General features: G+C 42.2%; 46 protein-coding genes and 1 riboswitch. Of the genes, 21 read left to right on the top strand and 25 right to left on the bottom strand.

The genetic code is table 11. The annotated features are described in order from the left end of the window. Positions 1-412: 412 nt before the first annotated feature. From AAEY99_RS13330 to AAEY99_RS13345, 4 genes are all read right to left on the bottom strand, one after another. Complete coding sequence (locus AAEY99_RS13330) at positions 413-2,116, bottom strand: amidase (RefSeq protein WP_351010803.1); 1,704 nt, start codon at positions 2,114-2,116, stop codon at positions 413-415. A 95-nt stretch (positions 2,117-2,211) separates the two neighbouring features. Next, positions 2,212-3,324 carry an agmatine deiminase gene (aguA, locus tag AAEY99_RS13335; protein WP_101085883.1) on the bottom strand — a complete coding sequence of 371 codons (1,113 nt, stop codon included), beginning with the start codon at positions 3,322-3,324 and terminating at the stop codon, positions 2,212-2,214. Between the two features lie 690 nt (positions 3,325-4,014). Further along, positions 4,015-5,301 (bottom strand): acetyl-CoA hydrolase/transferase family protein, encoded by a 1,287-nt coding sequence (locus tag AAEY99_RS13340; protein WP_351010805.1) that lies wholly within the window; start codon positions 5,299-5,301, stop codon positions 4,015-4,017. 360 nt (positions 5,302-5,661) lie between these two features. After that, a complete protein-coding gene (locus tag AAEY99_RS13345; protein WP_101085885.1) occupies positions 5,662-7,290 on the bottom strand; it encodes a methyl-accepting chemotaxis protein in 1,629 nt (542 codons plus the stop codon). 908 nt (positions 7,291-8,198) lie between these two features. Here AAEY99_RS13345 and AAEY99_RS13350 point away from each other — a divergent pair. Genes AAEY99_RS13350 through AAEY99_RS13360 form a run of 3 tightly spaced genes read left to right on the top strand, consistent with a single transcriptional unit; the run spans position 8,199 to position 12,891 of the window. Beyond that, positions 8,199-11,072: a xanthine dehydrogenase family protein molybdopterin-binding subunit gene (locus AAEY99_RS13350; protein WP_351010807.1), complete on the top strand. Its 2,874-nt coding sequence runs from the start codon at positions 8,199-8,201 to the stop codon at positions 11,070-11,072. Further along, on the top strand, positions 11,069-11,605 hold the full coding sequence (locus AAEY99_RS13355) for a (2Fe-2S)-binding protein (protein ID WP_101085887.1): 537 nt from the start codon (positions 11,069-11,071) through the stop codon (positions 11,603-11,605). The genes AAEY99_RS13350 and AAEY99_RS13355 overlap by 4 nt, the downstream gene beginning before the upstream one ends. Next, positions 11,602-12,891 carry a c-type cytochrome gene (locus AAEY99_RS13360; RefSeq protein WP_351010808.1) on the top strand — a complete coding sequence of 430 codons (1,290 nt, stop codon included), beginning with the start codon at positions 11,602-11,604 and terminating at the stop codon, positions 12,889-12,891. The genes AAEY99_RS13355 and AAEY99_RS13360 overlap by 4 nt, the downstream gene beginning before the upstream one ends. A gap of 117 nt (positions 12,892-13,008) precedes the next feature. Here AAEY99_RS13360 and AAEY99_RS13365 read toward each other — a convergent pair whose 3' ends face one another. The 8 genes from AAEY99_RS13365 to pbpG form a co-directional block, all read right to left on the bottom strand. Then, positions 13,009-13,497, bottom strand: coding sequence for a hypothetical protein (locus AAEY99_RS13365; protein ID WP_162022454.1), 489 nt, complete (start codon positions 13,495-13,497; stop codon positions 13,009-13,011). 380 nt (positions 13,498-13,877) lie between these two features. Continuing rightward, the gene (locus tag AAEY99_RS13370) at positions 13,878-14,426 is read right to left on the bottom strand and encodes a type II secretion system protein (protein WP_101085890.1); all 549 of its coding nucleotides are present in this window, start codon (positions 14,424-14,426) and stop codon (positions 13,878-13,880) included. 200 nt (positions 14,427-14,626) lie between these two features. After that, positions 14,627-14,977, bottom strand: a complete 351-nt coding sequence (locus AAEY99_RS13375) for a HopJ type III effector protein (RefSeq protein WP_192115724.1) — start codon at positions 14,975-14,977, stop codon at positions 14,627-14,629. 247 nt (positions 14,978-15,224) lie between these two features. Next, positions 15,225-16,523 carry an MFS transporter gene (locus tag AAEY99_RS13380; protein ID WP_351010809.1) on the bottom strand — a complete coding sequence of 433 codons (1,299 nt, stop codon included), beginning with the start codon at positions 16,521-16,523 and terminating at the stop codon, positions 15,225-15,227. A 99-nt stretch (positions 16,524-16,622) separates the two neighbouring features. Further along, on the bottom strand, positions 16,623-17,033 hold the full coding sequence (locus AAEY99_RS13385; protein ID WP_351010862.1) for an FMN-binding negative transcriptional regulator: 411 nt from the start codon (positions 17,031-17,033) through the stop codon (positions 16,623-16,625). A gap of 179 nt (positions 17,034-17,212) precedes the next feature. Beyond that, positions 17,213-17,506, bottom strand: a complete 294-nt coding sequence (locus AAEY99_RS13390; protein WP_351010810.1) for an FMN-binding negative transcriptional regulator — start codon at positions 17,504-17,506, stop codon at positions 17,213-17,215. Between the two features lie 84 nt (positions 17,507-17,590). Continuing rightward, complete coding sequence (locus AAEY99_RS13395; RefSeq protein ID WP_351010812.1) at positions 17,591-18,235, bottom strand: cupin domain-containing protein; 645 nt, start codon at positions 18,233-18,235, stop codon at positions 17,591-17,593. Positions 18,236-18,405: 170 nt separating this feature from the next. Continuing rightward, entirely contained in the window at positions 18,406-19,314 is a 909-nt protein-coding gene (gene pbpG / locus AAEY99_RS13400; RefSeq protein ID WP_101085895.1) for a D-alanyl-D-alanine endopeptidase, read from the bottom strand. Positions 19,315-19,660: 346 nt separating this feature from the next. Here pbpG and AAEY99_RS13405 point away from each other — a divergent pair, with 346 nt between their 5' ends. The 3 genes from AAEY99_RS13405 to rpiA all read left to right on the top strand — a co-directional run bounded on the left by AAEY99_RS13405 (position 19,661) and on the right by rpiA (position 22,561). Further along, entirely contained in the window at positions 19,661-21,013 is a 1,353-nt protein-coding gene (locus AAEY99_RS13405) for a P-loop NTPase family protein (protein WP_351010814.1), read from the top strand. A gap of 11 nt (positions 21,014-21,024) precedes the next feature. Beyond that, positions 21,025-21,837, top strand: coding sequence for a mechanosensitive ion channel family protein (locus AAEY99_RS13410; protein ID WP_351010815.1), 813 nt, complete (start codon positions 21,025-21,027; stop codon positions 21,835-21,837). A 64-nt stretch (positions 21,838-21,901) separates the two neighbouring features. After that, a complete protein-coding gene (rpiA, locus tag AAEY99_RS13415; protein WP_011636324.1) occupies positions 21,902-22,561 on the top strand; it encodes a ribose-5-phosphate isomerase RpiA in 660 nt (219 codons plus the stop codon). Between the two features lie 142 nt (positions 22,562-22,703). Here the strand turns inward: rpiA and AAEY99_RS13420 are convergent, their stop codons facing one another. Beyond that, positions 22,704-24,566, bottom strand: coding sequence for a methyl-accepting chemotaxis protein (locus AAEY99_RS13420; protein ID WP_351010817.1), 1,863 nt, complete (start codon positions 24,564-24,566; stop codon positions 22,704-22,706). Positions 24,567-24,864: 298 nt separating this feature from the next. Between AAEY99_RS13420 and AAEY99_RS13425 the strand changes: the two genes are divergently transcribed. Genes AAEY99_RS13425 through AAEY99_RS13435 form a run of 3 tightly spaced genes read left to right on the top strand, consistent with a single transcriptional unit; the run spans position 24,865 to position 26,935 of the window. Further along, positions 24,865-25,362, top strand: a complete 498-nt coding sequence (locus AAEY99_RS13425) for an RNA polymerase sigma factor (protein WP_351010819.1) — start codon at positions 24,865-24,867, stop codon at positions 25,360-25,362. Then, a complete protein-coding gene (locus AAEY99_RS13430; RefSeq protein WP_351010821.1) occupies positions 25,359-26,000 on the top strand; it encodes a hypothetical protein in 642 nt (213 codons plus the stop codon). Before AAEY99_RS13425 ends, AAEY99_RS13430 begins: the two co-directional genes overlap by 4 nt. Next, on the top strand, positions 25,997-26,935 hold the full coding sequence (locus tag AAEY99_RS13435; protein WP_351010822.1) for a DUF4097 family beta strand repeat-containing protein: 939 nt from the start codon (positions 25,997-25,999) through the stop codon (positions 26,933-26,935). The genes AAEY99_RS13430 and AAEY99_RS13435 overlap by 4 nt, the downstream gene beginning before the upstream one ends. A 183-nt stretch (positions 26,936-27,118) precedes the next feature. On the opposite strand, the gene rsuA is transcribed toward AAEY99_RS13435, so the two are convergent. After that, positions 27,119-27,808, bottom strand: coding sequence for a 16S rRNA pseudouridine(516) synthase RsuA (gene rsuA, locus AAEY99_RS13440; protein WP_101085902.1), 690 nt, complete (start codon positions 27,806-27,808; stop codon positions 27,119-27,121). A gap of 293 nt (positions 27,809-28,101) precedes the next feature. Here rsuA and AAEY99_RS13445 point away from each other — a divergent pair, with 293 nt between their 5' ends. From AAEY99_RS13445 to AAEY99_RS13460, 4 genes are all read left to right on the top strand, one after another. Continuing rightward, positions 28,102-30,189, top strand: a complete 2,088-nt coding sequence (locus AAEY99_RS13445) for a M13 family metallopeptidase (RefSeq protein WP_101085903.1) — start codon at positions 28,102-28,104, stop codon at positions 30,187-30,189. Positions 30,190-30,403: 214 nt separating this feature from the next. Next, positions 30,404-31,183 carry a nucleotidyltransferase family protein gene (locus AAEY99_RS13450; protein WP_351010824.1) on the top strand — a complete coding sequence of 260 codons (780 nt, stop codon included), beginning with the start codon at positions 30,404-30,406 and terminating at the stop codon, positions 31,181-31,183. Between the two features lie 175 nt (positions 31,184-31,358). After that, entirely contained in the window at positions 31,359-31,760 is a 402-nt protein-coding gene (locus AAEY99_RS13455) for an SMI1/KNR4 family protein (RefSeq protein ID WP_011636316.1), read from the top strand. A gap of 91 nt (positions 31,761-31,851) precedes the next feature. Continuing rightward, positions 31,852-32,352, top strand: coding sequence for a DUF4447 family protein (locus AAEY99_RS13460; RefSeq protein WP_162022444.1), 501 nt, complete (start codon positions 31,852-31,854; stop codon positions 32,350-32,352). A 62-nt stretch (positions 32,353-32,414) separates the two neighbouring features. On the opposite strand, the gene AAEY99_RS13465 is transcribed toward AAEY99_RS13460, so the two are convergent. Together AAEY99_RS13465 and AAEY99_RS13470 are read right to left on the bottom strand one after the other, a co-directional pair. Continuing rightward, complete coding sequence (locus AAEY99_RS13465) at positions 32,415-33,047, bottom strand: glutathione S-transferase family protein (protein WP_192115703.1); 633 nt, start codon at positions 33,045-33,047, stop codon at positions 32,415-32,417. Between the two features lie 95 nt (positions 33,048-33,142). Further along, positions 33,143-35,710: a TonB-dependent receptor gene (locus AAEY99_RS13470; RefSeq protein WP_192115701.1), complete on the bottom strand. Its 2,568-nt coding sequence runs from the start codon at positions 35,708-35,710 to the stop codon at positions 33,143-33,145. A 223-nt stretch (positions 35,711-35,933) separates the two neighbouring features. On the opposite strand from AAEY99_RS13470, the gene AAEY99_RS13475 reads away from it, so the two are divergent. From AAEY99_RS13475 to AAEY99_RS13490, 4 genes are all read left to right on the top strand, one after another. Continuing rightward, positions 35,934-36,473: a PH domain-containing protein gene (locus tag AAEY99_RS13475; RefSeq protein WP_182744897.1), complete on the top strand. Its 540-nt coding sequence runs from the start codon at positions 35,934-35,936 to the stop codon at positions 36,471-36,473. A gap of 12 nt (positions 36,474-36,485) precedes the next feature. Next, positions 36,486-37,751, top strand: coding sequence for an NRAMP family divalent metal transporter (locus AAEY99_RS13480; RefSeq protein WP_101085909.1), 1,266 nt, complete (start codon positions 36,486-36,488; stop codon positions 37,749-37,751). A 386-nt stretch (positions 37,752-38,137) separates the two neighbouring features. After that, on the top strand, positions 38,138-38,602 hold the full coding sequence (locus AAEY99_RS13485) for a YehS family protein (RefSeq protein WP_101086303.1): 465 nt from the start codon (positions 38,138-38,140) through the stop codon (positions 38,600-38,602). A 284-nt stretch (positions 38,603-38,886) separates the two neighbouring features. Continuing rightward, positions 38,887-40,575 (top strand): NAD-dependent malic enzyme, encoded by a 1,689-nt coding sequence (locus tag AAEY99_RS13490; RefSeq protein WP_335692912.1) that lies wholly within the window; start codon positions 38,887-38,889, stop codon positions 40,573-40,575. A gap of 156 nt (positions 40,576-40,731) precedes the next feature. On the opposite strand, the gene AAEY99_RS13495 is transcribed toward AAEY99_RS13490, so the two are convergent. Further along, entirely contained in the window at positions 40,732-41,166 is a 435-nt protein-coding gene (locus AAEY99_RS13495) for a DUF3069 domain-containing protein (RefSeq protein ID WP_182744700.1), read from the bottom strand. 423 nt (positions 41,167-41,589) lie between these two features. Between AAEY99_RS13495 and AAEY99_RS13500 the strand changes: the two genes are divergently transcribed. Both AAEY99_RS13500 and queG read left to right on the top strand, forming a co-directional pair. Then, positions 41,590-43,473, top strand: a complete 1,884-nt coding sequence (locus AAEY99_RS13500; RefSeq protein WP_351010828.1) for a tetratricopeptide repeat-containing diguanylate cyclase — start codon at positions 41,590-41,592, stop codon at positions 43,471-43,473. Between the two features lie 40 nt (positions 43,474-43,513). Beyond that, positions 43,514-44,743, top strand: a complete 1,230-nt coding sequence (gene queG / locus AAEY99_RS13505; RefSeq protein WP_351010830.1) for a tRNA epoxyqueuosine(34) reductase QueG — start codon at positions 43,514-43,516, stop codon at positions 44,741-44,743. Positions 44,744-44,755: 12 nt separating this feature from the next. Here queG and AAEY99_RS13510 read toward each other — a convergent pair whose 3' ends face one another. Continuing rightward, on the bottom strand, positions 44,756-44,968 hold the full coding sequence (locus AAEY99_RS13510) for a dodecin (protein ID WP_041412796.1): 213 nt from the start codon (positions 44,966-44,968) through the stop codon (positions 44,756-44,758). A 338-nt stretch (positions 44,969-45,306) separates the two neighbouring features. Continuing rightward, the gene (metE, locus tag AAEY99_RS13515) at positions 45,307-47,598 is read right to left on the bottom strand and encodes a 5-methyltetrahydropteroyltriglutamate--homocysteine S-methyltransferase (protein ID WP_351010831.1); all 2,292 of its coding nucleotides are present in this window, start codon (positions 47,596-47,598) and stop codon (positions 45,307-45,309) included. Between the two features lie 154 nt (positions 47,599-47,752). On the opposite strand from metE, the gene AAEY99_RS13520 reads away from it, so the two are divergent. Beyond that, the gene (locus tag AAEY99_RS13520; protein ID WP_101085914.1) at positions 47,753-48,655 is read left to right on the top strand and encodes a LysR family transcriptional regulator; all 903 of its coding nucleotides are present in this window, start codon (positions 47,753-47,755) and stop codon (positions 48,653-48,655) included. Here AAEY99_RS13520 and AAEY99_RS13525 read toward each other — a convergent pair. The 6 genes from AAEY99_RS13525 to AAEY99_RS13550 all read right to left on the bottom strand — a co-directional run bounded on the left by AAEY99_RS13525 (position 48,638) and on the right by AAEY99_RS13550 (position 56,123). Further along, positions 48,638-49,378 carry an HDOD domain-containing protein gene (locus AAEY99_RS13525; RefSeq protein WP_101086305.1) on the bottom strand — a complete coding sequence of 247 codons (741 nt, stop codon included), beginning with the start codon at positions 49,376-49,378 and terminating at the stop codon, positions 48,638-48,640. The two genes, AAEY99_RS13520 and AAEY99_RS13525, sit on opposite strands and share 18 nt — an antisense overlap. A gap of 120 nt (positions 49,379-49,498) precedes the next feature. Next, the gene (locus AAEY99_RS13530; protein ID WP_351010833.1) at positions 49,499-51,478 is read right to left on the bottom strand and encodes a TonB-dependent receptor; all 1,980 of its coding nucleotides are present in this window, start codon (positions 51,476-51,478) and stop codon (positions 49,499-49,501) included. 141 nt (positions 51,479-51,619) lie between these two features. Then, positions 51,620-51,833: riboswitch (cobalamin riboswitch) on the bottom strand. A 312-nt stretch (positions 51,834-52,145) separates the two neighbouring features. Continuing rightward, a complete protein-coding gene (locus AAEY99_RS13535) occupies positions 52,146-52,811 on the bottom strand; it encodes a hypothetical protein (RefSeq protein WP_101085916.1) in 666 nt (221 codons plus the stop codon). Between the two features lie 126 nt (positions 52,812-52,937). Continuing rightward, complete coding sequence (locus AAEY99_RS13540; RefSeq protein WP_101085917.1) at positions 52,938-53,273, bottom strand: DUF3622 domain-containing protein; 336 nt, start codon at positions 53,271-53,273, stop codon at positions 52,938-52,940. 194 nt (positions 53,274-53,467) lie between these two features. Further along, the gene (locus AAEY99_RS13545) at positions 53,468-55,381 is read right to left on the bottom strand and encodes a peptidase U32 family protein (RefSeq protein WP_351010864.1); all 1,914 of its coding nucleotides are present in this window, start codon (positions 55,379-55,381) and stop codon (positions 53,468-53,470) included. 175 nt (positions 55,382-55,556) lie between these two features. Next, positions 55,557-56,123 carry a phosphoribosyltransferase gene (locus AAEY99_RS13550; RefSeq protein ID WP_101085918.1) on the bottom strand — a complete coding sequence of 189 codons (567 nt, stop codon included), beginning with the start codon at positions 56,121-56,123 and terminating at the stop codon, positions 55,557-55,559. 347 nt (positions 56,124-56,470) lie between these two features. Between AAEY99_RS13550 and AAEY99_RS13555 the strand changes: the two genes are divergently transcribed. Then, the gene (locus AAEY99_RS13555; RefSeq protein ID WP_351010834.1) at positions 56,471-57,130 is read left to right on the top strand and encodes a DNA-J related domain-containing protein; all 660 of its coding nucleotides are present in this window, start codon (positions 56,471-56,473) and stop codon (positions 57,128-57,130) included. The last annotated feature ends 541 nt before the right edge of the window (positions 57,131-57,671 follow it).

The raw sequence follows: 57,671 nt of genomic DNA on the forward strand, positions 1-57,671 counted from the left end.
TATGACGCCAACAGCAGCCGAAATGGCAGCGTAAAGACGCAACTCCTGTTGGTGTACAGATTTAGTTGACCACATCAAAGCTGGATCTATTTCCGTCGCGACCTTTTCGCTGTTTGAAAATGTTGCCGGAACGCTGAGGGTTTGCAAAGGGGTACAAGCGCTTTACCACTTTGCTCTGGTGTGGGTGAAGCGCCACGACGTTAGTGGCCGCTGGCCATAAAAACGGATTCAATTGAGGTTTAAAGCTGGATTAATTTCAACGGCAAGCTTTTCGCTGCGCGCTGACAATTGTGTATGATCCGCCCACTGTATATAGAAAATAAGTTAAAGATGTATCTATATTTGAGTTAAAAAAACGGGATTGGCGCGCAGTAACCAATCCCGTTTTTCAATTTATAGTGCTTAGTGCTTATCAGCTAAGCGCTGGTGTGCGTGTAGGGATCAGGCGCTTGCTGCCTGTCGCTTCAAATGCACCCGCAAACTTGAGCAGGTTGTTGTCGTCATAAGCACGGCCTGCGAAAGTTAACCCTACTGGCATGCCAATATCGGCCATTGTCCCCATCGGCACAGTAACGGTTGGTACACCTAAGTGGCGAATAGCAAGGTTGCCGTTAGCGACCCAAATACCGTTGCTCCAGGCGATGTCAGCTGAAGCAGGATTAATGTGCGCATCTGCTGGACCTACATCTGCCATGGTTGGGAACAGCACTGCATCAAGTTTGAGCTCGTCCATCCAGTCTTCCAGATCCAACTTGCGCGTCTTCTCTAAGCCGCGCAGACCATCCGGTATGCTATCGATTTGGTTATACGACTTGAGACCTCTTTTGGCCATGTTGACGTACTCATCCATGCCAGCTGCGAGGTCGCCCTCACGGTTTGGCAAAGTGCCTAAGTCATGCGGGAAAATCAAATGCCCATTAACGTCAGCTAATTTGTTCAGTTTAGGGTCATTGTTAGCACGTAAAAATTCATCTAAAGCCCAGCCCGATAGTGCCCACAGCTCATCCTCGAGAAACTCAGGCGTGACGATGCCGCGATTGAACACGGTCGGCGCACCAGGTCGGTCACCTTCGCAGTTGGAAACCAGCGGGAAGTCCACTTCAATGACCTCAGCTCCGGCAGATTCCAGCGCTTTGCGTGCAGCTTGCCAAAGGTCGATCACCGACGCTCGAGTATTAATGCGCTGACCAGTCGGGCCGCCAATGCCCGGGTTTTCGCTGGTGCCAGCCAATTCGTCTTTATTAATGTACATGCGCGGCACCCCAAAACGCTTGCCTTTAAGCGTGTCAGCTTGAGCGGCAAGATCCAGATACGATGCTGGACGCACGGTTGATGCTTTTGGGATATCAACCCAAGGTTGTAGACGCCATAAATCACCACGAGTAATAGGGTCGTCTGCCACAATAACGTCAAGTACTTCAAGCATATCGGCCATAGTACGAGTATAAGGCACTACAACATCCATCGTCGGTGTTAACGGCCAGTTACCGCGCACAGAGATTACACCGCGTGATGGAGTATATGCACACAGGCCATTGTTCGATGCAGGACCACGACCGCTCGACCATGTCTCCTCAGCTAGGCCGAAAGCAGAATAACTTGCGGCGGTACCAGTACCCGCGCCATTGGAAGAACCTGAGGCAAAGGGAGCTGTAAGATAATTAGCATTGTATGGGCTTTCGGCACGGCCATAGTGACCGCGCTGCATACCACCATTAGCCATAGGTGGCATGTTGGTTTTACCTAAGCAAATGGCACCCGCTTCGCGCAGGCGCTCAACAGCAAATGCATCATATTGAGCAATTAAGTCCTTAAACGCTGGACTACCAGAAGCCGCAGTGAGCCCTTTAACTAAGTAGCTGTCCTTGGTAGTGTAAGGAATACCATCGAGTGGACTCAGCGTTTCACCACGCGCTCGGCGCGCATCAGAAGCTTCAGCTTCCTTAATCGCATCTTGATTGTGAACCACCAGCGCATTTAGCTTGGTCTGTGTCGCTGGGCCGTCATAAACCTCAACCCGAGCTAAATAAGACTTCACTAACTCAACCGCTGTGGTGCGACCGGATTCGAGGGCTGCACGCAGCTCGGCAATAGAAACCTCAGTGACTTCGAACATGTTACGACCTCTTCTTAAAAGCCAAAAGTATTGACAGTCAATTTTATTAAAACAATAGTGACATTAATGGTCATTGTGTTCTCGTTGGTTTTTACTTACTGTCCAGAGGGGATCTGCTGGGTGATGCAATGGATGTTACCACCACCTAATAAAATCTCACGGGCAGGCACACCGACAATGTCATACTCAGGGAAAATTTCTTGCAATTTTTGAGCTGCAATATCGTCAGTTGCTGGGTCGAGTAGTGGGAACACAATGCGATTGTTGGTAATCAAAAAGTTCGCATAAGAACCCGCTAAGCGCTCGCCCGCGGTGCGTGGAACACCAGTCCCCTCTACTACGCCTTGCGCTTCTTCTTCTGTGCAATACAAAGGACCAGGCTGTGGTAGTAAATGGACTTTTAACTTACGCCCCTGTGCATCAACAGTATTTTGCAAAATATCCAAAGCGGCTTTTGAGCGAGGATACTGCGGATCGGTTTGATCATCAGTCCAGTGTAAAACCACTTCGCCTGGGCGAGCAAAACAGCATATATTATCAATGTGTCCGTCGGTCTCATCCATGAATACGCCGTCTGGCAACCAGATAAACTGCTGCACATTTAAATATTCAGCCAGTAATGCTTCTATCTGTTCACGAGTCAAATCTGGGTTGCGGTTGCTGTTAAGTAAACATTCAGCCGTGGTCATGCAGGTGCCTTCACCATCGACATGAATTGAACCACCTTCAAGAATAAGCGGAGCCTGATAACGCTCAAAACCATGCTGCGTAAGCATTTGTTGCGCGACTTGCTCGTCCTTATCCCATGGTGAATACAAACCACCGTTATCACCGCCCCAGGCATTAAAGCCCCAGTCAACACCTCGGCATTCGCCCTTGGCATTCACCACTACAGTAGGACCGGTATCGCGAGCCCAGCAATCGTTGCTATCTATTTCGACCAACGTAACGTGAGAAGGCATAACCGTTTTGGCCTCTGCCAAAAACGCCTTAGGTACCCCCATGTAAACTGGGGTAACAGCACCAATGGCATCGGCCACTTTAGCAAAGGTAGCCTGAGCATAAGCCCCTGCAGAGCGCCAGTTGTCAGGACGATATGGCCAAATCATCCACACAGCTTGCTGCGCCGCCCATTCGGCGGGCATGCTAAAACCATCTTGAGATGGTTTAGTGGTTAACTGCGTGGCATCCACATTCACGTTTGTCATGAATTTTATCTCCAGTAATGCTTAAAAACGATAAGGGTGAGCGCCCTAACATAGGACGACAGAATAGAAATACACCTAACATTAATCAAATAAACAAATCGAAATAGCGTATTCATCACGCGGATAGCTAGGCCGAAATTGCCACGTCCTACTAGGTGAGTTTTAGCTTCGTTGAAATATGACTGTATATCATATCATTTAAGACTGCTTGCGCTAAATAGTTGTATGCATAGGATAGATAAGAATTTATATGATAAAATGCTTGTAAGTTTATTGCACATTAGATGAGTGAAATTACTTTAGGGCAGAAACGGAGTTAGTTTTCTCGACCAGGAAATGGACAAATTCAACTCTGAACTTGAGGACGTTGAAGACTCTTTAAAAAGAATCCATCAGCCTTTCATGCATATCTGACCTATATTGATATTGGAAATGTCATAGTGATGTCGGCAACATCATTGACCATATGCTTCAAGGCATCCTGCCTATCAAATTACCAATTCTTTTATAAACAGTAAAGAAGGGATGGCTGTTGATCCCCTCTTGGCCAGTGCAGGGTGGAACCTTGCGATCGACTCTTGTTTCTAACATTGATGTGGCCGCAGGCCATAAAATCTAAACAATAAAAGAAGAACTGGATTCCGGCTGATAAGCATTACCGGAATGACAAGATTCATAAATCAACAATGATTAAACCTTAAGTCGCCACATATCAAAAGCTTCTTGGCAAAGCTGTTCTCTAAATTTCGGGTGGGCAATGTCGATAAGCGCACGGGCTCGTTCTCGTAACGATTTACCGCGTAAATAAGCGGTTCCATACTCAGTAACAATATAGTGTACATGCGCACGGGTGGTTACCACGCCAGCGCCTGGCGATAAAACGGTGGCAATCCGCGACACGGTGCCATTAGCCGCAGTACTGGGTAATGCGATAACAGAACGACCACCTTCAGAAAGCCCCGCGCCGCGTATAAAGTCCATCTGACCGCCTACACCGGAATATATTTGAGTACCCAATGAATCAGCACAAACTTGCCCTGAAATATCGACCTGCAGTGCTGAGTTTATCGACATCACATTAGGGTTTTTACGGATAATAGCCGTGTCATTAACCTGCTCAATATCCATGAATATTACCGATGGGTTGTCATCAACAAAATCATAAAGTCGTTGGCTACCTAATGCAAAGCCTGTCACTGTCTTGCCGGGATAGACTTTCTTACGGCTATTATTGATCACGCCAAGCTCGACCAAATTAAGCACGCCATCAGAAAATAACTCAGTGTGAACGCCTAAATCTTTATGTTCGCTTAAGCACGCCAGCACGGCATCTGGAATAGCGCCAATGCCCATTTGTAAGCAAGCGCCATCAAGTACCAATTTGGCCACATTCTGGCCGATGGCCAAGCTTATCGCATCACTTGGGGCGAATAGGTGTTGTGGTAGCGGCATGCTCTGCTCATACACGGCAGCGAACTTATTGTAATGAATAAAACCGTCACCATGGGTGCGAGGCATCATGGGGTTAATGTGAGCAATGATTTTTCCCGCCATTTGGCAGGCTGCTAAGGTTGCCTCTACCGATATGCCTAAAGAACAGATACCATGTTTATCTGGTGGGGAAACTTGAACGATGGCGGTGTCGATATGCTGTTCGCCGGAACGAAACAACTTGGGCACCTCAGAGAGAAAAATTGGCACATAATCGGCATCACCTTGTTGTAGCAGTGACCTTGTGGGTGAACCAGTAAAAAAGCAACGATGGCGAAGATGATCCCTTAAACGGGGATCACTTAGCGATTCAGCCCCCTCGGTATGCAACTGCAATAATGTTAAACCATGCTTTGTTAACGCATGTTGGGCTAATGCATCGAGCAGTAATTTTGGCGTTGCCCCCATCGAATGAGTCCACAAGGTTTCACCGTTTTCAATTAAGGATACGGCCTCTAAAGCACTGCTACAAATAATTGGTTTCATTAATATTACTCAAGGTAATTAAGCTATTTGTAGTGTAAGCGGTTCATTAACGCTTTAATAGTGTGGACGATGCTAACGTTGAACTAGCACAAAATAGTGGAGAAATTGAGACATATAGGACGTTAATTGATAATAAGTGATGTCTAACTTACGGCTGCTTCAGTTAATCAAAACGACTCTTTAACGCCAATCACAATATCGCCGCCGTTATGCTCAAAAGGATAAAAAACCAACATAATTAAAGGGAATTATATAACACTGCCCTCGCTAGCTTTTTAGCCATACAGGTTGTGCGGATAAATTAACTGAGAGATTGCGAGGAAGGGCTGAAGTTTAACTCAGCCCTCATTAATGAAAACGTTAGGCTATTTTAAATGTCGCCACTTGACGTTGCATTGAACGAGCCAGTGATTGTAAGTCGTTGACAGAATGGGTGAGTTTTTCAGTCGCCGCTGATGAGGCTTTAGTAATATCATTTATTGCGATGATACTTTTATTGATGCTCTCAGCCACATAGGATTGTTCTTCTGCAGCGGTAGCAATTTGGGTATTAAGCTCATTGATACTGTCGACCGAAGTGACAATTTCACTTAGCACAACACCTGCACTACTCGTTTTATCGTTGGCATTATTAACTAGAACCAAGCCCTCATCCATTGAAGAAACCGCAAGCACGACACTTTTTTGTAACCCGCCAATCATGGTTTCAATTTGCAGTGTTGAGTCTTGAGTACGCTTAGCTAGAGTACGAACTTCATCAGCAACAACAGCAAATCCTCGACCTTGTTCACCGGCTCTTGCTGCTTCAATGGCGGCGTTTAGGGCTAAAAGGTTAGTCTGCTCGGCAATACCTTTAATGACACTTAACACTTGACCAATGTTTTGACTTTCTTTAGCGAGATGAGATATCACCTCCGCCGTGGTGCCAATTTGATTAGATAACTGCGATATACTGTCGATTGAATTTCGAACAATAATATTACCATTTTCAGCATGATCATTAGCTTGTTTCGCCTGTTCAGCAGCAAAATTGGTACTTTGAACGACTTCAGCCACTGTTGCGGTCATTTCATTCATAGCCGTTGCGGTTTGTTCTGACTCATCTTGCTGCTGTATCATTCTATGGTTAGTGTCTTCTGTGAAACGCTGCAACTCTTCTGATGAAATATTGATGGTATTAGCGGCATCTGAAATTGATTCGATAATGCTTCTTAGATGGGTGATAACGCCTGTAAGGCTCGTTGAAATCATGCCTAATTCATCATCATTATAAGGAGTAAACACTTGGGTTAAATCTGAGTTTTGCTTGATGAGCTTTAGTTTCATCAAAATATCAGTCACAGGCCTCATCACACTGCGCAGCACCCAAATGGTTAACACGACACTGATAACAACTGCACATAACGTAAAGAAAATAAATAACTGAACTGATGATTGGTATATATCTTGAGTTAATCGCCATTCATCGCCTGCTACTTTTATTTGCAATGACACTAATTCGGCTATTTTACCGCTAATGGGATCAATTACGCCGTATAAAGGCATAATATCATCGGTCAATTGACCTGAAATATTCCCCGACATGTTTTGCAGTTTATTGATAAGAAAATCAATTCTCTCATCCGCAGGACCAAACATATCATTGGCTTCAATACTAAGTTGGCTCTCTTTGGGTGTTAACGTAGTGGCTAAATATTTTTTCCACAGGGTATCAATATTACTTTTTGCACTCATTAATGTCTCAGCAGCATCTTGAGCGGTTGAGCCGCCAGCATTGGCTTTGTTTATTGCATCAATGACTAAGACAGCATAGTCATCACCAATGATTTTTAAATCTTCTAATGGCACCACCCGATCAGAATAGATCCTCATCACTCCATCTTCGATTTTCCCCATCATATTGACAGCAATTCCACAAATTATGATGAGAATGGCTAATGGAATTAATGAACTAATGAGCATTTTTTGTTTAATTTTAAAATTCAGCATAATAGACCACCAAGTAAAAATAAATTAACTATAAAAGCTCGATCAATCCTTGGAGGAACTTTACGATGAAAAACAATAACCAATGCAAATGTTACAATTATGTTATTGAGAGTTTTAATGTAATATAAAATATAACTCCAATCAAATATATAAATCACATTTTTATGCCTATACTCATCGATATATATGATTTTTTTTCAAGGTATTAAAAATCTGTAAACTAAATTTTTTAAATAATGAGAAAACGATTCAACACGACAAAAATAAGTTGGAGAACTTAGAATCTTGGTCTTATAAAAAACACTTTGCAGATATGTGCAGCTAAATCAGCAACAAGCAGTTTACGTTAAAGTTAACTAGCAACCAAAAGCAACGATAAACACAAACAACTCGATAACTTTAAGCTTACAATTCAATATATTAGCTAGAATAAATGAAAAAATATAATTATCGTTATCGAGAATTTACTTTAACTGACTAAAATTAAATAATTACTTTAGATCGAGTCCAAGATATACAGTTAACGAGATCACCGATCGTTTACTATATAATTGATTGAATAGTAAAAATATATCAGCACCTCTAAATGAATAAAATATTACTCGTGATGACTTTTTAATAATTTAAGTATAAACGAAACGGTTTTTATGAGACGTTCAATTACTCAATCATTTTATTCGCAGATTAAATCATCAAAAAGATGAATTATTCAACTTCACGGCAAGCAACCGAGAAACCCTATCACAATCGTAAATATGCATTCCTAAATCAGTATGTTACCGTACATACTGCTAATTTAGATTCAGCGCAATCAAAAATTATACAATGACAATCAAGTGAATAAGCCTAAATCGGGCGACAATGAATAGGCCGTCTGATTTTCCCCTTTAGAATAACTGAGGTGAGATATGGATGTATCTAACGCGTCGAGACGGACCTTTATAAAACAATGTGTTATTGGCGGGGTCGCGGTATATTCCGCGCCTTTACTGTGGGAAATGAGTCGGGCCAATGCGTCCATCATTTCGCCTGAACTGGCTGCACAATGGCAAACTCAGGTTAGCGGCCAATCTAAACCCAAATTTCGTAACGACGGTATTGCTAAAGTCACCGGTCAAAAAGTTTATGGTCGTGACTACCGGGCAATGGACATGGCAGGCTGGCCAAAACAACAAGGCTACGCGTTTATCTTACGCGCTGCAGATGCATCCCATGTCTATCAAGGGTTCTCCCTCGACCACCTCCCAGCTTCAGCTAAGCCTTATAAAGTCATTACTGCAGCAGACCTTGCCCGCGACAAAGTTAAATTGCCTGAGTTTTACGGTGACAATATGTTATTGCCCGAGGGACAAACAGCAGATTATCTTGGTCATGCGGTAGCCATATTATTATTCGATAGTTTCCCTGCATTTAAACAAGCTAAGTCATTGTTGCAGTTCGACAATACCTTATTGCGCTTTGGTGAAAAAACGCCCTTTGTGTCAGACACTAAAGACCCTTATGCCAGCTGGCGTCTTATTCGGGTTGAAGGCGAAAATGGTGCCCGTGAAGATACTTATAGCCCACTACACGATGGACTATTTTTCCCCAGCGTTAAGCACCACAAACCGGTATGGTCAGGTGATGCTAATGCTCAAGGCTCGGTTTCTGAGCGCGGGCTGTATTATGCTGGCGAGATAGAAAAACAGATTGCGAGTGCCAAAGCAGATCAACAGTGGCAAATACTAGAGCGCGAATATCGCACTCAAATCATCGATCCTATGATGATGGAGCCTGAGGCCTTTAATGGCTGGTTTGATGCCAGCAGCCAAACCTTTCATACCGTTATTACTTCTCAGTCGCCGCAAGACTTTCAAGAGATGGCCGTACACATGCTGTCATCTGGGCCATTGGCTGACAAAGTCAAAAATCTAGTAGTGCATTCTCCTTATATTGGTGGCGGTTTTGGCGCTAAAGATCACTCAATATTCCCGTATTATGGCGTGTTGGCAACCATTTACGCCAACGGTCCGGTTCGGTTAGCTAACGACCGCTTCGAGCAATTTCAATCCGGTCTTAAGCGTCATCCTTTCATCATGAAAAGTCGTTTAGCCGTTGATAAAGCAACCTTGAAAATTCAAGCGTTAACCTCACAGATGACAGTTGATGGCGGTGGTCGAGTTAATTTCAGCCCATCGGTCACCTCTGTTGGGGCGACGGCAATGCAAAGCATTTACTACACCCCACGTAACGATATTATCGCCACATCTTATGCGTCACGTAACCCTGATGCAGGCTCGATGCGCGGTTACGGTACATTGCAATCGATGACCGCAATGGAAGGCATGATCCACGAGATGGCCGCTGAGTTAAAGGTTGATCCCTTTAAGTTACGCGCGGCTAACGTGATGGAGTCAGGACAGCGTAATACTCAAGGTGCTATCCCTAATGGCACGCTTAGATACCGTGAAATGCTCGACATGGCCGAACTAGACCCTGTGTGGCAAAACCGTGCAGATAATAAAGCGCGTTATGAGGCTAAAAACCCAGGCATGCTTTACGGCGTTGGTTTTGGTATTGCGACGAAAGATTATGGTACCGGTGCTGCAGCACCAAGTGCGGCGGTTAGATTATCTAAAGACGGTAAAATAACCTTAGAAATTGGTTTTATCGAAATGGGTACTGGTACTCAAACGTCACAAGCCGTGGTAGTCAGCGAGTCATTAGGTAGTTTTGCTCATGAAGTGAAACTTGCTGAGATAGATATTTGGGATGCAATGCAATTAGTGCAAACCGACAATCCATACATTATTTCGCAGCAGCGCCAAGATGAAATGACGGCAAATCCACGTTGGACACCGGTTAAAGCCATGGCATCGTCGGCATCTATGTCGGCATATTATCAAAGCCATGTCACTCGTATTGCCGCCGATATTATTTATCGTCACGGACTCTGGCCTGCTGCGGTGTCGATTTGGAACGAGCTGTATTTCAACACCCCAATGGGCAAAACTAATCTCAATCACTCTCGTGACGGCCGCTGGACTGATGGCAAGCTTACCGCTATGGGTTTCCCGCCGCTTTCAATCGACATTCTCGCTAAACGAGCCCACGATTTGGGCTTAGTGGTTGGCGTAATGGGTCATGCCTTTAACCGTTGGGCTTGGGCCGAAGCTGATTTTGAGATTTTCGGTACCAAAGAACGCATTGCACTGGATGCATTGGCACTGCAATACGGCGAGGGTGACAAGTATCATGGCAGCGCGGATCGCAAAGCCCGCATGAGTTCAAACGGCTATCACTTAATCGATCGTCAAGCTATGAGCTATCCTAAAGCCGAGCTGAATAACGCCATGGTGACTTACTACGCTCCATGCGCCACTTTAGTAGAAGTAGCCGTTAATGAAGGTAATGGCGAAGTCAGTTTATTGAGCTCTCATACCTGGTTAGAAGCCGGTAAAGTGATTGTGAATGAGTTAGTTGAAGGCCAAATTCAAGGCGGTCTTGCTATGGGAATTGGCCATGCATTGCATGAAGAATTACCACCATTTGAAGCCGGCGCTGGTAATGGCACCTGGAATATCAATCGTTATAAGGTGCCGTTAGCGCGACATGTTGGTGTTTGGAGCCAGCGACATACTATTTTACCGCAGTTGTCCGAAACCGATCCTAGCCGCGGCATCGCCGAAGTGGTGATGATACCTGTTGTTTCCGCGCTGGTTGAAGCCGTTTACCAAGCTACCGCAGTGCGTTTTTACGAACTACCAATGACAGCGAAAAAAATCAAGGAGGCCATGGCATGAGCCAGTCAATTAAGTTAACCATAAATAACCAAGCTGTGGGCCCGATTGACGTTGGCGATGGCATCATGATGATTGAGTTTTTGCATGAGTATTTAAACCTCACCGGGACTAAATTTGGTTGCGGCGCGGGTGTATGTCATGCCTGCACGGTAATCGTCGATGACGAACAAGGTATGAGCGAATCGGTTCGTACTTGCATCAATGGCGTCGAGCGTTTCAATGGCAAATCGATTCGCACTATTGAAGGTCATGCTAAGCAAAATGCCCAAGGTGAAATCACTGCACTTAGCCCTGTACAGCAAACATTTTTAGAACATTTCTCGTTTCAATGTGGTTGGTGTACTTCAGGCTTTGTCAATGAATCGACTGCACTGATTGAACGACTAGAGCGTAAACCTATAGCCAAAGATCAAGTTGAGCAAGTCATTGAAGATGCCTTGGGCGAACACGTCTGTCGTTGTACGGGTTATGTAAAATACTATGCGGCGATCAAAGATTTGATCCTCAAGACAGAGGGGCTAACCCTGTCATGAAGCCATTATATCAATATCACTTAAGCCGTTTAATAAAGGCGCAAAAACATCTCCGCCAAAATCTTTTACTCAGCTTAGGCCTAAGTTTAGGCTTGGGTTTGTTCGCCTGTTCCAGCAGCGCGGCTGATAAGGCGAGCAATAACAGTAGCGATATCGAACGTGGGGCTTATCTGATGAAGATAGGCGACTGTGTGGCTTGTCATACCGCGGTAGGCGGACGAGAGTTAACCGGTGGACTGCCGTTCGAAACCCCGTTTGGGGCGGTATTCTCAACCAATATCACCTCAGATAAAGATACCGGAATTGGCAAATACAGTTATGACGAATTTTTTGATGCCATGCATCACGGTGTCGGTATTAACGGTAATTTGTACCCCGCTATGCCCTACACGTCTTATAGCCTGTTAACCGATGAAGATACCAAAGCGATTTATGCCTACTTGATGAGCACCAAACCCATCAAGCAAGCTAATCTCGATAATGATGTCTCTTTTCCTTTTAACGTTCGATTTGGTCTCAAGGCGTGGAACTTAATCGCTCATGATGCTGAAAAATTTGCCCCCAAGAAAGACAAAAGTGAGCCCTGGAACCGAGGTAATTACTTAGTCAATGCGCTAGGCCATTGTGGTGAATGCCATACTCCTAGAGACAGCTTATTTGCCATGGAGCAGGATGAGCATTTTCAAGGCGCCGTTATCGAGGGCTTAGAAGCATCAGATATTACCCCTGCTGAACTTAACCGACAAAACTGGACTCATGACGATTTAAAGTCTCTGTTTACTGAAGGTTATTCTCGTAAAGGTACAGTCTTTGGTGGCATGTATCCTGTGGTATACCACAGCTTTAGTCACTTAACCGATGCCGACATGCATGCAGTAAGCAGTTACTTACTTGATACTGACGAGACTGTAGAAGCCAAACCACTGACCTTTAACGGCCACCAGCGTGAATTACCAGGATATAACCTATACATGGGATATTGCGCTGGATGTCATGGTCAAAATGGTGAAGGTCGACCTAATGTGGCTCCGGCAATGGCCGGTAACGCCACATTAGATAAAGCCAGCCCGCACAATATCGTTGCGGTAATGCTTAAAGGTATAAAGAGCCAACATTACAATACCACCACCAGCTTTTATGCCATGCCTGGTTATGCCGATGAGTTAAGTGATGAACAGCTTAAAGACTTAAGCAATTATCTGCGCGTCACATGGAGTAATCAGCCAGGTGATGTAGATTTGAATACAATTAATGATTTAAAAGAAGTGATATTCGAACGCGATTAACCATTGTAGTCCGTTGTAGAATATCCGTTTATGCAAAAGCCGACATTTGGTCGGCTTTTTCGTTTCACTAACGATTAATGGCAAAACTAACGCCATAACAAGGTTTACCCAACGAGGTTACAACACATCGTTAAGGTCTTGTATTGCATCAATTACCATACCTGTACCAATGCTAATCAACAGCAAATCAGTACCAACACGGACAATCTTTTGTCCTTCTGGCGTACGACCTAGCTGAACAGTAAGCGCAGATGGTACATCGTAGTAAACAACATCAGCAGGTAACGAGTAGCCTTTTCGCCATTGCTTAGCACTGCCCGGTGGTTGGCAACGATTGTGTTTTTTGGCTAATCCTGGTGGACAATGCTTAGCATCACGGTTGGTATAATAGTAATTATTAACGATGACTTGGCGATCGTTACTAAAATAGGTCTGATAAGTTTCTTCCTGTTCGTGATCATGCTTCTTGTCATGCTTTTTTTCATGTTTTTCAGATTTATGTTTACCGCTATTACCATGCGAGTCGTTGTCTTTAGCAACGCTGTAACCGGAAGCACACACCATTAAGGTGCTGATAATGATGAGAGGTAGTATATGTCGATTCATAAAATGGATTCCTTTGCGATTAAATAGGCGCTTGTCATAATAGTTAACCAGCGATATGCCTGACCGTTAAAAAAACCAATACTATTAATATTACGGTTGATATGGGTGCAAAGGTAGTTGTATTGCGCTCTAATGTCGACACTAATCTATATTATTGTTAATTAATGTTCGCGTAGAATCGTTACTTTTGTTTCAATACCAATTGTGAAAACAACACCTTATTCGTTCCGCATAACCCCAGCAATATTTGATGTTTTAATCCTTATGACGTTACTCGTTAAGACTTTTTTATCGTTGATAAAGGGACACAGAAAAGCAGCGAATATACAAAAAATTGATAAACAAGAGTGCGTTTGCCCCTTAAGATTTTAATAATACCGTTAACATCCAACGATTACCGTTGTGATGACAGGCTCTCCAGTACTCTGCCAGTGATACTGAAAGTAACAACTGGTTGCAATAACTTCGGCTGCAGTCGGCTCTGCAAGGGCAAGTGCACTTTTGGGGGCTGCAACAACAGCATAGCTGCTATTAGATGTAAAAATGCGATATGACCAATCATTCATTTCTAACCCAGCCGCTTTAAAGATTTCTGACGACGTTGTATAACCGGCATTAAAACCGCTACCACTAGTATTGGCCGCTGCGGCCCAAGGTTGGTAATGACTGCCTTTAACACCCGAGAATTCAACCGTATCTGTAAGCGCATTGCCTGAGGTTAATGTTTTTGTTTTAAATAACATCACTGCTGTTTTAATTGAGCCTGTGGCACCTTTGATTGCTGCAATATGTGCATCTGTTTTTAAATTAATAAACTTAGGCGCTGCGACAACAGCCAATACGCCAAGAATAATAATGACAACGACAAGCTCTATAAGGGTGAAACCGGATTGACGAGAGGAAACGATACTGCGGTTAAGTTTGATCATATGATGAATGCCTCCTGATACAGTAAACAAACTGCTCAGCTAGAAAGAGTTTACTTAAAACAATTACATGAGACGTTATTTTAACCTAAACACGAGCTTAAGTTATAGAGGCTTTCATCATAGTTTTGCGTATTGAGCCTTGTTGTATTATGCCTTGTTGTATTGAGCCTTGTTGTATTAAGCCTTGTTTAGCACCTAGGTTATTTAGCCTTTAATGCCTGTTGCGAAAATAAAATACCATCCCAGCCATGTTGCATAAACTGACGAATATTTTGATGATCCGTCCCTTGCGGCGTCGCCACAACATCTCGGTAATGTTGGCCAAACATAGCCAAGGTTTGTTGCACCGTTAACTGATGAATTTGCCCAAACGCAAACACCTTACAAGAACCGGAATTTTCTCCAGCGTCATTAAGCTGATCACCATTTTTAAATGCACTTATCGTGAAGTCATACTGGCCATCAATGACAGCCATAGTCTCTTCAAAACGGATAGTATCTGCTTGCGATGTTAGCGATGAAATAAACGGGTTAATAGCCGTTGATGGCATAAAATTGGCCCTGCCTTAAGTTAAAGTTAAAGTTAAAGTTAAAATAAAATTGAATTAAAAGAAAAATAAACAGTAAAACTCCCGACACTATAGTTCGAGACCTTATCAAAATGATCACATTTACTATAGTGAAAAAGACTCAAGCAAACGATTAAAAAGCTCAAAAGCAAAGCGAGGCCCATACCCTCTGTAACTGCCTACTACAATGTTAAATTCAATAAAGTTTGCAAGCATAGACCATCGACACTTAATCCAACTTTAGTGCAGTAAAATCTGGCCGTGGTAACCTTTCCAACTTACTGTATAAATACATCACCACCAACGACAATAATGCGCCGATGATAAACAACCAATATCCACCAAGATGATCCAGTATAATCCCGCCGCCCAGCGGCGCAAATGCAAACCCCAAATCATAAAATGAAGCTGCGCCAAAGTACGCTCCACGTAAATGTTTAGGGGCTAGCCTGTCAATGTGCACGTTCATCGTTGGGAATAAAATGGTTTCTGCTAGGCTCATAACAACAACAGCGCCAATCCAGCCCCAAAACAAATCAATGGGGTTATACGCTAACCAAACTTGTGAACAAACCAACAGCATCAATCCAAACTGAATCCGATGCACCAAACTGTAACCAGCCATTAATCTTAACAATAAAAATTGGGTCGAGATAATGACTAAGGCATTGGTAAAAATCATTGCCGAAATCAGTGTTAATAAATCGGGGGCATTTGAACGAGTAAGATATTGGATCAGCGAACAGTCCATTTGCGCGTAAATAAACATACACAAAATGTTTGCAAAAATAAGACCTTGCAGTAATTTATCTTGCCATAAAATCGACATTATTTGCTTTCGATTCATCATAGCAGGTTTACGCTTAACAGCAGCTGTTGCATCGCCCATAACTGGAATGAGTCCATCTGCAACCAGCTCTGGAGCCGATGAATGAGTCTGGCGAGCTTGATGCCTAAAACCCCAAAATAATAACCCCAATAAAGCAGCAAAAGCCGCAGCGGTAATGTAAAAACTCGACTGTTTTCCGGTTAAGCCCAACCATATTCCTAACATTGGCCCTACGGCGCAACCTACGTTAACGATAAAGTACAGTGATTGCATCGCCAACTCACGGGTTTTAGGATCGTCAATAATGTCGCCAATGGTGGCAGACGTTAGTGGCCGCCATATTGCAGTCGCAATAGAACACAGTGTCATGACGACCACATAGCCTTTGACGGAATCGACTTGCGCCAGTAATGAAAACGAGATGATATAAAGCACACCGGTAAAGTACATTAGCTTGTGGCGGCCGATTCGGTCTGACAGTGCACTACCAATAAAGCTGGTAAATACCGATATAATCGCCGCACTCGACAGTACTAAACCCACTTCTGTGGCGCTTAAAGCAAATTTTTCATACAAAATGACAGCCAAAAATGGCCACACCATGTAATAACTACCGCGAGTAATAAACGAGCCAAATAACAGTATCCACATTAATCGTGGAAATTGCTTAAACCGCGCTACAGAAATATCGCTATGCACTTTTTATCCTTAAAGAGTGATGCTGAAATAGATTATGACAGACTAAATTGATGGGGTTGTTATAGAGCTAATCCTAACGGCATTTGCGCGGATGAACCACTATTTATTGCCTAATCCTATGTTATTACTGATCATATAAGCTAATAGCTGTTTTTCATCAGCTCTATTTGACAGCGATAATCCTTGAACCACACCTTGTTGATCACTTTGGTTACGGTGCTGCCCTAATTTTTGCTTACCTTGTAACTCATCGATGACAATCTTAAAACCAACAATGCCCTTGGCTAGTTTTTGTTGGTAATCATCGGCAATAAAGCCACCACTTTGTAGTAATGAAGGTTCATATTGTTGGATGGTAGATTCGAGTACTTGTGCGGTGGTCGCATCATCAGTTAATTCAATAATGCCTTTTGCATGTACTACGCTGTAATTCCAAGTCGGAACCGCTGGATAGGAGTCATACCAAGTGGGTGAGATAATACCAATTCCAACAATTATGTGACATTTCAGAGTCGCTCAGGTTTTTCAGTTTGCGGCGCATTGTTGAAAGAATGGTCGTTCCCTTATAAAACAATGCAACAAAAAAGTGGAAAGCCTGAGAGCCTCCCGCAGGGCGGGTTTCAGCACTCTCTATGCTACTTAATAAAATTTTGACGTAGAACAACTATGCCTGCAATCTTATTACTTGCCTATAGAGTGCTGAATTCCCGCTGAATGGCCAAATAATTGTTGGAGTTGGTATCAGCGTGCGGGCCATTGAAAATACAAAGGACTCTAGTACCCGCAACACTTTTCCAATGCGGATTACTACGGGCAAAATGGCCATACAAGGTACCATTTTCGCCCTCTGAGGCAATGAGTAATAACGGTAAGTGCGAGCCCTCTAAATCAATAGACACAACAGTCGCAAAACCATATCGGTTGATAAACAGATGTATTAACTCTCTGGCTCCCATATCCCACTTATCAGGCACTTGCATCATTCACTCTTTACTAAAATAGTCTATAAAGTCTTTATAGTGAATCTGACGACTAAATACCATCGTTTTATAGATTTCTACCGATTGTTATAAATGGCCTACTTTGACTAAAATCACCGTGTCTTGCTCCACATACGGATTATGCTGACTTAAATGCGGACTGCGGATCCATGTGCCTGCAGGATAACGGCCAAGCTCATCGATAAACTCTCCGCTAATGACATAGATTTCTTCGCCGCCAAAATGACGGTGTGGTTGAAAATGTGTCCCCGCAGGCCACTTAACTAATGCAGTCGACTCAGTACCATGTTGGTGTAGCGGCATAACCTGCAACTGACCATGACCTTGCAACCATTCTGTCTCATTGGTATTAATGGCCACTTGTTGTGAGTCTGTAGGTTGAAACTGGTGCAGCTTAACCAACAACGTACAACCTTCTACGCTAAATGGAGCATGGACAAAACCTTCAGGATTACGCAAATACGTGCCTGCAGGATAGTCACCGGTTTCATCAGAAAACACCCCGTCGAGCACTAAAATCTCTTCGCCTAACGGATGAGGGTGTGAGTTAAATTTAGCACCAGCTTGATAGTTTACAATGCTGGTCGCATGGCCACGCTCAGCCTCTTCGCGCGCTAGGCGTTTACGTAATACGCCCGCTACGGGGCTATTTTGCCATTCAAGATCGGCAGTGTTAATCACCACTCGTTGGCTAAAATCCATGTTTAACATATTGCTACCTTACAACTGTTTAATTGCCACTAGTGTAAGGCTTTAATAATCGATAAAACAGCAGGTACTTTATGGTACCTATAGATATTAATAAGCCAATATTAAAAGTGTATTGATAAAAAAAGCCCATTCAACAAAGTGAATGGGCGTTAATTGTGGTCATTCAGCAGTTAAATACTGTTATTCAGAATCGCTTGGCGTTGTTTTTTATAGGCTTTAGCCGATGCAGGGATCGGTGTTGTACGCCCGGTTTCTAGCCAGTTTTTTAATCGATTAGCATCAGCCATGTGGGTGTATTTACCAAATGAGTCCAGTACCACAAATGCCACTTTACGCTTGTTCATTTCAGTTAACATCACTAAACAATGGCCCGCTTTATTGGTAAAGCCCGTTTTGGTTAATGCAATATTCCAATTGTTTTTAAATACCAGTTTATTGGTGTTTTGAAAATCTAAGGCATAACGTGGTGATTCAAAGTTAACGTGCTTTTTAGTGGTCGAGCTCAGCTTGCCCAATAACGGATACGTTTGACTGGCTTTAAGCAATAATATGAGATCGTTAGCGCTAGATACATTGTCAGGTGACAAGCCTGTTGGTTCAACATAACGGGTTTGGCTCATGCCCAGTGCGGTCGCTTTGTCGTTCATTGCACGCACAAAAGCCTTAAATCCACCTGGATAATTATGTGCAAGTGAGGTCGCGGCACGATTTTCTGACGACATTAATGTTAATAGCAACATGGTTTCACGAGTCACCACGCTGCCTAAACGCACTCGTGAATAAATATTGCGCATCACAGGTGAGTCAGTAATTTTTACTGAGATTTTTTCATCTAATGCAAGCTTGGCATCCAATGTCACCATGGCAGCCATTAACTTGGTAACTGACGCAATAGGCACAGGTTGATTTGGATTACTTGAATATAAAACTTCATTGGTGGCTAAGTCGACCAACATAGCACTACCAGAGGCTAACTCTTGTTGAGGTTTGATTTGCACAACTTGTGCTGCAAATGACATTGGGCTGCTCAACGAAGTTGAACATAATAAAGCGCAGGCAAAAAAGAAACGAAGTTTCATTAACATCACTTGAAAAATAAACCTAATAAGTCCACTGAGTATACGATAAAGGATTAGACCGACAATAGATAAATAATCACTATTAGTAAGTTTTTAGTGAATTTGGCGCAGTTTGAGTCAAAAGCATTCGCAATGACTCATCTCAATCCGGCTCAAGCTAAGTGATAAACAGCTAAACGATAACCCTGCATTCGCCAAGCGAGCTATTTTAGTCATAGTGTTGGCAATCGATTAGTGAGGTCTTTGTTATTGAATAAAGGGCACAAGAAGATGAGCTTCAGCACAGATAACGCTTTTTGTTGTCTTCATGTTAAGATTGAATAAGTCGTTTAAAAAGAGAGTATAGATGGACATTAACTTGCGTTTTTTTAGTCGATTAAACCCATGGCTCAATAGCTTATTGACCTCGAAAGCTACCCTAAAAACAGAGGCTGATGAAGCGCAACAAGGGCAAATGTCGCTCAAGACTATCGCCAACCAATATCCGCTTCAAGCTCGTCGGGGTCCAATTACTCAGGTGATGCTATATCAGTCACTTTATGCCAGTGATGATTTCGTTGGCCGAGAAAAACAACTCAAGCAAATTACCGATGTGATAAACCAATGGCGTAATCATCACGGCGAAATCAGTGCCATTGTCTCGCCTGCTGGAGCTGGAGGATCATCTTTTTTAGGCCAACTGCCGCCTTTACTGCAAACCATTATCGCCGAAGACACTAAAAAAGCACCGATGCCTGACGTAAAACCGTTGCCGTCCAAGTGGCTATTGATGAGTTTTTATCAAGCGCCATTAGGCGCAAATGACGCGATAGCCCATGTTTGTTATTGTTTTGGTATTACGCCACCAAACACCATCACCGAAACGATTGCCGCCATCAACCAGCAACCACCACAGCTAATTATGATAGATGATATGCACAAGCTGGTGTTGAGAGTGATGGGAAATAATCAAGCCTTGGTAACCTTTGCAACTATCGTGATGGAAACGCGTAAACATCATTGTTGGATCATAAACTGTGAAATATTTGCATGGCAACGATTAAGTGCACAGTACCAAATTCATCACTTTATTAAGCATGTTTTTCAGCTCGATTATTTCAGTGAAACCGAATTAGCCACAATACAAACAAAGCATCTGCTTGATTTAGGGTTAATCAGTAACGACGTGATGACCAAAGAAACCGCTACTGCAGCCGATAAAAACACCAAAAAAAGCACTGCACAGCAAGCTGAGCAAACCAATAATAATCAAGCGGATATTGTTAATCCTTATAAAGACCAGCTAAAACAGCTGTACACTATCAGCCAAGGGCACCCCAAATTAGCATCATTGTTGCTACAGTATTCTCTCGCGCACCAAGTCGATATCGGTTCGGATAATAGCTCAAATAGTCGTTCAAATAATGGCATTGATATTTGCCGCATTAACTCATCTGTATTGCAACAATGCCAAGACAATGACCTATTTTCATTAGCAGAGATTTATGTTCATGGTGGCTTACGAGTGAGTCAGCATGCACATATTTTTGTCATTACGATTGAACAAAGCAGCTTGCAGTTAGAATATTTAGCTCGCCAAGGACTCATTATTGCGCAATATTCACAACAAGATTTTGCCGAGCATTTCTACTTTATTACTCCAACATTAAGTAAAATTGTCGCCAGCCATTTGGTGAATCACAATAAGTTGTTTAATTAAACGAGGCGACTATGGAAGATTCCCGTAAAGCATTACAAGCATTTTTAGAGATCATTTCGTTTGACCGAATAATCAGTATTTTACTGCTGTGTCTAATGGCGTGGCTGTTATTGGTACTGATCCAATTTTGCTTAAATCAACTGAATAAAGCCTTGCCTAAATACCGCTTAATTTGGAATCGGTCATACCCTTTTGTGCGTTTATTTGTGTGGCTGAGTGTGATTGTTTATTCGATCGTTGGCATTATCGATCCACATGAGAATTTAGTCCTTGCTGTGGTAGGTTCTATCAGTATCGTGGTGGGTTTAGCGACCCAAGAACCGGCCAAAAACATGATTGCTGGGTTTATTATTATGATCAACCCGCCTTATCGCGTTGGCGATATGGTAACGTTATCTGGACATTATGGTGAAGTCATTAAACTGGAATGGAGCGTAACTTGGCTGCGTACCTTTGATGATAATACCGTGATGGTGCCTAATGCTGAGGCGTTAAAAACTGCAGTATCCAATGCAAATAGCGGCGCTTTAGATGAAATGGTGGTCGTGAGTTTTACCATTCCAATGAATGCCGATCACAACAAAGCCATCGCGCTGGCCAGAGAAGCGACGCAATGCTCACCATATACCTTTTTAAATAAGCCCATTATTGTCAACTTAGGTAACGAGCACGACTTTGGCCAGTTTTTACAAACCATCACAGTCAAAGCGTATGTGATGGACGTAAGATTAGAGAAAAAGTTTATCAGTGACATCAATATCAGGGTATTAAGCGCATTTAAAAATGCCCAATTTTATGATGTACAACAAACGGTATTTCAGTAATTTACGCTATAATCGACTCAATTGTTAGATAACACTTTTTGATTGTTAAAATGGAGAATTTGCTATGACTCAAGATGAAATGAAGAAAGCGGCAGGTTGGGCAGCGCTGCAGTATGTCAAAAAAGACACCATCGTCGGTGTAGGTACAGGCTCTACAGTCAATCACTTCATTGATGCACTTGCCACCATGAAAGATGACATCGAAGGTGCGGTATCAAGCTCTGAAGCATCAACGAAAAAACTCATCGAACTCGGAATTGAAGTATTTGATTTAAACAGTGTTGATTTGATTGATGTCTATGTTGATGGCGCGGATGAGATTAACGACCGCATGGATATGATTAAAGGTGGCGGAGCTGCATTAACGCGCGAGAAGATTGTCGCGGCGGTAGCTAAACGGTTTATTTGTATTGTAGATAATACCAAACAAGTGCCCATTTTAGGTGAGTTTCCGTTGCCTGTTGAAGTCATCCCGATGGCACGATCTTATGTGGCGCGTGAGTTGGTAAAATTAGGTGGCGACCCCGTTTACCGTCAAGGCGTAATAACCGATAACGGCAACGTTATTTTAGATGTCTACAATATGAAAATTTTAGACCCTAAAGTGATGGAAACTAAAATCAACGCCATTGTCGGTGTAGTGACTAACGGTTTATTTGCTAACCGCGGTGCCGATGTACTACTAGTAGGCACCCCTGATGGCGTTAACACCATCACACTGTAAAAACTAAACCATTCGCTTGATTAACTTGAATGTTTAGCAAGAGCACAAAAAAATGGCCTAGCATTACTGCTAGGCCATTTTTTATCTGTTTTAGTCTCTATTTTAGTCTCTGTTTTAGTATCTGTTCTGCAATGACAACGAATTACACTGTGAACTGGCTCACCGCTTCATGCAGTGCTTTGGCTCGTACTCTCACATCTTCAGAAGCCGCGGCATTCTCTTCCGCTGCTTGCGATGATTCATCAGCAATATCACGGATAACCACCACGTTTTTACCCACTTCTGCGGCAACCATGCTTTGCTCTTCAATTGCCGCTGCAATTTGAGTACTCATGTCCATAATATTGGTCACGTCATTGGTAATGGTTCGTAAAACATCACCCGCGATGGCGGCTTGTTCAGCACTCTCCCGCCCTTGTTGTTGGCTTTCGTGCATAAGGTTAACAATAGAATGAGTTCGCGCTTGTAAGGTTGAAATGATGCTGGAGATTTCTTGAGTCGACGTTTGTGTTCGCAAGGCTAGCGTGCGCACCTCATCGGCAACAACCGCAAAACCACGACCTTGTTCACCTGCTCTTGCTGCTTCAATCGCCGCGTTTAATGCCAATAAGTTTGTTTGATCAGCAATGCCTCTAATCACATCAAGCACACTGCCAATAGTGACACTGTCTCGCTCAAGTTCAGTAACTACAGCGGCTGAATCGGCTAATTGCTTCGCTAGCAAGGTGATTTTTTGAACGGTGAGTTCTACGCCCTGTTGACCAGATTGAGCATTCTCATGAGTTTGGCTGGCTTTACTGGCCGCCAATTCAGTATTCTTGGCAATTTCGTCAATGGTAGCCCCCATTTCGGTAACGGCTGTAGCGACCATGTCGGTTTCATTAAGCTGACGTAACACGCCTTCTGAAGCTGTCATAGCATTTCGAGACAGCTCTTGGCACGACTCATTCATTACGGTAACCGACTCGTTCACTTGTTGGATCAATTCTTGAAAAGTCATGACCATTTGGTTGAAGTGATAGGCGATTTTCGATAATTCATCATTACCAGAATCATCACAACGCATTGATAAGTCTTTACTTTTTTCAATTGAAGAAATTACATAGGTAATATCTTGCACCGGCTTAATAATACTACGAATAATTAAATAGGTGAAAATACACAGTACTGCAGCGATTAACAAAAATATGCTTAAGCCAATAATAAAAGCCTGATTTTTACCATGTTCAATTTCGGCCAAGGTTTCCTCTCGCAGGGTAACGGTATCATTATCGGTTTGATGAATTTTATCCCGCAACTCGGCCATTTTACCGTCTTCGTCCGACAGACCAAATAGCACTTCTTTATTGACTAAATTGTTAAAATTCACTCGATAATCTTTAATATCTGCAGTCAATTGCTCTTTGTCAGAGAAGGACAAAGTAGACTGTTGTACTTGAGCTAAAAAACGGCCAATTCCGTCATCAAAAGCTTGTACATATTTAGGATCACGACGGAGCATAAAGTCTTTCTCACTGCGACGCAGCTGAAGCATAGCCACCAGCAGGGCATCATCGGCATTGCCACTCAGCACAGTTTCGACTTTTTTAACTGCCAAACGCAAATCGCCATATAAACCTGACTCGGGAGTTAGCCCTATCTCAACTTTTAGCGCGATGAGCTCATGGAATATCGTTTTATAATCATTGAGGTTGTTTTCAAAATCATCTAAAGCATCAACATTCATATCTTGATGTTCTAGCGCGACACGTACTTCAGCCATGTAAGCCAAAATATCATTCATGCTATGTTTAAATTTTTCAACATAAACAGTATCTGCACGATGGAGAAAATCCTTTTCTTCAGTACGTAATTCAAGCACTTTTTTTTCAATTTCAACAATACTGCTTGATGCGGTTGATAATTCTAACAGGACTGATTCAGAATAATTTTGTAACCCGAACATCGCGAGTACTGAGGAGATTGAAATGATCGAACTTAAAATAAGTTTCGAACGAATAAGCATATTTTCTACCACCCAAGAGTAAGATTTAACGTTATTGTTATTATTTTATGATCTGGCATGGAATTTAGATCAATCTTGCAACATCAGTATAGCAATTAGTTATCGGCAAACATGAATAAAGCTAAACTTTTTAAAAGAAAAGTGATTATTTATAAACACTCATATAAACCTTTTGCCGACTTGAGGCTGTCAAATAACTACACCATCATATTGGATATGTTGTGACATTAAGGATGCCACTATTAATCAGTCAAAAACCGAGCAATTAAGCCACTTAGCGGCACTTGACGACAGTCAGTTGGTCGCAATAGCGGTTACTGGTTGCAAACAGGCATTCCAGCAACTCTATCGGCGTCATCATAAACGGGTTTACGCCATTTGCTTTAGATTGAGTGGCCAAGCTCATCTTGCTGACGATATGACCCAAGCTTGTTTTATACGCTTATGGCATAAATTGGACCAATTCAGAGGCGACAGCCAATTTACCACCTGGTTGCATCGCTTGTGCGTCCGCCAAGCGATTAACGAACTAAGGGTACAACAATCGTGGTGGCGACGCTTTATACCGACAGAGCAACTTGAGCCGCAGGACATACCCACGGTTGCCTTTGATGAATATCACCAATTAGATAAGTGTATTGCCAAATTACCTCAACGGACTCGTATGGTATTTGTACTGTGTGCGATTGAAGGTTATCAACATAAAGAAATTGCCGCCCTACTCAACATTGCCGAGGGCACGAGTAAAGCGCAGTACCATAATGCTAAACAATTTTTACAGGAGATGCTTGCATGAACCCGTCACCGCAAGACCTCGATAGCCTAATCAAGTCATTGCCGCTAGAGATGCAACCGACAACCGATTTGTGGCCAGCGATTGCAGCTAAGTTACCACCTCAATCTCAGCAAAAAAAACATCTGGTTCGCCCTTGGCTTATCGCCGCTAGCGTTGCAGTTTTTTGTATGCTGACCATCCTGCTTTGGCAACGCCCAGAGGGTAATTCATTGCTGCCGCAAACTGCCACAATAACCTCAACCGCCCCAGGGTCGACATTGAATACTGAGGCAAGCCTAGTAACATCGCCAACCCACACCCAGGCAACATTATCTGAGACAACATTAGCTGAGCTAGTCGATCAAATAGCCATGACTCATCAGACCCAACTGGATGTTTTTAATCAAAACCAATACACCGTGAGTTGGCAATTATCATCAACTGATGCTCCACAACAGATACAGAGCGATATTAGCCAAGCATTAGCCGAGCTGGATACCGCCTCAAAACAAGTACAAGCAGCATTGAAACAACAACCGACTAATCAACAAATGTGGCAATTATGGCGCTGGATCATGCAACGTCAAATAACCCTATTGCAGCAAGGCCAAAAGCTCCCATTTACGTCTAAACAGACACAACAAGGAAATACAATATGAGCATTCTTAAATACGTGTTAATCGTGCCGTTAATCGGTATCAGTTTTATCTCAATGGCCAAAGAAGCCGTTGACCAACAATTAAGTGTTTCTGATAACCCTTCGGTCAGCATGAAAATACAACGGGGTAACGTTGAGCTCGTCAGTTGGGATAAAAATAGCATTCAGATTAAAGGTGAACTTGATGAGTTAAGCCAAGGCTTAATATTTGAGGTTAAAGGCAATAGCGTTATTGTAGAAGATAAATTACCCCGCAGTTATCAGGGCAGTAATAAACAAGGGTCACAACTGACCATTTACCTGCCAAAACAGCTAGGTTTAGATGCCGAGGGAGTATCAGCCAGTTATCAATTATCACAGCTAAATGGCCAAATATCGTTAGCGTTAGTCAGCGGCAACATTAACGCCCAACAACTTAGTGGCAATACTAAACTCACCACGGTGTCAGGCAATATTAATACCTCTGAGCTAGCAGGAAAAATTAACCTCGAAACAGTATCGGGCGATATCACTGATAGCAATAGCCAAGGCGAGGCTGAGCTGCGCTTAGTCAGTGGCGAACTAAAAAGCCAAAGCGCTTTTACACATTTGTCTGTCGACCAAGTGTCTGGTGACATAACCGCAATCGTTAACCAAGTCACTGAGTTGAATATTGTTACCATCAGTGGCGATGCACAATTAACCTTAGGGGCCGATTTAAACAAAGCACAACTCGAAACCATAAGTGGAGATATGGCACTAACGTTTGCTGGTATGCCTAACACCAGTTTTATGATTGATGGCGGCCCTGGTGGAAAAATCGACAATCAATTAACCGATGATAAACCGCTAAAACAAAAGTACTCACCAGCCAAAACGTTGCAGTTCAAAACTCAAGCTGGCACAGGTCAAGTCAACATCAATACCATTAGTGGCAAAATTAGCCTGACTCAATAAGTGTAAAATAACATTAGCTCGGGGTAAGCGATGCTTATAAAAGAGCGCTTTGCTCGCAATTGATTCTGTATTGAAAAAGTGATTTTGTATTGAGTAGAAATTGATTTGCAATGAGCAGATAAAGAAATGCCCGGTAATCATTATATGGTGACAACCGGGCACTTTTATATATTCAAATAATGACTACACAGATTTCATTTCAGCATCGGTTAAAAAGCGCCATTCACCTGCGGCTAAGTCCGTGTTTAACTCGATATCACCTACCGCTTCACGGTGTAAATTAACCACTCTATTACCCACCGCGGCAAACATACGCTTAACTTGATGGTACTTACCTTCGCTAATCGTCAATCGCACATGAGTTGAGTCAATAATATCGAGCAAAGCAGGCTTGGTCAGCTCATCTTCATTGCGCAGCTCAACACCATCGGCAAATACCTGGATTAAACTGTCATCAATAGGTTCGGCTAATTCAACCAAATAGCGTTTGCCACAATCTTTTTTTGGCGAAGTGATTTTATGCGACCACTGACCATCGCTGGTAATTAACACTAAGCCTGTGGTGTCGACATCTAATCGACCAGCAATGTGCAAAGTGTCCATTTTCTCAATATCAATCAAACTCAATACGGATGGATATTCTTCATCGATGGTTGAACAAATGGTGTCTACCGGTTTGTTTAACATGATGTAACGCTCGCCAATCACGCTAATTAATATGCCGTCTAAATGCACCGACATTTGTGGTAGTACTTTAAAACCTGAGTTTTTGACCACAACACCATCACAGGTAACGTCACCACGATGCAAGGCTCTCTTGGCCAATGACCGAGTCAGTTCGGTACTTTCACAGATAAATTTGTCTAAACGCACAATGATTACTCAATCTAAAAATATTGACGCTATTATGCTGCTTACACGCTTAAATAGAAATCAATCACCGATATTTTTCACCGCTAAGGTAATTTTTGGTTACACATCCTCACAAAAAACACGCTAAAAAGGCCTCCTTGCGGCTTGTTTTATAGGCGGATAAGGCCTTAACATACAATTCACAATAAAAAGTAATAGCTTTTCCCTTTGGATAAAGGGGTTATTACTGAATTAAGCGACACTGATCGCAATGCCCCATTGAAGGGCTTTTTACATCAAGCAAAGGAAACAACATGAGAAAATTGGTTATTGGCGGTCTATGCGCCTCATTAATTGCAGGCTTGAGTGCTTGTAGTGATGACAAGGCAGTCGTTACGCCTGCTGCAGATGTCGCAAAAACAGCTACTGCTGCTGCAGTAGAAAAAGCACTTACGTCTGGCATCACGTTTGACAACATCGACAAGTCAGTGCGCCCACAAGACGATTTTTATATGTATGTTAACGGCGCATGGATGAAAAATGCAGAAATCCCTAGCGACCGTACCAACATTGGCGCATTTTACGACTTACGTGAAAATGCACGTGATGACGTTAAAGCCATTATTGAAGATTTAAGCGCGACGCCGAATCTAGCCGATGGCACAGATGAACAGAAAGTGGCTGATTTATATCGCTCATTCATGGATGTTGAAACGCTTGATAAATTAGGTATTGCACCAATCCAAGCTGATTTGGATAAAATTGCAGCCCTGAAAGATAAAAAAGAATTAACCGCATTTTTTGGTGAAAACCAAGCAAACGGTGGCGGTACACCGCTAGCATTCTATGTTGAAATTGATGCTAAAGATTCAAGCCGCTATGCCACACACATTTGGCAATATGGTTTAAGCCTGCCAGAGAAAGATTACTACTTTAATCAAGAAGAACGCTTCGTCAACATCCGTAAAGCCTACGTTGAACACATTGAGAAAATGTACAACCTTGCTGGCTTACCAAATGCAAAAGCCAACGCTGAAGCCATTCTTGCACTTGAAACTCAAATTGCAGAAAAGCATTGGGACGTTGTTGAAACGCGCGACAGTACTAAAACATACAACCTATACCAAGTTAAGAATTTGCCAGAATTGGCTTCAGAAATTAACTGGGATGGTTATTTAGCGGCGCTTGGCGGCGACAAGCAAACAGATATCATTATCAACCAACCAAGTTATATCCAAGGCTTAAACGAGGTGCTTAAAAATAACGACCTTGATACTTGGAAAAACTACATGACTTGGATGGCATTAACTCATAATGCCAGCAATTTATCTGAAGCATTAGATAACGAAAACTTTGAGTTTTTCTCTAAGACGCTTAATGGTCAAGAAGAACAAGAACCTCGTTGGAAGCGTGGCGTGAGCACTGTGAGTGACACGCTAGGCGAAGTAGTGGGTAAAGTGTATGTGAAACGTCACTTTGCACCAGAAGCTAAAACCCGCATGGAACAGTTAGTTGAAAACCTACGTGGCGCTTATAGTTCAAGCATTGATTCATTAGATTGGATGAGTGCTGATACTAAAGTTGCTGCAAAAGATAAATTGGCTAAGTTTAATCCTAAAATTGGTTACCCAAACAAGTGGGATGACTACAGCAAACTAACCATTAAAGCAGATGATTTAGTCGGTAACGCCAAGCGTGCGGCGATTGTTGAGCATAACAAAAGTCTTGCTAAGTTAGGCCAACCAATTGACAAAGACGAGTGGCACATGACGCCACAAACCGTTAACGCTTACTACAACCCAACCATGAACGAAATCGTGTTCCCGGCTGCGATTTTACAACCGCCTTTCTTCAACTTAGAAGCTGATGATGCGGTTAACTATGGTGGTATTGGTGCTGTTATTGGCCACGAAATGGGCCATGGTTTTGATGACCAAGGTGCTAAATTTGATGGTGAAGGCAACATGCGTGACTGGTGGACCGAAGCTGACTTAAAAGCATTCGAGTCAAAAGGCAATGCATTAATCGCTCAGTACAATGGTTATCAAGTGTTTGACGACCTACACGTGAATGGCAGCCTAACATTAGGCGAGAACATTGGTGACTTATCAGGTGTGACTATCGCCTATAAAGCTTACAAAATGTCACTTGACGGTAAAGAAGCACCAGTTATTGATGGCTTAACAGGCGATCAACGTTTCTTCATGGGCTTCACTCAAATTTGGCGTGTGAAGATGAAAGAAGAAGCCATGCGTAACCGCGTTGCAACTGATCCGCATTCACCTGGTCATTTCCGTGCATTAGGTGCGTTATCTAACATGCCTGAGTTCTACAGCACTTATGACGTGAAAGAAGGCGACAAGATGTATATTGAGCCAGCTAGTCGCGTAAAAATTTGGTAATCACCAAGGTGAATGACTGACTTAGGTCACATTTACACAAAAAAAGGGCATCGAAAGATGCCCTTTTTTATTATAAAAAAACTAACCACTTGATAATAAAAACGAATAGAACACAAAGCCACGTTAATATATATCATTAAACCTTGTTCATTCAGCCCCTATTCAGCCAAAAAGCGGTACATTGGATTAACAGACATTATGCTGGAGCTATTCAATGAATAAGTTGTTTCGTACCTTCTTTATATTCTTAATTTTACTGTCTACACGTGGTGCTATTGCCCAGCCTAACGAGCTTAAATACACCAAGCTAGCTCAGCCATCTGATTTCAGCCAAAAATCATCTAATGATATTGAGCAGCTAATGGCGCTTTATGATCACAACAGCGACTTGGTGACACAAGATACCGATAACTTACATGCTCTGATGTCTCGGGCACCAGTGGCGCAGCAAGAACTGATTGACCTACTCCACTTCATTGATCAATCAAGTAATACTAAAACCATTATTCCTGCGACCAAAAGTTATCAGCGTGCTGCTCAAAAAGTGCAAACAAAATTTAATGGCGACGCCAGCCAACTAACCGATATAGCACGGGCAAGTGTGGTGGCCTATGACGTAAAAAGCTTGCTATCAAGTTACCAACAGTTGAGCCAATACACCGAAATTGTGCAATTAAAAAATCGTTTTTCTCATCCTAAAGTGTCAGGTTATCGTGATTTAAATGTATTAGTGAAATTACCCGTTAGCCAAATGGTGGTTGAAGTACAATTTCATTTAAATGATATTGCCGACATAAAAAGTGGCCCTGAACATCATGTTTATGAGCAAATCCAACAGATAGAGTCTCAGGCGAAAGCCACATCTAGACACTTAAATGACATTGAGCAAGCCATGATAGCCAAGCTTCGTCAAGACTCGCACAAGCAGTATCATAAAGCGTGGTTAAGCTATAAACGTCAAAGTTTATATAGTTCACAACAACAAGTAGCATAAATACTGATAACTATCCTTATTATGAATAACTCTCAACCCCTAACGTTTTTCTAATCACAGTAAGTTTCCACCCTTTTAGCGCTCATATGAGCGCTTTTTTTTTGCCAAACAAGATCCGCAACAATCACTTCTGCTATACTCGCGCCCATTACAAAACGATCTGCTGGACAATGCGATGAATGACATTATTGAACAACTACAAGAATTAAGCGAAACCGTACCGGTGCCGTTAGAATTGCCAACTTTTGAGCAACTTGTAGAAGTTGAAGAACAGATCTTAATTGGTTTACCCAACGATCTAAAAGAATTCTTACTGTATGGCAGCGATGTTATTTATGGCACGCTTGAACCTGTTACCGCTGCCGATCCATCTTCACATACCTACTTACCTGAAGTGGCTTGTTATGCTTGGTCTATTGGATTACCTCGCGAACAAATTGCCATTTGCCAAATCGGTGATAGCTTTTATTGTATTGATGAAGAAAGCCAAGTGTTGTTTTGGAAAAAAGGCCGATTTAGCGACAAAGTATGGGAATCATTTTGGCATTGGGCCGAAGACGTATGGCTTAATCGATAATCTTATTTATTAGCCTCGGTTGGAGTTAACTAACCCAACGCGAGATAATGAACGGTTATCAAACAAATTATCACTAACAATGAGAACGATCATGTCGAAAAATACCGGTTTAAATGCAATTGAAATTCAATGTTTACGTCAGTCTTTAGGCCTAACAACTGAACAGGTTGCTAGCATCACTAAAGCCAGTAATGAAGACGTGATGGCATGGGAATCTGGCGAGAAAGAAGCACCGATTCCGGCTCAAAAAAAGTTACTAGAAATCGATGATATTATCGAAATGCAAGTGCTCAACACCTCTGACGGTATTGAAGAGCTATTTAAAAAAGAGCCTAAGCGTCGGTTAGCCTTTGTGGTGTATCCGACTCAAGCGCTATATACCCAATACAATCCAGAATTTTTAAGCACTTTACCATTAACTGAATTGTACAATGCCGCAGCTTGGCGTATTAAAAAAGAATGTAAACTCGTACTTGAAGTGGATGTAAGCTTAGTCGCGCTCGATGCCGAAGCCTATAAAGCTTATCGTGCTGATAACGGCATGAGCGAAAGCCGAGAAAGCCGTGCAAAATGGGCCGCTACTCAGTTATAAAAAACCTCCATTTTGACAGTCAATCACTAAAAGGAAGCTTCGGGCTTCCTTTTTAATAACGGTTATTTAGCGACATCGGCAAGTGCTACTGTTTTGGCGAGCGCAGCAGCCAAAGCAGGACGTTGCTTTAGCCTATCACGATACGCTGACAACTTTGGCGGAATGTCTTGCTTGAATCCCAAAGCCCACCCTAATGTTTGGCTTAATAGTATATCGGCGACCATTGGCTCGCAGCCACATACAAACCCAGACTCCGGTATCCAAGTTTCAGCAATAGCTGTCGCCTGATCAAACTCCCATTTAGCTACAGTAAACATAGTGTCTACACGCAGTTCTTTTGGCAACGCAAAACGATGCTTTGCAATACTCCAAATCGGTTGTTCAAGCTCACTAATGACAAAGCTCATCCAGCGTTCATGGATAGCAGACTCTTGAGTACCCGGTTTTGGCAACCATTTACCTTGGCCGTACTTTTCCGCTAAATAACGCATAATGGCCGCAGATTCGCTTAACACAAAATCACCCTCTGTGAGTACTGGCATTTTGCCACTAGGGTTAAGGGCTAAAAATGCGTCACCTTTATGTTCACCATTAGCAAAATCGATAGCATAAAACTGCCATGCAATACCTAACTCTTCTAAAAGCCAAGATACGCGTAGCGCACGACTTTTTTGGGTTCCGTATAACGTAATCATTTTGGCTCCATTTTGTATGATGAGGTTAATGAGAATAAAAAAAGCCACATTGCACCTTAAGTGAATGTGGCTGTTGTTATCTTATGACGTTGTCATTAGAACTTCATTGTGACTTTAGTATAAATATAACGGCCTAATGGGTTATGTACACCCATTGCGTAACCATATAGGTCAGCATCACCATCACCAATCGCAAATGATGGCTCTTCATCAAACACGTTATTAACACCTACAGATAGCTTAACCGTGTCATTGAAACGATATGAACCAGACATATCAACTAACAACTGTGCATCAACGGTACGGGTTTCGTTGAAATCTTCAAACTCGCCGATGTAACTTAAGTTAACGTTAGCGGCAAAGTCATCCATGTTCCAGTTAGTTGTCGCTAACCAGCGGTGTTGTGGATACTCATACTCACCAGTGTAATCAATGATCTCGCCATCAATTTCTTTTTCAAAGCTGATTAAGTAACTGTACTCTAGACCAAACTTAACGTCACCATAGCGGTTTAATTCAAGACCATAATGAGTTGATAAATCCACACCTTGAACTTCTTGTGAACCAATATTGACGAATCCAGATTTAATCACATCAAGCGGACCAAATGTCTGACCTGCTTGCGGTGCATTTCGCAAACAGACCGTACTGTTTTGATCATTACAATTTTCATCATAAAGAACCTGGTTTTGCAGTGAATCAATCTTGTGATCTTGGAGGATATTGTACATATCGACACCAATATCAAACTGCTGACTTGGAGCCCAAATCATGCCCACATTCCAGGTTTCTGACTCTTCTGCTTTAAGGTTAGGGTTACCGGCAAATATAAAGTTGTAATCCAATAACTCACAATCTACGTTATCAGCTTCACAACGATAGCTATCAATTAAAAAGTCACTTTTTTCAGATGGACCTAAGCCTATTTGCGCTAACGATGGTGCACGGAAACCAGTTGACCAAGAACCACGTGCAGTTATCTCGTCACTAATGCCCCATTGGAAGGCAATTTTAGGGTTAGTGGTTGAACCAAAGTCACTGTAGCTGTCATAACGACCCGCTAACTGCAGTTCAAAGTTGTCTGCAATAGGAATTGATAATTCTACATAGGCAGCATGTTGATCACGTGAACCAAATGCAGACACCGCTTCAGTACCAAAAATCAGACCGCGCTGGAACTGCTCATCTGGCACGTCACTAACGCTTTCTTCGCGATACTCTGCACCTGCAGCCATCATGATATCGCGGTCGGCGATAGTAAACGCATGGCCAGAAATACTCGCATCATAAGCTGTGATGCTCGACTTACCTTGTCTTACTAGGCTAGTAGTGATGCGATCAATTACATCTGCTGAGTTAATCGTGCCGCCAAAAGGATTGTAATTACCGGCATCAATTTCGGCTTGTAAGTAATCAGTTCTTACCCAACCTTGTGAACGATCGCCTGTTTGAGTTGATTCACTGCGACCACGTTGCGCTGATACTTCCCAGTCCCAATCGTTTATTACACCGCGAAGACCGGCAACAATACGCATAGTATCTGATTCGATATCCCAACGACGAGCGCCAGCATCAACCGTACGGTAACGGCCGATATCAATGTCTTGCCCAAATGGGTTGTTAGGATGAGAACCAGGCACGGTTAAACCAGCATCTTCATCTAATGGCGTTGGTGCACCACCCGCTTCAGAGGTGTTATGTTGTACAGATAACTCTAAAAATGCAGTTAAATCTTCACCGAGCATGTAATCAAATTGGCCAATAGCACCAACACGCTCAGACGTTGGAATGGTTAAATTGTATGGACCGTAATCAAACAAACAACTGCCACTTGCTGTGGCATTCTCAGCGGGGCAATCAGGATCGATAGTTTTCACACCATTAACATAAAAATACCCTGGAAAGCCTCGTGATGAACGGTAATCTTCACCGCCGTAAGGTGATTGGTTAGCGGTGCCAAAACGACCCATATCGCTTGCTGACAAAGTACCATTAGTAAAGTAATCAAGAATAATTGACGCACTGCCTTTGTCGGCTTTTACGCCCCACACTAAGCTGGCTGTGGTTTCGTCATAACCCGTACCGCTGTCATCACCATAACCTAGGTTAATTTCAAGCCCTTCGATATCTTTTCTTAATATGATGTTAACCACACCAGCGATAGCATCAGAACCATAAATGGCTGAAGCACCGTCTTTAAGAATATCAATGCGCTCAATCGCTGATACTGGGATATTGTTGATATCAACAAATGAATTCGAAATACCTTCAGCAAAGGCACTCGATCCCACTCGGCGACCATTGATAAGTACCAAAGTGGCATCTGGCCCTAAGCCACGTAAACTGATTGATGCACCACCGTTAGCGGTAGAGTCTTGGCTGTTTCCACGAGTAGAAAATGCACCAGAACCGTTTGCAGGCATACGCTCAAGCAATTGTTGTAGGTTATCGAAACCCATGTTGGCGATATCGTCTTTATTTAACGATTGTACTGGCGAAGGTCCTTCAATATCAGTTCGTTTGATACGAGAACCGGTCACTTCAATTCGTTCAACTTTTGATTCAGCACCTGCTTCGGCAGCTTGAGAAACGAATGCGATAGGGGCAAGGGACAGTGATATAGCGATAGCGCAAGCACTACGCAGTAGGTTAGTTTTTTTCATGATCATCCTTAACGTTAATTTATTGTTTTACATCCTTGACTGCTGCACACTGCCGTTAAAGCTATAACGACGCGCAACTCGTGCGGATTTATACTTACGTAACTAAGTTAAGTCATTTCTTAACAAAGTCAACACAAGCCCGTAATGTAAATGTAACCAGCCACTTAAACAAGAATAAATACTTAAAAAAAGTGAATTTAAATGCTTTTGATATGGAGGTCAGATGAGTGACAAAACGCTAGTTAGTGCCCACTTTCATGCAAACCTAGGTCTGTACTGGTTATTGTCTGGCAGCTTAGTCTTTTGCCTAAGTGTTGTTGGTATTCCATTGTTATTATTATGGTTTCCCCTAGGGTTATTGGCGACAAAACGTTACATCAATAACATGAGTGCTGAATTAACTGAGCAAAAACTCATCGTCCGCAAAGGGTTGTTTACTCGAACTGAAAATACCGTTCCATTGGATAAAATCACCGATATGGCACTTATCCAAGGCCCCATCATGCGCATGTTTGGCATACATAAACTTACCGTAGAAACCGCCGGGCAATCTGGTGCTGGGGCGTTAATTAACTTAACGGGCGTCATAAATGTAGTGGATTTTAGAGCACAAGTACTGGCACAAAAAACACAACTCACTGAACGGAAAGACCACACATCGGCCCGCCCCAATACCGATGCATTAATCCTCGACAATCTACAACAAATGAACGCTACTCTTTTGCGTATTGAACAATCATTAACCGCTAAACAATCAAACTAGGTCTTTTTTAACATGCTTAATCAACAAACTGCATCAGCCTTACCGTGGGTATCTCGTGTTAACACACTGTTTAAAGCCACAGGACCTGGGATCTTAATGGCCGCCGCCGCGATTGGCGCTTCTCACTTAGTCGCCTCAACTCGAGCGGGTGCCGAATTTGGTTGGCAACTGGCGTGGCTCATTTTATTAGTCAATATCGTTAAGTATCCTTTCTTCGCCGCTGGCGCTCGCTACACAGCAGCAACTGATGAGAGTTTATTGCACGGTTATCAAAAGCAAGGCCGCGGGTATTTGATGCTGTTTACGGGGCTTAATGTTATTGCCGCCATTGCCAGTACGGCGGGGGTATGTATGTTAACGGCAGCAATGTTAACCCAATTTATTCCGCTATCGATTGATGTATTAGCGCTAATTGTATTGGTCAGCTCATTAGCATTATTAATTTTCGGCCACTACAAACTGCTTGATAAAATGACCAAAATTATCATGTTGGCTCTTACGTTAACCACCTTAGTCGCCGTGGCATTGGCTTTTAATCGTCATAGCGGATTCGGCACTCCAGTGGTTGGCGAATCTCCTTGGCAATGGGCGTATGTCGGTTTTTTAGTGGCGATGATGGGGTGGATGCCTGCTCCGATAGAGGTCAGTACTTGGAACTCATTATGGTTAATAGAAAAACGTAAAACTCAAACGGTAACCGCCAAGCAGGCTATTTTTGATTTTAATCTAGGCTATGTCACCACGGCATTACTGGCGATTGTATTTTTAGCGTTAGGCGCATTAGTGATGCACGGCAGTGGCGAGCGTTTTTCTGACTCTGGCGCGGTATTTGCGTCGCAATTGATCACCCTCTATAGCCAAGTTATGGGCAATGAAAGCCGCTATCTCATTGGGATAGTCGCGTTTTTATGTATTTTTAGCACCACAGTGACGGTAATTGATGGTTATAGCCGCACACTTGATATGGGCTGGCGATTACTGTCTAACAACACGTCCACACGCAGTTATTTAACCCAGGTGATGCTCGGGATCAGCGCGCTGGGTTTATTACTCATTTTATTCTTTAAAGGCGCCTTATTACCGCTGCTTGAATTTGTGATGATCCTTGCCTTTATGACTACCGTTATTTTTGCTTGGCTTAACTTCCGTTTAATGACCAGTGACACCTTGGCTAAAAAACATCGTTATGGCCGGGTGATGGTTGGATTGTCTTGGATTGGTTTATTGTATTTAGTTAGCTTCGCTATTTTGTTTATTTATTGGTATCTCACAAAATAATCTCACTAAAAGCCTAGAGACTAGGACGCTACGCGGCTAGATCCTATAAAATCTACAGCCTAACAGCGAAGCGACACTAGCAGGCCGAAGCTCGCCCTAGCAGCGAAGCGATACTAGCAGACCAAAGGTCGCCCTAGCAGCGAAGCGATACCAGCAGACCGAAGGTCGCCCTAGCAGCGAAGCGATACTAGCAGACCGAAGGTCGTCCTAGCAGCGAAGCGGCACTAGCAGACCGAAGGTCGCCCTAGCAGCGAAGCGGCACTAGCAGTGTTAGAAATCGATTGCAGTTCAAGCAGGATTAATCTGACTAATCAATGATTACCCGCTATAATAGTGTTTCGTCAACTGACCTAAACCATTTATGCGCAGCCGCGCCAGAGAACCTTATGATTAACAATGATATTCTTCGCCGTATTCGCTTTGTGTTTGACTATTCAAATGCCAAAATGATTAACATTTTCAGCCAAGCCAAAGTAGACATGTCTTCAGAGCAAATTATTGCGCTGTTGAAAAAAGAGGAAGAAGAAGGTTATCAAGCGTGTAATGACACATTAATGTGTCAATTCTTAGATGGTTTGATCATTCAAAATCGTGGATTAAAGCCAGGAGCTGAAGTACCAGCACCTTTAAAGCAATTGACTAACAACCTTATGTTCAAAAAATTACGCGTTGCGCTTGAAATGCGTGAAGAAGATATTATTGCCGCATTAGCTTTAGCAGATTTTTCAATGACTAAATCTGAGCTAGGTGCGCTATTCCGTAACCCTGATCATAAAAACTATAAACCTTGTGGCGACCAGGTATTAAGAAATTTCGTTAAAGGTTTATCAATCAAACATCGCGGTAAGTAAAACCTGCCAAGTTGTTGAGATAATGCTTTATAAATGCGTAGCTTAGGCTGCGCATTTTTGTTTGTGAGATTTACATTTAAACAATAATAATTTTGCATTTACACCATACGATTGTTCACATAGCAATGACACAATAGTAAGAGGTGAGTAAAAGTACCTAACAATTATGTGATTTTACTCACTTAACAGACCACAAAAAAGATCAGACGTGATAATCTACAAGCACAAAAAACCAGCCCAATTCTAATAACGATCTAACTGGATCTCACACATTAAGGTTCCCCATGGACGATAACAAACGCCCCCTCTATCTTCCTTTTGCCGGCCCAGCGATTCTTGAATCACCCCTGCTTAATAAAGGCAGTGCATTTAGTGAAGAAGAACGAATTTATTTCAACCTCGAAGGCCTCATTCCTTGGGTCATTGAAACCATTGATGAGCAAGCCGCTCGTGCTTACGCACAGTTTAAAAACTTCACCAATGATCTCGATAAGCACATTTATTTACGCAACATTCAAGATACTAACGAAACCTTATTTTATCGTTTAGTGCGTAATAACATCAGTGAAATGATGCCAATTATCTACACGCCTACGGTTGGTTTAGCCTGTGAACGTTTCTCAAAAAACTATCGTCGTAACCGCGGTTTATTTATTTCGTATCCTAACAAAGATCGCATTGATGATATTTTAAATAACTCAACCCGCCATAAAGTCAAAGTCATCGTGGTGACGGACGGAGAACGTATTCTCGGTTTAGGCGACCAAGGCATAGGCGGTATGGGGATCCCAATTGGTAAATTATCGCTATACACCAGTTGTGGCGGCATAAGCCCGGCGTATTGTCTTGCGGTGACCTTAGATGTTGGTACTGATAACCCACAACTTCTTGAAGACCCTATGTATATGGGCTGGCGTCATCAGCGTATTGGCGGTGATGAATATGCTGAATTTGTTGAAGAGTTTATGCAAGCAGTCAGCCGTCGCTGGCCAGATGCCTTAATTCAGTTCGAAGATTTTGCACAAAAAAATGCCATGCCATTACTTGAACGATATAAAGATCAATATTGCAGTTTCAATGATGATATCCAGGGCACGGCAGCTGTTACGGTAGGCTCACTACTGGCAGCTTGTAAAGCCGCTAATAGTAAACTCAGCGAGCAACGCATCACCTTCTTAGGTGCGGGTAGCGCAGGTTGTGGTATTGCCGAAGCGATTGTGGCGACAATGGTGTCTGAGGGCATTAGCGATCAGCAAGCTCGCTCACAAGTGTTTATGGTCGATCGTTGGGGCTTATTACTCGATAATATGCCTAACCTACTCCCTTTCCAACAGAAGCTAGCTCAACCTTGTGCCACGATAGAAGCATGGGACAATTACAGTGACAATATTTCGTTACTTGATGTGGTTAACAATGCCAAGCCAACGGTACTTATTGGAGTATCAGGCTCTCCAGGGTTATTTACTGAAGAAATCATTAGAGCAATGCACAGCCATTGTAAACGCCCAATTGTATTCCCATTATCGAATCCGACAAGCCGTGTAGAAGCGACTCCTAAGGACATCCTTAATTGGACATCGGGCCAAGCACTCGTGGCAACGGGCAGCCCATTTGAACCAGTAATAGTCAATGGCGAAACTTTTGAGATAGCGCAGTGTAATAATAGCTTTATCTTCCCAGGTATTGGCTTAGGTGTATTATCTTGTGGTGCAAGACGTGTATCGGATGAAATGTTAATGGCTTCAAGTCGTGCTTTAGCGGAATGTTCACCATTAGGTAAAGACGGTGTTGGCTCGCTATTACCTCGCCTTGAAGATATTCAAACTGTTAGTAAATATATTGCTTTTGCTGTTGCTAAAGCAGCTATTGATCAAGGTTTAGCATTACCTTGTACCGATGAGTTACTGCAACAATCGATTGAGGCTAACTTCTGGGAACCTGAATATCGTCGTTACAAACGTACCTCATTCTAACAATGATTAAGTACGACTCAGCGCTTTAGAATTGTAAAGCGCTGATTGTCATTAGTGTGATAGTGAAACTCATTGATTGAAAAGGTTATGCGCTTTTTAACCATAAAAAAATCCCAACCTAAGTTGGGATTTTTTATGTCTGTAATAACAGTAAATTTATGCCGACATCACTAGCTTAAAACTATTCAACAATGGGCGGTCGGTGCGCGCTTTTTTAAGCTTACGTAAACACTCTTTCAACGACTGCTCAGCTAAGCGTCCGAAGACACCATCATATTCGTTATTATTCATCTCTTCTTCAGAGTCAGCACTATCAGCAATTTCTTGCGCAACACGGCTTAACTGCATCCACGCATTGGCAATATAAAAGCCATGAAACTCTGCTTTGGTCATTAACTTTTGCGCACTCGCAGGTAATGCATCCCAAGCATGAGTAAATGTATTGGCTTTATCTTCAATAAGTTCGCTAAACAAGCCTTCATAGGCCTCAAGTAATGTTTCAGGTAACTTGTCCATCGGCAGTACTTTGTTTGCTACGTTATACGAAATTTGTTTTGCTACTTCTTGATACTGCGGGTCAACTTTGGTCATGGTTATCTCTCAATTAACATTCTACACATGGATTGGCATCAGAATGTTTGATGGCATAATAATCAAATTATTTATTGAAATTAGGCCAGAACAAACGCACTCTTAATGCCATATCTATGCAGTGATATGTCTTTTACTCATGTAAATGAAAACAAGCTAATCCAATTATGACATGATTTTTTACTGTTTGTATTATCAGTTTTTAAAGTAATACTCCGCCGATATATTAACTTAATGAGCAGATCAGTCTCTAAATATGGACTTTAATCTGCAGGTCACATCAATTTATCCTTGATAAAACACCTGTTGTGCACAATAATTGCTCATCGATAGTAAAGATGTATATAAAAGTGCTATAACTGCGCCTACACAATGATTATTGTTGCCAACAAAAAACTACAAATAAAAAAGCAGCTTATTATTTTGAATAAATCACTAAATTTTCACTTTTTTATTGCCATTTTTATCGCAATATATTTTTTACCTACTTCAGTCTTTGCCGCTTATTACGACAACGACAAAGCTGATGCTATCTATAAAAAAATAGATTTAGCTGATTATATTGATCAGATCGCTGGCGAAAAGCTACTCAACGAATATAAGCGGATCATTGCCTCTGACGATGAGATCCGTCAAAAACTCTATGTCCGTTTATACTGCTGGAACCAGCCCTCTACTACAGAGAGTGAACTTACCAACGCCATTAAGTATGCAGAGCAGCAACTGCTGATATATTCAGAACCCTATCCATCCGCAATTCATACCGATTTATTATTATGTTTGGGCTATTACAAACAGTTTTCAGGGCAATTAGACGAAGCTCTGGACGATCTTTCTAATGCAATAAATAATGCATACGTACTTGAAGATCCTCGACTTATCGCTGACGGTCGCAGCATTCGAGGGGCAATGCTGTCCTATCAAGGCAACTATTCATCTGCATTAGAAGATTTAATTACATCGCAACAATTGTATGAAAATCTTAATTTAACTTATTGGGCAAATGATAACTTGAGTGAACTTGCTGCAAGTTATCGGCGTTTTGGTGATGCTGAAACCGCTCTTAAATACCAAATAAAACTTGAACAAGCTTACCTTAAGGCCAATCTACAAATAGAAGCTGATAACATCAATAATCAGATCGCATTTTCACTTTTAGAGCTTGGACGTATCGATGAGTCTACAGCTCGATTTAAACAGTCGCTCGCCTTCTGGAAAACCCAAAAAGATAACGTTGCGATTGCAGATGCCAAAACCAATATTGCAGGTAATCTGATTAAGCTAGATAAAATAGATGAAGCACTAGTGCTGTTAAAGGAAGCAGAAAAAGAAATCCCAGTCAGTCATGATGGGCCGCATAGCTCATTAATGTTATACCTAGCACAAGTATATTTAGCTAAAAATGAATTAGATAAGGCACTTGAATACAGTCAGCTTGCATCAATTGATTTTAACCGTGGTGGCAATGAACGCGGTGAAAATGAAAACATCTATCTCAAAAGCGATATCTACCAAGCTAAAGGTGATATTGAAAACGCATTAAAAACTTTGCAAAAATTTATTAAAATGCACATGGCACTTGATAAGCAAAATATGTCTGATCGCAACTCAGAAATGCAAGCGCGCTTTAATACCAACAAAATTCAAACCGAAAACGAATGGTTAATACAACGCGACAAAGATAAAGAGCAACAGTTACAAATTTTACAGCGTAACGAAAGCATGCAAATCATCATTATTATCTTAGTTGCGATTATTTTAATTATCGTATCAATGTTTGCTTATAAACAAGTCATTCGAAAACAACTCTTTAGGCGTTTAGCCCTAACCGATGAGCTGACTAAATTGGCCAATAGACGTGACACCTATTCTCAGGGGCATTACTTCTTAAAATCATCCAAACTATCAGGCAAGCCGTTTTCCATTATCTCTTTTGATGCTGATCATTTTAAAATAGTAAATGATACATTAGGCCACGACATGGGCGATAAAGTACTGATAAAACTAGCGTCAATTAGCACAAGCATGATGCGTGATACCGATGTTGTTGGACGTGTTGGCGGTGAAGAATTTTTGATTTTACTGCCTAACATCGACAAAACTAAAGCCATTGAAATCGCTAATCGGTTAATTGAGACCATTGCTGATTATGACTGGACTCAGATTGCGCCGAACTTACATCAAACCGTCAGTGCCGGGGTTGCCAGCTATAGTAATGAAGAAGACTTGTCACCATTGTTACTAAAAGCGGACAAAGCGCTCTATTCTGCCAAAGCTGCTGGTCGAAATTGTGTCAAAGCTGAGTAAAACGCGTATAATTTTAGCGTGTTTACTCAATGATAGTGTTATGACAACAACGACCGCAGCATTAACTCCAAATCCTACTCCTGATCTAGGAACCGATCTAACAACTGAGCCCTGTCCATTGACCGCGGCTCAACTTGATGTGCTCAATAGACAAATCAAGCTTTGGGGTAAAGAACTTGGCTTTGCTCATATTGGTGTTGCTGATGTCGACTTAACTCAGCATGAGGCAGCATTACAAGACTGGTTAGATAAAGGTTATCACGGTGAGATGGCTTACATGGCTAATCACGGAATGATGCGTGCTAGACCCGCTGAGTTACATCCCGGAACCATTAGAGTGATTTGTGCTCGGATGGACTATTTACCGCCTGACGCTGGCTTTGCCAGTAATTTAACCGACCCAAATCTTGGTTATATCTCTCGTTATGCGGGTGGACGTGATTACCATAAACTCATCCGACAACGGCTTAAAAAGCTCGGCGATAAAATTAACCAGTATTGCCAACAGCTCGACTTTGATACGACTGATTTTAGACCTTTTGTGGATTCTGCACCTATTTTAGAACGTCCATTAGCCGATAAAGCCGGACTAGGCTGGACAGGCAAACACTCGTTAATTTTACACCCAGATGCAGGCAGCTGGTTTTTTCTTGGCGAGTTACTCATTAACTTACCGTTACCGTTAGATATCCCGATTAAAGAAGGCTGCAACACTTGCGTAGCCTGCATAAAGTCATGCCCAACTGATGCGATTGTCGAGCCCTATGTTGTCGATGCAAGACGCTGTATTTCTTACTTGACCATTGAATTACAGGGCGCTATCCCAGAAGAGTTTCGCCCGCTTATAGGCAATCGTATTTATGGCTGTGATGACTGCCAGCTAGTGTGCCCAGTCAATGCTAAAGCACCATTGACAAAAGAAACTGATTTTCATACTCGCAGTGCGCTTATTCAACCCGATTTACTGACTCTATTTGCTTGGTCTGAACCTTATTTTCTCAGCCAAACAGAAGGCAGTGCGATTCGACGAATTGGTCATAAACGTTGGTTACGTAATATCGCGATTGCATTAGGTAATGCCCCTGCTAATCCGGCCATTATTAATGCGTTAGAGCAACGTAAACACAGTGAAGAAGTGGATGATATGGTACTTGAGCATATTGAATGGGCATTAGTTCAACAAATACAAAAAGCGCCACAGTCGGCGCTTTCACGTAAAACTCAACGAGTGATCAGATCAATACAAAAGGGTTTACCAAGAGACGCATAAACAAAATAAGCATTAGGCATTAGAGTCTAAGGTAAAACCCACTTTAATGGTCACTTGCCAATGAGCAATTAGGCCTTCTTCTAAGTGACCACGAGTTTCGATAACTTGAAACCAACGCAAATGTAGTAAACTTTTATTGGCTTCTGCAATCGCATTTTTGACCGCCTCATCTGAACTTATTGGTGATGATCCCACGAGTTCAATGACTTTATAAGTGTGACTCATAATAGCTCCTATTGTTAACTGCACATCTTTAGTTTCAGTGTAGTAAACAATAGCGCTATTCACCGTAGTATCGTTGAATAATAAGCAGATAATGGTAAGCCGTTGAATCCGGGGGGCTCACACCGTTTTTCCCTAAGATAAGTTTTTTTCAACTACTCTCAACAGAGAACAACCAAATTCAACTTCATACAACTACATACAACTACATACAACTACATACAACTACATACAACTACATACAATTGCCAAGTCTACATTTGGCTTCGCCATGTCTGCCAGCTAATATTGATAAATTATTTTCATTTAAATCAATGTTATCTATAACGAGTTCATCCCAATTAGAACCGACGTCGAAGCACTTTAGTCGCTTCAATCATATTCCGCAGCGCGGGCTCAACTTCATCCCAGGTACGGGTTTTTAAACCACAATCAGGATTAACCCATAACTGTTTCACCGGCACTTTTTGCGACGCTTTAGTTATTAAGTCGACCATTTCATCAACGGTTGGAATATTTGGCGAATGAATGTCATACACACCGGGACCAATTTCATTAGGATAATGAAATTCTTCAAAGGCACTCAGTAGCTCCATACGCGAACGTGACGTCTCAATGGTGATAACATCAGCATCCATCGCCGCTATGGCATTAATGGTGTCATTGAACTCGCTGTAACACATGTGTGTATGGATTTGAGTTGCATCTTCAACACCTGCAGCCGATAACTTAAACGCATCCACCGCCCAGGTTAAATAATCTGCCCATTGGCTTTGTTTAATCGGTAAACCTTCACGAAATGCAGGTTCATCAATTTGAATAATGCCAATACCTGCACTTTCTAAATCGACCACTTCGTCACGTACTGCTAATGCAAGTTGGTTAGCAATATCTTTACGTGGAATATCTTCACGAGCGAACGACCAATGTAAAATGGTCACCGGACCCGTTAGCATGCCCTTAACAGGCTTGTCGGTTAAGCTTTGCGCATAGGTAGCCCAGTCGACCGTCATTGGTTTGGGGCGAGACACATCGCCATAAATTAACGGCGGCTTAACGCAACGAGAACCATAACTTTGCACCCAACCAAATTGAGTAAACCCAACGCCCTCTAATTGTTCACCAAAATACTCCACCATGTCATTACGCTCAGCTTCGCCGTGAACTAGCACGTCGATACCCAATTTAAGTTGACGAGAAATGGTGTCTTGAGTGACTTGCTCAAGCTGTGAACGGTAATCATTGTCATTGATTTCGCCTTTACGCCAGCGACTGCGTAACCCCCGAATAGCTGGCGTTTGCGGGAATGAACCTATGGTGGTTGTGGGTAATAATGGCAGCGCTAACTTTTGTTGTTGGGCAATGATACGGCGGGCAAATGGACTGTTACGTTCAAAATCATCAGCGGTTAGCTGCGACACACGTTCTACAACCTGTTGATTAACTGCGGCAGCTTTTGCCAAGCGGCGTTGCTGGCAACGATCAATAATCGCTCGGCTAGTTGCTGAACCTTGCTCAACGATTAATTGATGAATTTCGTTAAGTTCAAATAATTTTTGTTTCGCAAAAGCTAATTGGCCAAGTAATGGCGTAATTAATTGGCTTTCAACCTCGACATCCACAGGACAATGCAACAATGAACATGAAGGTGCAATCCATAAACAATCGCCTAACGTGGTCGCTAACTCGGTTACCTTCTGCGCAATCACATCAACATCAGCAGCCCACACATTACGGCCATTAACCACCCCAACAGAAAGTACCTGCTGAACGCCTAAAGCATTAACAAACACATCAAGCTGTTCTGGCGCGGTGACTAAATCAAGATGTAGCCCCTCAACCGGTAATGCACTCACCAATGCTTGATGATGGGCAATAGAACCGTAATAACTGGCGAGTAAAACCTTTAATGATGCTGGCTTTTGTTGCGCTAACGTTTGATAACTGTGGCTAATGGCTTGCTGCCACTCATCGGTTAAGTCTGCCGCTAATACCGGTTCATCAAGCTGTACCCAACTCACACCTTGGGCAGCAAAACGAGACAAAATTTGTTGATAGGCAACCAATAACGGCGGTAACAACGTCAACTTATTAAACTCAGAAAGGCTTTTAGATAAGTATAAATACGTCACCGGACCGAGCAGCACAGGTTTTGCTTGATGACCTAATTGCTGTGCTTCTGTGACTTCATCAAACAATTGTTCAAAGGCAATCTCAAATGTTTGATCAGCGCTTAGTTCTGGCACTTGGTAATGGTAGTTAGTATTAAAAAACTTGGTCATTTCTGCCGCACACGCATGTTGGCCGCTTTGCGAACGGCCACGAGCCACGCGAAATAAGGTGTCAATATCGACAGCGGCTGGGCTGCCATCAGCTTGAGTGGCCCGATGACGATCGGGGATCACATTTAAGGTCGCGCTCAGGGTTAGCACCTGGTCATAATAAGCAAAATCCCCTACTGGCAGTAATTCAACACCCGCATCTGCTTGCCACTGCCAATGAGTGCGTTTTAATTCACTGGCAACGTTTTTCAGCTCCGTTAATGTTGCTTCACCGCGCCAATAACGTTCTAAAACAAACTTCAATTCACGCTGACGTCCTATGCGGGGAAATCCTAAACTTGAAATTTTCATACTGCTTTCCTTTTCGTTGAGCAAAAATTTATAGCCATTTATGTAGAAAAGCTACATAGGCGTCTGGACGTCTAGAAGTTTATTGTGTTACTCTGCTGTCAAGCAATCGAATTGATTTCATCAGCTAGTTGAGCAAGATTCATGTGGAGAGAAAATGATAGAGCTTAGACACCTTCGCACCTTGATGGCGTTAAAGGAAAGTGGCAGTTTAGCGGGTGCAGCTAAAAAACGGTTTGTAACCCAGTCGGCGCTTTCTCATCAAATAAAAGAGTTAGAGACACGAATTAACTCAACTATTTTTGTTCGTAAAAGTAAACCGTTAACGTTTACTCACGAAGGTTCACGTCTGCTGAATTTAGCGGAAGAAATCTTACCGAAAGTGATTGCAACCGAGTCAGATCTTAAACGCGGTTTAGAAGGTGAAAGCCAACAGCTTAAGCTAGGCATTGAATGCCACAGTTGTTTTCGTTGGTTAATGCCCGTTATTGAGCAATTTAAACAGCATGCGCCAGCAGCTCAAATTGACATTTCGAGCCGTCATTTATTTGATTCACTCAATGCGTTGGAGACGGGGAGTTTAGATATAGTGCTAACATCTGACCCTGTGCCAGGACATAGCGTCGCATATCAGCATCTATTTGATTTTGAAGTAAAGTTAGTCGTTGCTAGTGATCACGCATTAGCGGCACAAGCGTTTGTCACGCCAGCGCAATTGGCAAAGCAAACCTTAATCAGTTACCCCGTGCCTTTAGCGCGTTTAGACATATACAAACACTTTTTAGAGCCCGCGGGGATTGAACCTGGCGAGCAAAAGCAATGCGATTTAACCTCTATGCTGTTACAAAGAGTAGCCTGTAATGATGGCGTAGCAACCCTACCAACTTGGTCTATCCGAGAGAGTCAGGGGCTAAGCCTTACTGCGGTAAAATTAGGAGCAGAAGGACTAAAACGTCCTTTGTTTGGGGCCTATCGTCGCGATGCCACTAATGCAAATTTAATCCAAAAGTGGCTCGAACTGGTAGCAAGTGAAGGCATAAATCTACAACGGGTTGATTAATAAACCTCGTTTAGACAGTACGCGTCGAAGCACAAGTCCTGGAGAATCAGGGTTTTGTGTTTGGCGTAAGTTATGTGCAATCAAAAATTCTTCGCGTAAATCATCATCTAGCCCTAATGACGCAAATGCTTCGAGCGATAACTGCTGTTGTTGTTTATCAATAAGCGACTTCAATACTTTTAACGATACTGGTCGAGACAACTCAGCATTTAAATAAGCAAAAGCGGTTAACGCAATCACCTGCCCAAACACACTAAACAACGCTAATGTTTGCATTTCATCCGCATCGATTTTAGTGCCTACACCAATGTCGTTGTCTTCACGTAACAGTTGTATGCAATCCACCGCAATGGTTTCATTTAATGCCCAATAGCCTTGAACCAGTTTTTTGTAAGGCTCAGAAAGTTCATCAAGTCTTTCTTTAAGGTAAAACGAAAACGCGTAGCGATAAATGTTCACTTGGCCCAAACGGATTAAGGCATCTTTTACACTACGGCTTTTTGTTGATATGACACCTGCTGTTTGCGCGGTATTACTGCGTAACAATAAATGTGCTGCCAAAGCAGGATCCGCTGAAATGATATCGATAACGACTCGAATATCTGCTTCGTTAATCAGAGATTTTTTTAATGGAATTAATATGCCACGACGACCAATGACTTGCTCTTCATTGCCAATAATAGCTTGAACTTGAGTAAGGACTTGTTGCTCAAGATTAGTCATATTCATCAATTACCTTTTCTTAGAATAAATCACTTTATTCATTAATTTAACGATATATTAAAACGAAAGCCAGTAATAGTTTACTGGCTTTCGAAAGGTTATTCGCTAAAAAAAGATAATCTAGAAACGATAACCCGCAGTCAGTCTAATTGAGCGACCAGTACCAGAATAATAACCACTGCCATAAGCCGAGTAATAACCAGTGCCAACATAATCTTCATCAAGCAAGTTATCTACACGTAAGCTACCATTCCAACCTGAATAGGTATAGTTAAGCGCAAGGTTTGTTAGCACGTAACTGTCTAACTTATCACCGGTATTGCTGTTGTCGCCTTCCATGTAACGCTCACCAGTGTAAACACCTTCAACAAACGCTTGCCAATTATCAGCAAAATCATAGCTTACGAAGGCTTTACCTGAATGTTTTGCCACCCAAGATAACGCTTTACCGTCGTTCTCACCTTGAGTGAACTCTGCATCAATATAGTCGTACGAAGCACCTAGCAGCCAGTCATTTGATAACTGCACATCATAAGCAGTGCTCACACCAAAGCGGCGAGATTCATCGGCGTTTACGTTAGCACCACCCCCATAAGGCCCATCTGTACGACCGCCTTCGTAAACAATCTCATCTTCTAACTCAAGTTGATAAGCATTGATTTTTAATGTTTGAGTTGTAGTGGTAAAGTCCCAACCTGCTTCGTAAGAACGGCCTGTTTGTGGATTTAAACCTTGTACATCAAGCGGGGTGTAAGCTTGTTCATCGACTTTGGCAAAACGGAAGTTATCATTTGCACGGACATAAAAACGATGTTCACTGCTTGGGCGATAATTTAACCCTAACTCCAACGCATGGGCGTCATTATCGATTTCAATACGGTTCGGATAAAGTAGTTGGTCATATAAATCGTCAGTCACTTCAGAATAACGACCACCAACAACATAAGATAACATCGGCGTTATCGGTACCGATGCTTGCACATAAGCGCTCTTTTGTGTTTGTTCATTATTTCGTTGCGTATAAAGTGTATCGAAATCAGCTTCACCTTTACTCACATCAATACCGGCAACAAAATTTAAATCACCATGTTCTAAATGATAGTTAGCAGTAGCTTTAGGTGAGAAACTTAATAAGTCGCGCTCAATACGCCCTGCTCCACCAAATAACAGACTCGTGGTTGATGTATCCGAGTAAGTTAAATCAGCACCTAAGGCCCAAATATTATTCAGCTGGTATTGATAACCGCTGCGCAATGCTGTGGTTATTTCATGAGAGAATTCACCTTCAGAAAATGATGCTACTTGGCGAGGATCTGCTTCGTACTGCGCCAGCGTTAGCGCACCTGGTGCTTGGCGATCGTTATCAAAATGATTAACTTCAACATAGAAGTCTTCGGTATCTGTTTGATATTGTAAGCGACCTAGAATAGAACTAGTTTCATTGTCATTATTATCGCGGTAATTATCGCTTTCGTTATAGCTGGCCGCTAAAAAGTAACGCCATGCATCATTGATAGCCCCTGAAATATCGCCCTTAGCTTCATAGGTATCAAAACTGCCACCACTAACCTGTAAACCACCACCCGTTTCGGTCGGTGCTTTGGTAATGATATTGATCACGCCGCCAACAGCTTGGTCACCATATAGTACCCCTGCACTGCCTGATAAAATCTCAATACGCTCAACTAAGTTAATCGGGATCGACTCAATGCTCGGTGCCGCAATATCAATATTATTCAGTCTGCGTCCATCGACTAAGATCAGCGTGTTATTAGCGGCTTGTGATGCAGAAAACCCACGCATAGAAAATACACTGCCCGAGTTATTATCCGACACCTGAATACCAGATTGTCCACGTAATAAATCGGTTAAATTGGTGGCGCCGCTCATTTGAATATCAGCAGCATCAATGACATTAACATTGGCAGCAATATTTAATGGCTTGGCAGCATTACGGCCAATAACCACAATGGTTTCATCCATGCTGATAGCCGAAGACGAGGGGGATGTAACAACTGATTCAATCGCAACAGCATTAACACTTGCGACACTGAAGACAGCACTTAATAACAGTGCAATTTTTGTTGGTTTAGTACCCATTTACCTTTAACTCCTGAAAGGAAAAATGGGGCAATAACGCCGCAATATAAAACTCCTCTTGGGCCTTATTCTACAGAAAGGTTCTATAAATAAGCCCACAAGCGGTATCACATTACATTTCGAGATCTGCCCACCGAAATCATCGAAATCACCTTTAAGGCCGGTCTCCGGACTAAGGTTATGGCGTTACACTAAAGGTAAACGCACGCGAGTCAAGATGATTAACGCAAGGTTATTGCGCACCTGACTCTCACCAATCACCGTTGCGGGGGCAGTACCAGATTTACACTGGTTTCCCGATTATCCTGCTTTGGTCTATCGTTTCAAAGCAAGCACCGTAAAGATTGACTATTAAATTATCATAAGTTGATATTCAACTCATGATTGAAAAATATCTGTTGTTATGTCGGCGTTAGCATTGAGTACCATAGTACTGTCTGACTAATGAGTGACATCCCAAAATATTAGCGCGGCGATTATAACGGATCCTAAGGTGAACTTGATACTAACAAAAGCTTAACTCACAGATTATTCAACTTATCGGGCATTCAACATGTTACGAGAGTGACACTAGAAATGGCCAACAACGCTATCAACACGGCGCTAATTATATCAACACAGCGCTAATATATGAATATGTCGTCAATGTTAGCGATAAATGTCGACGTTAAGGTTGGCTCATGAAGTTACGATAATTATCGATAGTGATAGGAGCTGTCTCTGTGGTAAAAATGGCTGTACGAATGGATTTATGGATTAAGTAGACATTTTCGTCATCACTTATCACCGTAAAATAGCCCATCTCACCTTGCGGGCTGGAAACATAAGACGCTTCAACCACTGTGGAAGAATGATGAATATTAGGCATACTGGTGCAGCCTAATAAACCATGTACAGCCTCGAGCCCATCGACTTTAGAACTGCCTAGCTGTTGATAAACAATTTTGCCTTCACAATGTTCTTGATATGTCGCCGCCATCGAATCTAAAAACTGGTCCGGTTCAACGTCATTTGCTAAGCCTTTAAACCCCTGCATACAGACTAAACGAGACCAATCATTTAATGATTCATTGGATGGAATAAACTCAGCCATTGTCATATCGCCACGTTTATCGCTGAATGCAAGCTTCCAATCTAATGGCGGTAAAAAGCCAAATTTTTCAGATAGGGCCGTGAGTTTTTGAACATCCTCAGACATCACCATAGCACCTGATGAGTTGTCATCTTCGCCAAATGCCATCAGTGCTGGAAGTGTCGCAGATGCACTACTCGGGAACAAGAACATAATTCCTAGACAGCCCGAGCAGCCGATAATTGCAGCAATCTTGTTCATCCAAATGAATCCTTATTTGGTCAAGAAAGAGATAAGTTGACTAAAAATCATTCTAATTAGGTATATCCTATCCTGAACATACAAAAATTGACACTTATCGATAACATTTACATCGTTGGTAAGATGTTAGTTTAGTTCTTCGTCATCTTCGTCTTCAGCATCGTCTTCATCTTCAGCATCGAATAACTCTTCTTCATCGACGGCAGATTCTGCAGCTATAGCCGCTGCTAAACTTTTAGCTTTAAGGTGCTTTTCAGTTTTACGCTTGTTACGATCAACTTGCTTAGATAAAAAACCTTGCAGTGATTGCTCGCCCCATGCAGTAGCTTCTGCTTCTGACGCAAAACCATCTTGGCTTTTTGATACTATGGTTTTAGTCGATGTCATACGACGAGTGATTTCGGTTTTCCACGTGTTTTCAATTTGAATAACACGTAAAGCATACTTTTTGCTATCGCTCATAATCTATTCTTTCCTACTTAAGGTATCACAGGCTAAAACCCATGAAATTTCAGCCGCGCAGTGTACTCGAAACGCACGAGTTTGGGCAGCTATTTAATGGTTATTTTTGCAGCTTATTTGAAAAATTAACTCAGTGGCAAGCGTAATGCTGCCACTGGAGAAAATATGATGAATAAAATCTCGCTGCGATGCGGTTATTGTTTCACTAATTGGTTAGAACCAACAATCATCATTTCACATTTATGGCAGTCAAACACCAACTTCAATTTATCTTTACCGACATCTAAAAACATTGGGTCGGCTTTAATCCCTTCAACTTCTTTCGGGCATAAGTTAAAGCTGTAACGCAAACAATGTTTGGTCACCATTAACGGTGCATCATGCAACACGTTATTTTTCTCATAGGTATCTTCAATTTGAATCACCCCATGCTGATGATAAAACGATTTCGCTTTTTCGTTAGCCACGTTAGATAAAAAGCTCAATGCTTTTTGTGGAAAACGCGCCGTTTTATCGTGCACCCAACGCTCTGGTCGTTGGTAACTCGTCACCCTTGTGGCCATTAATGCACTCACAGCATCGCGGCGTAGCTCGTTTACCACCGAGGCAGGTAAAAACCACATTTGCTCAGTCAGTAAATTAACCTTATTCAATACAAAATCACTGCTGCCAAGTTTGCTAAGTTGCTTTTTCAGATTTTCTGCCGTTTTAGCTTGATCATTCGCAGGAGCTTTATCACAGGCTAAGGTAACGGTTGTACTTATACCGTGTACATCGGTGATGGTTAATCCGACGCCGTCATCGGTATCAAAAAATTGCATATCAACAGCTATTTTACGGGTGGCAGAATCTTTATTTAAGATAGCTTCAAACTTATGATCGAAGTTACGGAACATCATCACGCCAATTTTAAGATCTTTAGGCACCTCAGTTAAATACAAGGTATTACCGTCGGCGCGGTTAATGCGCACACCGGAGAGCTTATCGTCAGACAACCGCTGGGTTTCATAATGTTCAACAAAGAAACATAAGCCATCACCATTGTTAAAATGAATGTCTTTGCCACTTTCACTGGTATCGATTTTAATAAAGTCTTTACCTACTTGGGTGATACGGCCCACTTTTTCACCGATAAACTTAGGCGAACTAAAATGCTCAATGGCCTCAGTGCGTTCATTGACAAAATAATCTGTTTTACCGCGGTTAAAACTTTTATCAGGGTCGGGCGTAAAATTAAACTCGCAACGGCCATGAGAAATAGATTCTACATCATTGCGTTTAGCAATAATGGCATCCAGTTGTTGACGGTAATGTGCGGTAACATTCTTGAGGTAAGTAATGTCTTTTAAGCGGCCCTCAATTTTAAATGAGCTAATGCCCGCATCAATTAAGGCTTCTAAATTATCCGTTTGGTTATTGTCTTTTAGTGATAATAAATGCTTATTTTCAGCTAATACTTCACCTTCACGCGTAGTCAAATTACACGGTAATCGACACATCTGTGAACATTCACCGCGATTAGCACTGCGATTAGAATACGCATGGCTTAAATTACATAAACCGCTATAACTGACACATAACGCACCATGAATAAAGAACTCTAACTTCATTTTTGTGCTAGCAGCAATGTCGCGAATTTGTGGAATATTCAACTCGCGAGCTAACACGACTTGTGAAAAACCGACTTGTTCGAAAAAGACCGTTTTTTCTGGGCTGCGGTTATCAGTTTGGGTACTCGCATGCAACGCGATAGGTGGAAGATCTAATTGTAAAACCCCCATGTCTTGAACAATCAAGGCATCGACACCGGCTTCATAAAGTTGCCAAATAAGCTTTTGCGCTTTATCAATCTCGTCATCCATTAAAATGGTATTGAGCGCCACAAACACTTGGGCATGGTAACGATGAGCAAATTCAGCTAAGCGAGCGATGTCTTTAACGCTGTTGCCAGCATTATGACGCGCGCCAAATGCAGGGCCGCCAATATAAACCGCATCAGCACCATGACGAATAGCTTCAATGCCATAATCAGCATTTTTAGCCGGTGCTAACAGTTCAAGTTGGCGCTTTACAGGCGCCTCGGGGGTGAACAATTCTACAGAAACCATAATGTTAATTAAATTTCGCATTGATTCGGATAAAAAAGTGCGCCAGCATACTAATATTGTCGCATTGACATAAGTATGTTGACGCACTCACATAGCTTTATACTTTAGCAAACTTTGAACAAAGTTCTAAGTAAATTCGTTGCTAATTACCGCTTAAACAACTGCTGAATATAGCTTATAAAAACAACTCTTGGATGTTTTTAAAGTCAGCTTTGCCTTCAGCAATTTCTTGCGGATTAAGCCCAGACACTTCATGGGGAAACACTAACCAATCTTCAGATGAATGAATAAAATATTCAGGTTTTAGGTCTACTTTAGTGTTTTTTGGCTTGTAATAAGGGCATGCGATACGGATATCGGTTGGCATGTTCAAACGCATGAACTTTCTTAATTTACCAATAAGTGCATCAATACTGCGGCCAGAGTCAAATACGTCATCAACGATCAACAAACCATCGCTAGCATTGGCATTTTCAATAATGTAATGCAAACCGTGTACTTTGATATTCTTATCTTGTTTGTCAGTGCCAATACCATAATAAGAAGACGTTCTAACGGCTATATGGTCAGTTTCAACTTTCTTGAAATCAAAATACTCTTGGACTGCAATACCAATTGGAGCGCCACCGCGCCAAATACCCACGATAAACTGAGGTCGAAAGCCACTATCATATACTTGTGCAGCGAGTCTAAATGAATCTTCCAGTAGTTGTTGCGCACTAATAAAGTGTTTATCTGTCATTGGTTAAGCCCCCGATTATTTTATTGCGGAGAATTTTATACCAAATAAAGCTTTCTTGCCTGTAAGAATAGGAATTAATTGATCAAACCCATAAAAATAAAAATGTTGATCAAATCATAATATGACTCAATATTGATTGTTACCTATTTGAAGCATGCTCGTATCGGCTATCATGTCACGCGGAACCAATCTATCATCAGTAAACATACTATCAAGTTAACGTATTCGCTGAGTGGCCAAATAGGCTTATTGGTGGAGATAAATCTACTTGTCATTAAAAACGACTATGGCATAGTGGGTTTTAATGACAAGTAGATTAATCGCCAATTCAGGATGAATACGCCACTATGCTGCTCAATAAAACCTTACACAATACTGACGGTACTGGACTGGCAAACACCACGGACAGCAACGAACTCAATGTGCCCAAAGGTGACAACCCGCTCATATGGCCTGTGCTGAGTTTATTGCAATCATCAAATCAAAGTTGGAAAGTGCATCATTTAGCCAGTGAATTACAAACTAAAGGTTTAATGCATAACCTTGACCCATTACCCGAAAAAGACCTATTCAAACGCAATTTTCTCCTGATGAACGCCTTGTATGAATTACAAGACATACTGATACCCAAGCAGTGGTTGCAAGTGAAGGCGATGGAAATCCAAATATTTCGGATCATTCCAGCCAGTGCTGATATACAACATATTCGCGATGGTGCATTACGTGACTATTATCTCGATTGGAACAATTATGATTCCAGCGTAAACGTTGTACGGGAAATGCTTGAGTCATTCTGGTCTAGCTTTCAAGAGTATATTGGCGTTAACACACAGTTGATGCACAAAGGTCATGCGTTAAAAGTGTTTGAACTTGATGAAACCGCAACCAATAAAGACATTCGCAAGCAATGGCGTAAGTTAGCATTAAAATGGCATCCCGATCGTGAACAAGGTAATGCTGAACGCTTTCGAGAAGTGTGCGAAGCATGGCAAACACTCAGAGATTAGCGTTGATCGGTAAACTACCGTGGTTGAACACTCTTCATCCACAGCCGTTATCGTTGTCAGCACTAAAATGTTCAGGGTGACTGTTCTACATTCATCCTTCCACATCAGCCCTGCTAATTCAGCATGCCATATCGGCCTTGCCACATAACCCAACAACAATGAACCGCTTATGACCACTCTTCATCCACAGCCATTATCGTTGTCAGCATTTAGATTACTGTTCTACATTCATCCTTCTATATTATCCCTGCTAATTCAGCATGCCATATCGGCCTTGCCACATAACCCATCAACAATGAACCGCTCATGACCACGCAATAGTGACATTGGCACAGATCATTAACCTCACAGCAATATCTGAACTTTATTAAAGGATTATCCTCATAAAGCACGCATCGATCACGAAATTAGCGTCTTTTTGATTGATGATTTAAGCCATAATTCAGCTAACAAACTTACCCTAATTAGCTCAAGCAGATTAATCGAATCCTAGTGACTATTTACTACTAACATCGATTTACTACTTATATTGATTCGCTAT

Origin of the sequence: Shewanella sp. S1-58-MNA-CIBAN-0166 (assembly GCF_040310085.1) — a bacterium.
Classification (GTDB): domain Bacteria; phylum Pseudomonadota; class Gammaproteobacteria; order Enterobacterales; family Shewanellaceae; genus Shewanella.

What these genes read in the sequence shown, in the direction of transcription:
- AAEY99_RS13375 (WP_192115724.1), bottom strand. Translation starts at nt 14,977, where the DNA reads ATGCCATCAACGGCTATTAACCCGTTTATTTCATCGCTAACATCGCAA.
- AAEY99_RS13485 (WP_101086303.1), top strand. Translation starts at nt 38,138, where the DNA reads ATGATTAACAATGATATTCTTCGCCGTATTCGCTTTGTGTTTGACTAT.
- AAEY99_RS13355 (WP_101085887.1), top strand. Translation starts at nt 11,069, where the DNA reads ATGAGCCAGTCAATTAAGTTAACCATAAATAACCAAGCTGTGGGCCCG.
- AAEY99_RS13430 (WP_351010821.1), top strand. Translation starts at nt 25,359, where the DNA reads ATGAACCCGTCACCGCAAGACCTCGATAGCCTAATCAAGTCATTGCCG.
- AAEY99_RS13495 (WP_182744700.1), bottom strand. Translation starts at nt 41,166, where the DNA reads ATGACCAAAGTTGACCCGCAGTATCAAGAAGTAGCAAAACAAATTTCG.
- AAEY99_RS13480 (WP_101085909.1), top strand. Translation starts at nt 36,486, where the DNA reads ATGCTTAATCAACAAACTGCATCAGCCTTACCGTGGGTATCTCGTGTT.
- AAEY99_RS13520 (WP_101085914.1), top strand. Translation starts at nt 47,753, where the DNA reads ATGATAGAGCTTAGACACCTTCGCACCTTGATGGCGTTAAAGGAAAGT.
- AAEY99_RS13330 (WP_351010803.1), bottom strand. Translation starts at nt 2,116, where the DNA reads ATGTTCGAAGTCACTGAGGTTTCTATTGCCGAGCTGCGTGCAGCCCTC.
- AAEY99_RS13530 (WP_351010833.1), bottom strand. Translation starts at nt 51,478, where the DNA reads ATGGGTACTAAACCAACAAAAATTGCACTGTTATTAAGTGCTGTCTTC.
- metE (WP_351010831.1), bottom strand. Translation starts at nt 47,598, where the DNA reads ATGAAAATTTCAAGTTTAGGATTTCCCCGCATAGGACGTCAGCGTGAA.
- AAEY99_RS13390 (WP_351010810.1), bottom strand. Translation starts at nt 17,506, where the DNA reads ATGATGCAAGTGCCTGATAAGTGGGATATGGGAGCCAGAGAGTTAATA.
- AAEY99_RS13490 (WP_335692912.1), top strand. Translation starts at nt 38,887, where the DNA reads ATGGACGATAACAAACGCCCCCTCTATCTTCCTTTTGCCGGCCCAGCG.
- AAEY99_RS13420 (WP_351010817.1), bottom strand. Translation starts at nt 24,566, where the DNA reads ATGCTTATTCGTTCGAAACTTATTTTAAGTTCGATCATTTCAATCTCC.
- AAEY99_RS13405 (WP_351010814.1), top strand. Translation starts at nt 19,661, where the DNA reads ATGGACATTAACTTGCGTTTTTTTAGTCGATTAAACCCATGGCTCAAT.
- aguA (WP_101085883.1), bottom strand. Translation starts at nt 3,324, where the DNA reads ATGACAAACGTGAATGTGGATGCCACGCAGTTAACCACTAAACCATCT.
- AAEY99_RS13545 (WP_351010864.1), bottom strand. Translation starts at nt 55,381, where the DNA reads ATGGTTTCTGTAGAATTGTTCACCCCCGAGGCGCCTGTAAAGCGCCAA.
- rpiA (WP_011636324.1), top strand. Translation starts at nt 21,902, where the DNA reads ATGACTCAAGATGAAATGAAGAAAGCGGCAGGTTGGGCAGCGCTGCAG.
- AAEY99_RS13365 (WP_162022454.1), bottom strand. Translation starts at nt 13,497, where the DNA reads ATGAATCGACATATACTACCTCTCATCATTATCAGCACCTTAATGGTG.
- AAEY99_RS13450 (WP_351010824.1), top strand. Translation starts at nt 30,404, where the DNA reads ATGAATAAGTTGTTTCGTACCTTCTTTATATTCTTAATTTTACTGTCT.
- AAEY99_RS13395 (WP_351010812.1), bottom strand. Translation starts at nt 18,235, where the DNA reads ATGTTAAACATGGATTTTAGCCAACGAGTGGTGATTAACACTGCCGAT.
- AAEY99_RS13510 (WP_041412796.1), bottom strand. Translation starts at nt 44,968, where the DNA reads ATGAGTCACACTTATAAAGTCATTGAACTCGTGGGATCATCACCAATA.
- AAEY99_RS13455 (WP_011636316.1), top strand. Translation starts at nt 31,359, where the DNA reads ATGAATGACATTATTGAACAACTACAAGAATTAAGCGAAACCGTACCG.
- AAEY99_RS13550 (WP_101085918.1), bottom strand. Translation starts at nt 56,123, where the DNA reads ATGACAGATAAACACTTTATTAGTGCGCAACAACTACTGGAAGATTCA.
- AAEY99_RS13350 (WP_351010807.1), top strand. Translation starts at nt 8,199, where the DNA reads ATGGATGTATCTAACGCGTCGAGACGGACCTTTATAAAACAATGTGTT.
- AAEY99_RS13535 (WP_101085916.1), bottom strand. Translation starts at nt 52,811, where the DNA reads ATGAACAAGATTGCTGCAATTATCGGCTGCTCGGGCTGTCTAGGAATT.
- AAEY99_RS13460 (WP_162022444.1), top strand. Translation starts at nt 31,852, where the DNA reads ATGTCGAAAAATACCGGTTTAAATGCAATTGAAATTCAATGTTTACGT.
- AAEY99_RS13525 (WP_101086305.1), bottom strand. Translation starts at nt 49,378, where the DNA reads ATGACTAATCTTGAGCAACAAGTCCTTACTCAAGTTCAAGCTATTATT.
- AAEY99_RS13345 (WP_101085885.1), bottom strand. Translation starts at nt 7,290, where the DNA reads ATGCTGAATTTTAAAATTAAACAAAAAATGCTCATTAGTTCATTAATT.
- AAEY99_RS13445 (WP_101085903.1), top strand. Translation starts at nt 28,102, where the DNA reads ATGAGAAAATTGGTTATTGGCGGTCTATGCGCCTCATTAATTGCAGGC.
- AAEY99_RS13540 (WP_101085917.1), bottom strand. Translation starts at nt 53,273, where the DNA reads ATGAGCGATAGCAAAAAGTATGCTTTACGTGTTATTCAAATTGAAAAC.
- AAEY99_RS13465 (WP_192115703.1), bottom strand. Translation starts at nt 33,047, where the DNA reads ATGATTACGTTATACGGAACCCAAAAAAGTCGTGCGCTACGCGTATCT.
- AAEY99_RS13370 (WP_101085890.1), bottom strand. Translation starts at nt 14,426, where the DNA reads ATGATCAAACTTAACCGCAGTATCGTTTCCTCTCGTCAATCCGGTTTC.
- AAEY99_RS13475 (WP_182744897.1), top strand. Translation starts at nt 35,934, where the DNA reads ATGAGTGACAAAACGCTAGTTAGTGCCCACTTTCATGCAAACCTAGGT.
- queG (WP_351010830.1), top strand. Translation starts at nt 43,514, where the DNA reads ATGACAACAACGACCGCAGCATTAACTCCAAATCCTACTCCTGATCTA.
- pbpG (WP_101085895.1), bottom strand. Translation starts at nt 19,314, where the DNA reads ATGAAACTTCGTTTCTTTTTTGCCTGCGCTTTATTATGTTCAACTTCG.
- AAEY99_RS13360 (WP_351010808.1), top strand. Translation starts at nt 11,602, where the DNA reads ATGAAGCCATTATATCAATATCACTTAAGCCGTTTAATAAAGGCGCAA.
- AAEY99_RS13555 (WP_351010834.1), top strand. Translation starts at nt 56,471, where the DNA reads ATGCTGCTCAATAAAACCTTACACAATACTGACGGTACTGGACTGGCA.
- AAEY99_RS13435 (WP_351010822.1), top strand. Translation starts at nt 25,997, where the DNA reads ATGAGCATTCTTAAATACGTGTTAATCGTGCCGTTAATCGGTATCAGT.
- AAEY99_RS13470 (WP_192115701.1), bottom strand. Translation starts at nt 35,710, where the DNA reads ATGAAAAAAACTAACCTACTGCGTAGTGCTTGCGCTATCGCTATATCA.
- AAEY99_RS13410 (WP_351010815.1), top strand. Translation starts at nt 21,025, where the DNA reads ATGGAAGATTCCCGTAAAGCATTACAAGCATTTTTAGAGATCATTTCG.
- AAEY99_RS13340 (WP_351010805.1), bottom strand. Translation starts at nt 5,301, where the DNA reads ATGAAACCAATTATTTGTAGCAGTGCTTTAGAGGCCGTATCCTTAATT.